Consider the following 47,774-nt stretch of genomic DNA (forward strand, 5'->3'; position numbering starts at 1 on the left):
GCTCGTCAGGCTCATAACCTGAAGGTCGCAGGTTCAAATCCTGCTCCCGCAACCAAAAACCCGATCACATCAGATACATATAGCCTTGCTGGCAACAGCAGGGCTTTTTGGCGTGCTCAAACCGCAAGCCTAACGCACACCATGTCATTCCATGGTCTTGAGCAGGTCGTCGATGGCAATGCTGGCAAATCCGACCGAACTGTCAGAAATGCCGTAAGGGATGATCAGCTGGTTCTCCAGCCGCATGGCTCCGCAGGTATAGATGACGTTGGGCACATATCCCGACCGATCCGCGTTCTCGGCCGTGAGCAATGGCTCCACTGTGCGTGCAAGCAGTTTCGAGGGGTCGTCCAAGTCGAGCAGCGCGCAGCCAAGGGCATATTTGCGCATTGCGCCCACCCCGTGGGTCAGCAGCAGCCAGCCATGGGACGTGCGGATCGGACTGCCGCAGTTGCCGATCTGAATGAACTCCCATGGATATCTGGGTTCCATGATTAGCCGGCCTTCGCCTTCCCAGCGGTCCAGCCGGGGGCTTTGCAGCAGAAACAGGTTTTTTCCGTCCTGCCGCCCGATCATGGCATATTGATCGCCGATCTTCTCGGGGAAGAGGGCCATGCCCTTGTTCCGGCCAGCCTCGCCCTCGATGGGTTCGAGCGCGAACTGTTTGAAATCCGTGGTGCGCAGTAGCTCGGACCGGATGGTCGATCCCGAATACGCGGTGTAAGTGCCGATCCACTCATAGTGACCATCGTCATGCTGAAAGCGGACGAGCCGCAGATCTTCCAATCCGTTGCGTTGTTGCTCGGTGACCGGAAAGATCACGGTGTTGGACAGGCTGCTGTTCGCATTGCGATGCACCATCACGGCGCTGTCGCTGTCCGTAAGGCTGCCGTTGTCCAATTCCACCGACGTGGCCCATGTGCCCTGGGGCCACAGATCGATTTGCCCGGACGGCAGCGCAATCCCCTCCCTGAACGCAATCGAGCTGATATGGCCTTCCCCGACGGCGCGCAGCGACATGATGAACCGTACGGCGCCCTCCTGGCATCCGCTCTGATCGGGGTGCGGGACAATCGACGGGTTCATCAGCGCGGCTGCGGCATAGGCGTATTCGTGGCAGAAATACGCTCCGATCAATTTCTGTCGTGCAGACGAAAAATTCGTGTCTCCAAGATGCAGAGCCGTCTGCACCTCTGTCCATCGCTCGGCAAACATGCCCTCGGTCTGCCAGTGGCGATCCTCGAAATCGGCAAGAACTTTGCTGTACTCCCTGTCGACCTCGACCTCTGTCAGCGCAGAGATGTCGTCAACCAGCTTCAGCGCACGGTTGTCTTCAGCCTGCTTGGCGTGCCAGCTGAGATGGAACGGCCGCAGGACGACGCGAGACGGGTCGGCGTAAAGCCTGAGATCATGGATATGCAGTTGCGCGCGATGCTTGTTTTTTGAGGTCTTCAACCGCGTCTCCCGAATGCTGGTCTTCATCTGGCATAAGCGCTACCATGGAATGATAGCCGAGCTGAAATGCCAATATGCTTTCTGCCCCGCAGTTGAGGTTGGCTCCCCTCGGGTTTATGCCGTCCCTGCAAAGTCCGCTGGCGGTATGCGCCAATGCCTCGCCCCGGTCGTTGGCGCCGAAGAACCAGTTCCAGGCCGCCAATCCAAAATGACGCCAATGCTGCCCGCCATCGACGGCAAAGGCGGTGGCACACGCATCCAGCGTTGCCTGGGCCTCGACCGGTTGCTGGTCAAACGGCATTTGCGCGTAGGGCATGCCGAACCCCTCCGACCCGATGGGTCGAAAATGGCCGGCTGCCGTTGTCTGGCGCTCGCAGATCCAGCGCAGGGTGTCGAGACCGGTTTCGAGCCAGTCGGTTCGGCCCAGGGCGCTCCCTGCCGAGATCAGGGCCTGCGGCATGCGCGGGTTATCATAAGCGAGCACGGCTTCGAACCAGGTCCAATCGGGGCGTCGTGACTGCTCGAGCAGATGGGCAAGGATCTCGGCTCCGCGGTGTGCCGCGAGCCGGGAAGGACCATGTGCGGGCCGGGCCTGGAGCATGAGGGCAGCGGCCAAGGTGATAAACGCCAGTGTCCGGGGGCTATCGAGATCGGCAGAATGATCGAGCGCTTCATCATAGAGACGCGTCGCCCAGTCCCGGATATGCTTGTCTGGATTGTTCACGGCCGTATGCGCCAGCGCCCAGATCGCGCGCCCGTTCGAATCCTCGGATCCGCAATCTTCCAGCCACTGCCGATCAAAGCCCATGAAGTTCCGGAAGCGGCCATTATCCGGATTCCAGGCATGTTGGATGAAAGACGCATGGATCGTCGATCGATCGGTTTGCTCGCTGGCATCCAGCGCGGTGGTGACATTGACGAGCATCAAGGCGCGGACATTGTCATCAAGGCAATAGCCGTGCCTGCGATCGGGGATCGTCCCGATGGCGTGCTGCAGCATGCCGGTTGAATCGGTCATCCGACGAACACCGTCGAAGCTGGGCTGTGCCAGAGCGGTCTTGGACAAGGGACGCGCCACGGTCCTCTCGATCATCAGCTCGACAGCATCGGCAAACCTGGGCCAGATGGTTTGCCGGCCCCGCTGATAGGCGCGCCGCTTGAGGGCCGCCAGCGCGTCCGGGTCAGCCAGCAGCGAGCAGACGGCGTTCGCGATGCCCGAGGCCGACTGGGGCTCAATCAATAGGCCGACCCCGTCGGCAAGAAGCTCGCGTGCATGGATGTACGGTGTAGACACCACCGCCTTGCCGAGGGCCACGGCGTAACTCAGGGTGCCGCTCGTCGACTGCTGGAGATTGGGATAGGGTGTGAGGTAGATGTCGCAGGCCTCAAGCTGGTCGAGCAGCTCGCCGGTATCGAGAAAACGGTTTTCCCATTCGATCGCGTGCGCGACACCAAGCTGATGGGCAATCGCCATCAGCTCGTCGCGATAGCGCTCGCCTTCCACGGCGACCAGATTGGGGTGCGTCGCGCCGACGATCCGATAGCAGACATCGGGATTGGTCTTCATGATTGCCGGAAGCGCCTCGATGACGCTTTCAAGGCCCTTGCCACGCCCCAGAAGGCCGAAGGTGGTCAGGACCGGGCGATTGCCGAGCCCGCGCTCTGCCTTGAACTTTGCCTCTCGCCCGAACGGACGATCGGGTGCGCCATGCTCGATGACGTCGATGATTTCACGGGGCGCGTGATGCAGGCTCATCAATCGCTCGCGCGACAGCGGGCTCATGACCATGATGCGCGAGCACCGGCTCACGAGATGATCGATAATCCGCCGTTGATTGTCTGACGGGTTCTCCAGAACAGTATGGAAAGTGACGATCAGCGGCGCGGCAATCCGGTTGACCAGATCGATGATCATCTCGCCGTCCGGCCCCCCATAGATCCCGAACTCGTGTTGCAACCAGACAGCATCGGTGGGGGTGGCGTTGATGGCGGCTGCCGCAGCGCGATAGCTCTCGGCATCGCTCGCGCGAATTTCGCCGACGCTGCCGCCGGCGCTGTCAGTGTCACTGGTCATCGCCCAGATGTCGAACTTGATATGATCGAAATAGTGTCCGACCTTCTCGACGACATCCGCGGCAAAGGTTGCCAGCCCGCATTGCCGCGGCGGGTAAGTGCTGATGATGGTGACGCGGCGCTCAGCCTGACGGCGAGGAAAAGTGACGATTGAGGACCCCTGCTGATCCTCGCCTGGAGCGTCATTAGCAAAAAACATGGTGCGCCTCCTGGACTGTCAGGAGTGTTACGCTGCGCTGCACAAATCGTTGCCTGGCCGCGGCTGTGCCAACTTCACATTTATCCGCGACGCTTCGGTCAAGACCACAAAGGGAAAGACGGCCCTCTGCCACGCTCCGGGATGCCCGGTTTGGGGCTAGAATCGTCCCAGTGCCGGCCGTTTAGATTGGTCCCCTCGAATGCCTGCCTCCGACAGAAGCTGATGACTGAATGTCACGAAGGCAAGCCGCCCCCGACGATCCGGTGATCCCGCCTTTAAAAGCGCAGTGACGCACCGAATGTCAGTCGACGATCTGGCAGGCCCTGGAAGCACAGCAACGCGCCATCGTTCACGCAAAACTGGGAAATATTGGATTTCGTCAGATTCACGCCTTCCACGCCGATGTTGATGTTGTCGGTCAGGTCATAGGTGATGCTGCCATTCAGCTGGCCACGGGCCGCTGTCACGACCGGGAAGCCCAGCGTGCTGCCCAGGGTCGCGCCACCGGCGGTGTCGTTTGTCCGAAACGCACTGCGCCAGGTGTAGCGCGCGCGCGCCGACAGGCCGTATTTTTCATAGAACAGCGTGACGTTGTACGCATTCTTCGAAAAATCTAGCAGACCCTGGACCGCGGTGTAAGGCGCCGCATTCAGCCCGCTGCTGGCGTTGAAAATCGCGTTGGCACGTGCGTCAGCGGCGGAGGTGTTGGTGGCCTGACCCCCGCTGAATTTCTGGTAGGTATAGTTGGCCGACAGGCCAAATCCCGAAGCAAATCCGATGCTGTCCTCGAACGAAGACAGATCGCCCTGGAATGCGATTTCGACACCGGTCTGCTTGGTAACACCCGAATCGTTGATCGTCGTCGAGATCGGAACGCAAATACCCGTTCCGGCGTTGCCGGGCGCGACAAAGACATTGCGATCGGCGATCGGGTTGAAGATGCCACCGCCTTCGCACGGCGCGGTGAAATCCCGAAAGCCATTGCCATCAGTGGCGGGCGCGATTTCCTGCGTCACGAACAGATTGGTCCGGCTTTTGTGGAAGAACCCGACACTGATCACCGAGGCCGGCGCGAAATACCAGCTGGCCGACGCATCATACGACGTGACCTTTTCCGGTGCGAGGCCCGGATTGCCAATGACGATGGCGGTGTTGGGCCCAGTGCCGAAGCGGACCGATGTCTTGAGGTTGTCAAAGTTGGGCCGGTTGATGTCCTGCCCATAGCTTGCCCGCAGCACGATAGTGTCGGTCGCCTGTGCAGCAATGTTTACACGCGGCAACAGCAGGTTGTATTTGCCCGGCGTGTTGACCTGCGTGATCGCGCCGCCGGCACCGACGTTGTTGCCGAGCGAATTGATGATGGTGTCGATATAGCGCAGACCCGCGTTGCCGCTGAAAATGCCCGCCGCAAAATTGACCTGGCCATAGATGGCATGGGTGCGCTCGGTGATTTTATAGAAGGATGCAGGGTTGAACGTAGGGTCGTTCAAAACCCGAGCGGCGGGCTCTGCAGCCAATGCCGCCTGCAACTGACCAAGAACTGCGTCGCGGTCGGAATAGGCTCGCGCAGGATCGATGATCAGGAAGTCCCCGAAGAACAGCGACCTGCCATCGGCACGATCGAAATTGTTGGGGCCAGCAACCAGAAGATCGGCCAGCTTCGTTCCGTTGGGGCTTTCCCGCAAAAGGGACAGGCCGATGTTTGAGCTGAACTCGTTGAACTCGGTCGAGGTGTCGTTGTAGCGATACCCGATGTCGACCGATGTGATGAACGGTGTCAAATCCTCAAGGTCGAGCGAAAAGTCGAACCGGGCAGCCGTTTCCACGTTGCGCGTCGTGTTGTCGCCCACAGTGACCTGATCCAGAACGACGTTCCTTGGATCGAGCAGCTCTGCGGCGGTTGGCGCAAACGGCGAGGCGCTGTCGATCCCGAACGCCAGCGATCCACCCGACAGATCATACGCGAACGGGGTGCCGTTTTCATTGGGAAGATTGGCGCCGGTGAGCGCACTTCTTGGATTGATGAAATTCAAGGTCGTGCTCAGATCGGGGTTGCGCGTGCTTGACAGGGACCGCGAGCCTTCGACCCGCGCCTTGAACCGGTCAGCCTCCCACTCTGTGCCAAACCGCATCAGATTGCTTTTGGTGAGGCGCGCGCCGACATCGCTCGAGAACCTCAGGTTTGGCCGGTTTGCGACATTCGGCTGCAGCGTTCCCGTCAGGGCCGCCTGGATGCTGCCAAGATCGTTGCCGCCAAGCGAACCGAAATCGACCGTTTCGAACGAATCGGGGACATTCGTCCGCTGGACATTCGCAACCCCGGATGCCTGGACCCGCGTGCTTTCCTGCGCGCGCGTCTGGTCATTGTAGAAGCCGTCGAAATAGAACTTCAGATTGCTGCTCGGCGCATATTCGACCGAGCCCGCGAGGTTGTAGGTTTCGTATTTGAAGTTCTCGAGCTCCTGGTTGAGGAACTGAATACCCAGATAGCTGAACGCCGGCCCCGGCGCGCCGGTTGCTGAAACGCCTGTTCCCTGGGCCGTCAATGTATCCCGGTCGACACGAGGACGGAATGACAGCGCATCCTGCTTTGCGTAGCTGCCGCTGAGAACGATGCCGAATTCACCGTCGCCAAGATCCCATTTCTGGCCAAAGCTGCCCGAAAGGCGCGGCTGAATGCTTTTCGACAGCTCGGAATATTCACCCTGCGCACGGAAGGCGATGAGGGGGTCGCGCAGGTTGAGCGGCCGGATCGTGCGCAGGTTGATGGTGCCGCCGACCGATCCCTCGGTCGTCATCGCGGTCGGCGCCTTGGTGACTTCCACCGATGCGATGATCGCCGCGTTCACATCTTCAAAACTGATGCCACCGCGGCCCGAGCCCGAGCCCACGGTGCCCACGCCATTGATTTCGGTCCGGTTGTCGTTCGAACCACGGATTTGAACGCCGGTGCCGATACCGGCGTCGCGGGTGATCTGGACGCCGGGGATGTTCTCGAGCACTTCTGCAAGATTCTGATCGGGCAATTTGCCGATATCTTCAGCCTGAATGATTTCAACCAGACTGGCGGCGTTGCGCTTCTCATTCAGCGCGCTCTGCAGCGAGCTGCGAATGCCCGTGACGATGATGGCTCCATCGTCCGCGGTGTCCGACTGAACTTCGGGAGTCTCCAGCTGCGCCTCGGAAGTGTCCGGGGCCTGCTGAGCGAATGCGGGCGTTGCGATCAGGCTGAGCGCCGTGCTTGCCAATAACATCGTCGGCAGACGCTTGTGCGCGCAGACTGCGGTTGTCCCCACCCGGTTCATCGAATCTTCTCCCATGCGTTTTTATTTGAAGAAGCCTGGATTGGTTAGAGAACTATGTCAACCATTTTGGCATACCGGTATGCCAAACCTATCAATTTATTGGTGCACCAATTTGGCATACCCGTAGAAACCCGCCGCGGCGTCGACATTCGGAACCGGCTAGTAAAGGCTCGCTGGTCATTCCGCTGGCAGCGCGCCGCGCTTCCCGATGACGCGCCTTGCCAACGCCTGTCCTGAACTCACCGCATCCTGCAGCTTATGGCCCTTGAGATAGGCTGACAGAAAGCCGGCGTTGAACGCATCGCCTGCGCCACTGCTGTCGACGACCACGGCGCGCTCGGCAGCAAAATGCTCGCGCACTCCGGTCCGAAAGTGATAGCAGCCCTGCTCGCCCGCCTTGATGACCACATCGGCGCACCCATGCGCCAGCCACTGCGCGCCGATCTGATCGACGGTCAGGTCCAGTTCCTGGAGTTGCCGTTCATCGACATTGGTCGGAAGACCGATGGTGGCGAGCCTGACCGCCTGCCAAGACGTGTCGCGCGCGACCGCAATCGAGGGCCACAGATTGCGCCTGAAATTGCTGTCATAGGCGACCTGGCCGCCCGCGCTGCGCACCGCATCGGCCAGCCCCAGCAGCGCGGCTCGCCCGGCTTCAGGCAGTATGGCAAGCGAGATCAGGCTGAAATACAGCAAAGATGCCTGCTCGGCAGCTTTGAGGGCCGCCGCCATCCCGGGCAGTTCAAACATCGCGCGCGCTGCGCTTTGATCGCGCCAGTAGAGGAAGCTGCGCTCACCGCTGTTATCGACGTGGATCGCGTAGATCCCCGGATTGCGCGTCGGGTGGCGCAGGACAAAGCGGGTATCAATGCCCTCGGCCTGCCACGCAGCGATCATCGCATCGCTGATCGCATCCATCCCCAGCGCGGTCACATAGGCGACATCGTGACCGTCGCGCGCCAGGTGGATGGCGGTGTTGAGCGTGTCGCCGCCATAGCGCAGCCCCTCACCGCCATCGCCATGGAATTCCAGCATGGCTTCGCCAAAGACAAAGACCGTCATGATCGGCCGCCGGGTTCGCGAAATCAGGAGAAGAACGTGCCGCCGTTGATGTCGATATTGGTCGCGGTGATGAAACTTGCGTCGTCCGATGCAAGATAGGCGACCGCCGCTGCCACTTCGTCGGCCTTGCCCTGCCGGCGCAGCGGTGTCCCGGCGGCCACTGCCTCGCGCACGGCGTCTTTGGTGAACGTGTCATGGAAGCTGGTGGCAATCATCCCGGGGCACAGCGAGTTGACGCGGATGCCCTTGGGGCCAAGCTCCTTTGCCATCGAACGGGTGAAGGTCATGACCGCGCCCTTTGACGTCGCATAGGCCGCTGCACCCGGGCCGCCACCATCACGGCCGGCCTGCGATGCGAAATTGATGATCGTGCTGCCCGCTGGCATATGCGGAACCGCGGCCTGGGTTGCGAGGAAGGTCGAGGCGATGTTGAGCGTGAGCACCTGGTTGAGGAAATCGAGGTCCATTTCCGCAAGCGCCTTGCGCGCCACCATGCCGCCGGTGACATTGACCAGAATATCGATCGTGGGTCCGAATGCCGACTGGGCTTCGGCGATCAACCGGGCCGCGTCCGCAGGGAGTGTAAGGTCGGCCTTGACCAGGATCGCCGTACCGCCCGCGGCCTGGATCGCGTCCAGGGTCGCCTGTCCGTCGGCTTCATTGTTGCAGTAATTGACCACGACCTTGGCGCCCTCGGCGGCGAGCCGTTCCGACACTGCACGCCCGATATCACGGCTTCCGCCGGTTACGATTGCCACTTTGTTTGCAAGCTTGGTCATAGAATATTCCGTTCGTTCAAAGGTGATGGATTGAAAAATCAGGCGTGGAGAGGTTCAAGAGATCTGATCCGTGGGCAGAGCAGCAGCACCGAAAGCACGGTAAGGATTGCCAGGGCCGCACCGACGGCGAAGGCCGGCGCGTAGCTGTCGATCGTGATAACCGGGATCAGGAAGTTCATTCCAACGACCGCCAGCTTGGCGGCGGTCCCCGAAAAACCCGCCAGCGACGCGACGGATTTCCCGCTGTAGAAATCGCTCGGCAGCGTCTGGATGTTACCGATCGCGGTTTGAAATCCGAACAGGATGGCCGCCATCAGCAGAACCGCGACCAGCGGCGTGGCTGCATTCATGGTGAGCAATAGCGAGCCCAGCATGATCGCTCCGCCCAGCGCGATGACGGTCTTGCGCGTGCGGTCGACGCTCCATCCGGCCTTGATCCGGTTCTGTGCCAGCAGCCCGCCAAACCAGGCGCCGAACATAGCGCCAACATAGGGCACCCAGGCATAAAGCCCGATTTCCGCCACGCCAAAGCCGTAGGTTTCTGAAAGGTACAGCGGCAGCCAGCCGACAAACAGCCACCAGATCGGGTCGATGAAAAACGAGGCCATGATCACGCCCCAGCTTTCCTTGCGCGACAGGATTTCGCGCGTCAGCGGTGCATAAGTGGCGACCTCCTTGGTAATGATGTCGCGCTGCCCGGTCAGGATATAGTTGCGCTCTTCGGGACTGATCCACGGGTGGGCGTCCGGGCCGGTCTTGTAGATGATCAGCCAGGGGACCAGCCAGAGAAAGCCCAGCGCGCCGATGGTGATGAACGTTGCCTGCCACGATCCGAGGAAGACAAACAGATAGGCGACGGCGGGGGCCGAGACGATGCCTCCGATCGCAGCGCCCGAGTTGAAGATACCCTGCGCCAGCGCGCGCTCGGTAATCGGGAACCATTCGGCATTGGCCTTGGTAGCGCCAGGCCAATTGCCCGCCTCTGCCGCACCCAGCAGGCCGCGATAGACGGAGAAGGACGCAATACCTGAAGCGACCGCATGCAGCATGGTTGCCGCCGACCAGACGACGATGGAAAGCACGAATCCGAGCCGCGTGCCGATCCAGTCGAATATCTTGCCGAACAAGGTTTGCCCGAAGGCGTAAGCGAATGTAAAGACGTTGAGAATGATCGCATAGTCGAGCTTGGTCATTCCGAGTTCGTCGGAAATCTCCGGCCACAACAGGCCGAGCGCACCGCGGTCGATGTAATTGATCACCGTGGCCACCCCGACCAGCGCCACGATAATCCAGCGCAATCCCTTGACCTTCATCGTGCCGCTTTCTGGTTGAGAACGTCCGCGCGCAGGACGCTGCGCCGATCCTCGAGATCAGCTCCGTCCGGCGCTGAAAAGGTCTGCGATGGAACCACCGTTGCGATGCTCACTTTGTGGTGCCCGGCAGGATGATGCGCGCAGCGGGGCCATTCCAATCGAGCCGTTCGCCGCCGACGGTGATGCGGTGCGGTTTTGCGGGATCGCGGTCATCAGCGACCGCAATCGCCACGCGAACCCCGGCCAGTGTTTCGATCAGCACGGCTTCGACGCCATCGCCGCTCGAGGATTTGATCGAGCGGATCTGGCTGTCGCTGGCCACGGTCTGTTCGGTGGAACTGTCATGCCGTCCATGGCCTTCGAGCACGCCGGCAAACAGTAGGTCGCGTGCACCGTCGACCCGCTGGATCAACACGGGCTCGCGGCGCAGATTGAACTCGGGGTCATTGGCCCCGATCTCCCCCAGGATCAGCGTCGATCCCGCGGCCGGAACCCACCGCCAGGTGTAGAACCGATTATCCGTCATCCAGGTCAGAAACGCCTTTTCCGGCGCAACCGGACCTTCGGCATCGACCCAGATATGCTGATATCCTGCCGCATCCCCCAGCACCGGACGCTGTGCGACATGCGACTGCAGTGCGCTCCCCTGCCGAATGATGTGGCCGTTGTAATGCAGCGGGAGGTCATACCGGTGCGGCGCATCGGCGCGCACCCGCATCAGGTCCACCGCGACCGGTTCTTGCAGCCCTGGCACCGCGACCAGCGCAAGCGTGCGGGTCATCGAAACTCCGGCATAAGCGGTATCGATCCGGCCGGTGCTGACCGAAAAATCCTCGCCTGCCGCAAAGTGCAGCTGGGTCGGTGCGAACCGGTCTGCGCGCTCGGCATCGCCGTCGAAATGGCTTTTGCCGTCGACCACCAGCACATTGTGCGCGACGCTTTGCTTGGCCCAGCTTTCGTTTTCGGGGAGATAGCGGCCACCCTGCTTCGCCTCGATGTTGAGGAAACGCGCCGCGCCATAGTCGGTGACGATTTCGTCGCCATGATTGTACAACTGCCAGCTCAGCTTGTCGAAGTGGCCATGGCCCATGCCCTGCGAACTGTTCTTGGCGACGAGCGCCAACCCGTCTTCGCTGTTGCCGTGGCGCAAGACGGCCACGGCGCCCTGATCGCCCTTGGGTCCGTCGCGCAACAGCATGGACCGGAAGGCAAAAGGCTTGGCGAGCCCCGCTGCCAGGTCGCGCGCGACCGCGCGCCCCGCCTCTGAAAAAGCCACCCGGTCCTGATAGGCCGCGATGGACAGCAACGCAGGATCGCGGCTGTTCGCATAGCCTATGGCAACCCCCTGATAGAGCTCTTCGGTGTTGAGACTCTTGTCCTTGATCGCATCGTTGAAGGGGAAGAAGCGACCGCCATAGGTCAGCTGGATCCCTGTGTTGATCGCCTTCAACAAAACGCCGTCGCGGCGCTCGAAAATCTTCTGCTCAGGATCGTTGCGCGCGATGGCATCGGCGAACACCACAAAGGGCTGCAATGCGTAGCGCTGATAATAGGGACCTTCGGCATAATAGCCGTCGGGCGAAAACAGCTCGTCCAGCTGGCGCAGGAAGCCAGCACGGCCATCGCGCTTGGACCCGCGCAACGCCCGGTCCACCATATCCTTGTCGCCAAGCACATAGCCGGTCATGCCGACCCCGGCGGTCGACCATGTCGCGTGGTTATGGATACGATCGAAGGTGGCGACCGCGTCGACCGACATGAACCTGGCCGCATTGCGGAACAGGTCATCGTCGATGTGGCGACGATCGGCTTGGCTGAGCGTGTCGCGGACCTGCTCATAGCCCTGGATCGCGTATACCAGCCACACCGCGTCGTTGAGATTCTGCCAGAACAGCTTGCCCGGCTGCTGATTTGCCTGGGCCGGATGCAGGCCGAGCGTGGGGTAGAGATCGGCATAGGCGACCAGCAGATTGCGCACGAAGCCCGAATAGACCGGGTCGCCGGTCACAGCGAACAGCTGCCCCGCCTCGTAGATTGCCCGGTAGTTCCGCTTGTGCTGCTCGTGGGTGAAACCGCCGCCGGGGTCCTTGGGGGTCGGGACGCTGATGCCCTCGGCCATCATCTGTGCGACGAACGCCTTGGACCGCGTAACCTCGGCTGCAAAAAGCGGTGCGTCCGCCGTGGCGGTTTGCGCAGCTTGGGGCGCGGTCTGCGCTGCGGCCGGCATCGCGGCCATCATCGCAAGGAGAGGCAGGGCAAAACGGCGCATCATTCTACGACCCCATCAATACGGTTGTTGCGGATGCTGACATCAGGCTCACCGGTTGTCCGCGTCATCGCGATCGGACCGCCACGATCAATGCGATTGCCTGTGATCGCGATCTTCTGCACGCCGGTCAGCGCCAGCACAGGAATCTCCGCAGCACCGCTGTCGGTGACCACATTGTCGACGAAGCGGACATGCGGGCCGAAGGTGCTCTCGTCGGTTCCTCCCCGGTAAACATCGGCGATGCCCCCGCGGATCGTGTCGAACCTGGACGCGCTGATATCGAGATATTCGACATTGTAACGGCCGAAATCGTCGATCTCGCTATGGGCGGCGACTATTTTCCCGGAGATATCGGCAAACCGACTGCGCGAGATCACGACACGGTCGGCCATCGCCGATTTGCCGATCGAAATCACGTCGAACGCGCGGTTGACCGTCAGGCCCGCGATATCGACATCGTCGAGCTCGAGCGTGAAGTTTGCAGGGATCGATTGGGCCGCGGTGCGGATGACCGCATTGCCGACGGCGTCGGGCGCATCGTCGCTGCGGATGGTGATCCCGGCGAGCCTGAGATTGCCACCCCTGGCAATTTCAAACAGCGGAGCGCGGGCGAACATGATCGTGGCGCGACCCTTGCCAGACGACATCAGGCATATGGTGCTGGAGATCTCGATCGTCCGATCGATCGTGTAGGTGCCAGGAGCGAGCGCAAGACAGCTGCCGCCTGTCGCACCGGCAATGGCTGCGACAAGGCTCGAACCGCCCTTGCCGACCGCAACCGGATCATCGTCCCCAAACACTGCTGTTCGCGGCGGCTTGGCATACCATCTTGGCCCGGTATCATCGAGGCTCGGGACAGCAAGGTCGCGCGGGGCACCCACGTCAAGCCGGTCGGGATACAGCAGGCCGTTTGCGGCGCGCGTGAGTTTGGCGGGCTTGGCTGCGATACCGGAAATGGGCGTGGCGGCCGCCGCAAGAACATTGCCCGAAAAGGCGATGCCCGACACGTCCGCCTCGACGGCGATGGACTCGCCATCGCTGGTCAGCTGCAGGAAATTGCCTGAAAACCGGCTGTTCCGGGGCGGCGCGGAGCGCTCGGAGTCCGCTCCTGCGGCCAGCGTGATGCGGCTGCTGTCGATGAAACTGTTGTCCGTGATCGACGCGTTGTCGACCTCGACATACCGATTGACCGGCGAATTGGGGACGCCGTTCATCACTGCGAGCGCACTTCCGAAACCGGTTCCACGCAGCCCTTCCATATAGTTGGCGCGCACGATCTGGTTGCGGTTGATCACGCGCACACCGCCCGTGTGATCCTTGCCCTTGCCCAGGAAGACATTGCGCTCGACGAGATTGCCGTCGCCATGGCGCAGCACGACCGCACCGCTGGATTCGAGAAACAGATTGCCGCGCACGACGTTGGCCCCGGACTTGACCGAGACGATCTCGACCTCGCCGTCACAACGGTCGAACACGTTGTTTTCGATCACGGTGCTCGAATCGTGCATCGAATAGGCGCTGGTGCCGATACGGATGGTTTCGCCGCCATTCGATCCAAGCACGGGGCGCGGGCCGAAGTAATTGTGATCGATACTGTGCGTGTTGCCTCGGCTCTCGGCTGTGTCGAGATGCACCGCGAGCGTAACCCCCTGGTTGCTCTTGCCCGCAAGATAGTTGCGATCGAACCGGTTGCGCTGGCCATAAAGCCCAACCCAATTGTCGGACTGGAACCGGTCGGGCTGGTTGAAATGGTCGATGACCACGTCAGTCACCTGCGAATCGCTGGCCAGATCGGTCTTGGTACGGCGAAAGCTGATCACCTCGCTGGTCGGGGAATAGCCATCCTGGAAAACGAGCCCGGTGACGCGCAGATGACGTCCGCCAAGCTTAAGATTGGAGCGCCCGGCGATGATCACCTTGCCGGGTGTCTCGGATTTGAGCGTGATGGGCTTGTCCGGCGCACCTGTGCCTGAAAACACGATCTCGAAATCGCGCCAGGTGCCGTTGGCGAGAACGACAACATCGCCCGGCTGCAGCTTCTGCGCCGCAACGGCATATTCGTCCTGCGTCGAGACGAAAAAGCTCTCGGCGTGCGCCGGGATCGCCCAGCTCGCCAACAGCAATGACGCAGTGATCCGTCGCATGCCCATCCTCACCCTTATTTTCTGGGGAGAGGCTAACAGCCGTCAGTGTTCACGTCAACCAATGGAAAATACCAAAGTGCAATCAAGCAATATACCAATTGGTCTGAAAGGTGACGCGCCCGTCAGGATGCCGATGACAGGAAGCGCTCACGGCTTTCGGTGATCCTCTGCTCCATCTCCTCGAGCGCACGCTTTTCGGACACATCGAGCATGGCGCCAATCAGCCGGCGGAAATGCGAGCGCATTGCGTCGCGCGCCCGGGCCGGATCACGCGCCTTCAGCGCATCCAGGATGTCCTGGTGTTCGCGCGCGCGGATATTGGCATCGGCATCGCAGACCGATTCATACATGTGCTTAACCTCGGGGAGCTCTTCGCGCATCCGCCACAGCGTCTCGATCACATGGACCATGGCAGCGTTGCCCGAGGCCCTGGCGATGGTGGCATGAAACTCCTGATCGGCCTTGGTGGAAATGGCTTCGTCACGGCTTGCCATCTGGTTCAAAAGGCCTTCCAACTGGCCCAGATCTGCGTCGCTGATGGTTTTGGCCGCAAGCGCAGCACCTTCACTTTCAATCAGCAATCGCGCTTCGGTGACTTCGAACGCGCCGACCCCCGGCAGGATACCGCTGCTCCGCGGCTGTTCCGGGCAGACGTAAACGCCAGAACCGGTCTTGATCTCGATCCGTCCGATCGCCTGCAGCGCGATTTCCGCTTCCCGGATTGTCACCCGGCTCACCCCAAAGCGTTCGGCAAGCTCGCGCTCACCGGGCAGCCGCGTTCCCGGCGGAAACGTGCCTTCATCAATCAGTTCGCCGATCTGGGCGGCAACACTATGAAACAGGCGCTTTTCGGACATCTGCTTGGGGCTTTCCTTTTGACGCGATGGCAGCCTCACCACCAAGCCACGCTTAACCAATCTGCATACCAATTGTCGACCACTTCATGAGTTGGCGGCTGAATGTTTGGGCACATCGCGATCAACATCAGCGCAACAGACCGGCCTGCCACCATTTTTGCAGAGGCTCTTCTGGGGCTGGGACTGACAGCATGCAGTCGAAACAAGGTCTCGCCTGCAAAGCGTGTCGATGGTAGCGGCACAAAACCCCCTTTGCTTAGGACTCCGCCATCGCCGACGAACGCCCTCAATCGCTAGGCAGACCGCAGCGGCGGTTGCTGTGCCGGATGTATAACGGCCGCACGGTTCCCATCATCGTCGATGGGCGGCCTTTTTTGACCTACAAGGAGGCAAGCCGGTATCTCCTGTCGCTTGCCCAAGACGAGCGTGAGAAGGCGTATCTGGAAATGAGAAGCGCCGCGGCGCTTGGATCCGGGATCGAAGAGTAGCTTCTGGGTGCTTGGTCCGCGATACCTGCCGCTGCTCCGCCAATGCGCGTCATGCGGCAATGTGACGCCGGGTTTACTGAAACCGCAACGTGTTCTCGAACCCCTCGTTGGCCTTGGTCATCTTGGCGAGTTTTCTCAGATTGGCTCGAACATATCTTTCGAAACGCCGATCGTCATAAATGCCGGTGACCTGATACTCATCCTGAGCCAGCAATTGCTTGAGACGATCGGCGAACGCGGCCTGATCGTCCTTGTCGGCAACCATCCTCAGGCTTCGGCACACCCATTCTTCAGCGGCAGCCTTGTCATAGTCGTCCTGAGCCGCATACCCCCGCCTGTCGGCCGCAGCCTGATCGAGACGCGCCGCATCGACGCGGCATTCGAGCCACTTGCGGACGTGTTCGCCGTTCCATGCTTTCGATGAAAGGCTCATCAAGGTCTCCTGGTCGGGTTGAGCAACCTCTGGCTAGTTGCCATCTGCATCGACCATGAAAACCATCGGCTTTCCACGAGACGCAGGCTCCCAGCCGGCATCCAGCGCGGCCTGAATACCCCGGGATACCATTGCCTCGCTGATCTGAAGCCGGCCTCGCTGCATGCCTTTCAGCAGGCGTTTGGGCGGGGGAAACTCCAGCAAGGCTTCGCGCTGGGTATGCTTCTGCACCAAGGCAACGGTGAGGCCTCTCCAGCCTTCAGAATCGCACCATTGCGGCTCGCTCCGCATCTCCCACTCATATTGAAACCCGCCGACGTCGACGATACCGGAAAGTCTGTGCACGTTGGTCATGCTGCCATGCCTAGCAGGTCTATGCGCACAAACCATCAGGCAGGTGCGGATTGATTGCCCGTCAGCCGCGTATTGTCGGCGCAGACTGCAGCAGACCACAGCGCGAACTTTTGGAGCATTGGCGGTATCGCCTTGCAGACCGGGGGTAACAAGCGGGAGGCGAGCCTTGAAACTACCGGGCGTCAAAATCCCGCAGGCCCTTGCCGTGGACGGTTGCAGCGTCAAACAGCTTCTGCGCCACCAACACGGCAGTCGGTGCGCTTGGTGCGGTGGCGTCGGCTCCGACATGCGCTGCCAGGGCCGGGTCTGCGCTGAACAGCGGCCCGCCCACCATGATGCCTATGCCGGGGTTGATCGACCGTTGCCGGATCAGTCTGATGGTCGCTCTGAGGCTTTCGATCATCTGGGCCGAGCCAGCGGTCAGGCCCGCCACCGCAAACCAGCGGCTTTCCGAAGCAGTGGCGATTTCTTCTGCCGTGGCTGCCGTCTCTGTTTGAACTTTCCAGCCAGATGCCAGCAGGAACCGTTCGACCATCGTGACCCCGAAAAAGTGCTGATCGCCAGGTGTCATGGCCATGAGGACCGTGCGCCGCGTGTCCAGCGAGGGCGCCGTATGGGAATTGTTGAACACCGCAAGCAGCTTCTGAAGCCGTGCAACGCCCAGCGTTACATCAATGAAATCGCATTCATCGTGGTCCCACATCTCGCCCAGATGGCGAGCGGTCGGTTCAAGCAATTCCACAAAAAGGGTTTCCATGGAAATCCCGCGGTCTCGCAGGACCATGACATATCCAACGGCCGCTTCAAGATCGTCGCCCAACACGATATCGGCCAGTCCAACGATATCGGTCCGACCGGGCGCCAGGGCTTCAATCAGCAGATCGACGGGCGGGGCGGTCGGGACGACGTGGGTATGCAACCGCAACAACTGCGGAATGACCCTGTTCGTGATAAGCTGAGCCAGCTGACCTTGGCGGACCGCGACATCATCGCGCTGGTAAATCTCCGGTGCGATGAAATGCGCCTCCAACTGGTGCAGGCTCTCGCGATCAATCGGGGGAACAATGGCCGACGCAGCTTGTCCCAAGAGAATCTCCTGTTTGTTCGATACGTCGCAGCTTAGGCCGGGAGAACAGCACAACGCGCGCATGCTGTCGAGGACTGATCGGCTTTGCGCTTGCGGACATTCTCGAGCAGAGCGATCGGCGTGGCGGTGCTAGGCCGCCGCGCCTGCCGATGCGATCCCGTTCAACGCCGTTTTGCAAGCCGAGCAGAGCGTAAGGCTCCAAGCTGCGACGCCGGCATCGTCGGCAAGAAGGTCCTGCCGGATTTCGATCTCGGCATACGGCAGGCCGGCCGCGTAGGCGTGTCGCGGCACGCTGTAGTCAGTAGCATCCATCCGATAGTGCTCGTTGTCGCCGACGGTAATGTCCGGGCGCGCGGCGAGGTCTGCGAGCAGTGCCTTCGCAAAACGCGTGTCCCCCCCGTCGTAGAGGATGCCGACGTGCCATGGGCGTGATGTGCCGCCCAGCGTGGGGGTGAAGCTGTGCAGCGCGAGAAGTATCGTCGGCTGCGCCGCAGCGGAGCGGCGAGCCAGCTCTGCCGCGATCCGCGCATGATAAGGCGCATGGATGGCTGCAGCCCGGGCGCCGAGGCGATCTGCCGTGAGCGCGGCATTCCCCGGGATTGCGCTACCGTCCGACACGGCGGGCGCCGCATCAGGATGATCGGGGTCGCGGTTGCAGTCGATGACGAGCCGCGAATAGTGTTGAAAAATGAAAGGCGCATCGAGGGCTTGGGCGAGCGCCTTCCCGAGGGCGTACACGCCGATGTCCCACGCGATGTGGCGCACGCGGTCGGCCTCCCGCAGCCCCAAGGTCCCCAAATGCTGCGGAATCGCGTTTCCGGCGTGATCGCCGACGATAAGGAACGGAGACCGTCCGCCCGCGTTGAAGAGCCTAGCTGGCGCAGGATCGGCTGCCCCGAGGAGGGGGTTTTCAAGAAGCGTCACCATGAAAGCCTTTCATGCCCTTGCTCACGATCCGCCATACGACCGAATATCGGTATCGCCAACCGGTGGCCTTCGGCGCACACAGGATCATGATGAGGCCGCGCGAGAGTTTCGACCAGCGCCTGGTGAAGGCCGACCTCGATATCTCGCCCCGGCCGAGCGAGTTGCGATGGTTGCATGATGTGCTCGGCAATTCGGTCGCCATCGCCTTGTTCGATACCCGCGCAAAGAGTCTGAAGGTCGTGAGCGAGATGACCCTCGATCATGCGCCGCTCGAACGCGAGCAGATCGACATCCAGGATTATGCCCGCCATTTCCCCTTCACTTATGCCTCCGAGGACATGCCCGATCTCCTGCGCTCGATCGAACGCCAATATCTCGATGTCGGACGGGTGATCGATAGATGGGCGAACGATTTTCTGCGCAAGGACGGACCCACCGACACGCTCGCGTTGCTCACCGACATGGCGACGACGATCAAGCAGCACTTCACCTATGTGCCGCGGCACGAGAAGGGGACGCAGTCGCCGATTGAAACGCTGACCTTGCGTCAGGGGACGTGCCGCGACTTCGCTGTCCTCATGATCGAGGCGGTCCGGGCGCTCGGACTGGCGGCCCGTTTCGTATCGGGATATCTCTATAGCCCCGGCCGCAGCGAAGGTCGCGTCGGCGGTGGCAACACCCATGCCTGGGTGCGCGTGTTCCTTCCCGGCTCGGGCTGGATCGAATTCGACCCCACCAACGGCATCGTCGGCAGTCGCGGTCTCGTTCGCGTCGCGGTCGCGCGCGATCCCTATCAGGCGGTGCCTCTTTCGGGGAGCTGGAGCGGTTTTCCTGCCAGCTACCTCGGCATGGACGTGACGGTCGACGTGGTGGAAACCGAAACCGGAAGCGATCCTGCCAACCGTTCAGGCGGAGCCACCAACACCCGGAGTACCGGCAATATGAGGAATTCGGAAACGTGCTGATCAGAGCTGGATTTGAAATACATTTTGAAACCGCCAGTGCGACGCCGATGATGGCGATGCTCAGCATCCATCCGTCGCGGCAGAAGGACCTGCAGACTCCGCAGCAGATCGAGACCACACCGATCATTCCAATCTACAATTACGAGGACAGCTTCGGCAACATCTGCACCCGGCTCACCGTTCCGGCGGGCGGCGTCACCCTGTCGGCCGATTTCGTGGTCGAGGACAGCGGTCTCGAAGATATTTCCGCTCCCGACGCGCCACCGACACCGGTCGAGGAGCTTCCCGATGACATCCTGATCTATCTGCTTGGCAGCCGCTATTGCGAGACCGATCGCTTGATGGGCGTCGCCTGGGCCGAATTCAGCCAATTCGCGTCCGCGCGCGACCGCGTCGATGCGATCGTGGCGTTTGTCCACAATCATATCAAGTTCGGCTATGAACATGCGCGCTCGGACAAGACCGCCTGGAACGCCTATCAGGAGAAGCAGGGCGTATGTCGTGACTTCGCCCATCTTGCGATCACGCTGTGTCGCTGCATGAACATCCCTGCTCGCTATTGCACCGGCTATCTCGGCGATATCGGCATCCCGCCCGTCGATGCACCGATGGACTTTTCCGCCTGGTTCGATGCCTATATCGACGGTGATTGGTACACCTACGATGCGCGCCACAATCGGCCGCGTATCGGCCGCATCCTGATGGCGCGTGGTCGTGATGCGACCGACACCGCGCTCACCACGGCGTTCGGACCTGCAAAGATCACGTCTTTCCTGGTTCACACCGACGAGGTCGCCTCAATCGAAGCTGCGCCATAACGGGATCGCGGTGTAGCCCGGTCCTCTTGTTGCGGGTTTGGACCGCAAGCGGCGGCCTGAAGCCGAGATGCAGGCGCGTGATCATCGACAAGGTCTCGGCCTGAGCACCTTTTCCAGGTTGGCTTGCGCGATTGGTCGTACCCGTCTGCACACAGGGGCAAGAAGGGGGGGCAAAATTTGCCTATCTTGCACCCATGCAGTTGAGCCAAATCGACGAGCGCTATCGCGCTCCAGCGCCCGAAACCGGCGGCTACGTCTTTAACCAGACGATGCTGCGGGTGAAGGACCCGGAGGTGTCGGTTGCGTTTTATCGCGACGTCATGGGGATGCAGCTGGTCAAGGCTATCCCGTTCGAGGCGTTTGCTTTCACCCTGTATTTCATGGGCTATATCGATGGCCCGGAGGCCTATCCGGCGACCGAGGGCGACCGGTTCGTTCACGCTTTCGGCCAGCCCGCCATGCTTGAGCTGACCCACAATTGGGGCACGGAAAGCCAGCAGGGCGCCGTGTATCACGATGGCAACGCTGCGCCCCAGGGCTTTGGCCATATCGGATTTTGCGTGCCTGATGTCGACGCCGCCTGCGCGCGGTTCGAGGGGCTGGGTGTGGAGTTCGTCAAGCGGCCCGGCGACGGCAAGATGAAGGGCATCGCCTTTATCAAGGACCCCGACGGATACTGGATCGAGATCTTGAGCAGCCGCGATATCGCGCAGGTTGTGGCATCGGTCGGCTGACCGGCAACGCACAAAGGGAGTGGAACAATGAATCGCAGCTTTTCACCGGTAGAATGCCGTGCCGTGGAACTCGACAAAGTCGCCTGGGTACCATTTCCCGAAGCACTGAGCGCCGGTGGTATCCGGTGGAAGCTCCTGAATGTCGCCCCCGAGCTCGGGTCCTGGGCTGCCATTTTCGAATGCCCGGCGGGGTCTTCGTTCAACAGCCACCACCATATCGGCCCGGGCGAATATTATCTCACCAAGGGCAAGATGGAGGTGCGTGGCGGGTCCGAGGATGGCGGTGACACCGTGGTGGCTCCCGCTTATGGCTATGAGGCGACCAGTGCCTTCCACGGAAGGACCTATTTCCCCGTGGATTCGGAGTTCTACATGACATTCCTGGGCCCGCTGCAGTTTACCGACGCGCCCGGTGGCCAGACCATCGCGCTGGTCACCTGGGACAGCGCACAGGCGGCCTGGGAGGCCTCGCAAGCTGGATAACGCCTATGAGGAATTGCGACGCGGGCTGAGCGCGATCATCGGGCATCGTCACGTTTTGCAGGACTATGCGCGCGCGCGGGCCTACACCACCGGATACCGTCATGGATCAGGCCGCGCAGCGGCGGTGGCGCTACCGGGCAGTCTGGTCGAGCTTTGGCGGGTCGCGCGCTTCTGTGCGCAGCGTGGGACGATCATCATCGTCCAGGCCGCCAACACAGGACTCACCGGGGGCTCGACGCCCCATGGCGATTATGACCGCCCGGTTGTGGTGATTTCGACGCAGCGGCTGGGCGGGGTCTTTCCGATCGCGGATGGATCGGAAGCCATCTGCCTTGCCGGGAGCACCCTGACGCAGCTGGAGCGGGCCATCGCCGGCCATGGCCGCGTTTCGCATTCGGTCATCGGGTCGAGCTGCATCGGTGCGTCGGTTGTCGGCGGCATCTGCAACAATTCGGGCGGAGCGCTGGTCGAGCGCGGCCCCGCTTTCAGCGATCGGGCGCTTTTTGCCCGCGTCGGCGCGGATGGATCGCTGCAGCTTATCAATGAGCTTGGCATGGATCTCGATGGCGACGCCGAGGCGATCCTCTCCGATCTCGAAGCCGGGGCGTTCGCGCCCGTGGCGCGCATGGACCCGCCCGGCCACCCGTACGAGCATCACGTCAGGCAGGTCCGCGAGCCCACCCCGGCGCGGTACAATGCCGATCCGCGCGGGCTGCGCGATGCATCGGGCAGCGCCGGCAAGGTGATCGTGTTTGCGGTGCGCGTGCCCACCTTTCCAGCGCCTGCCCGCGAGCAGACGTTCCTGGTAGCCACCGATGATGCCGATGCGTTGGCAGAGCTTCGGTTGGCGCTGCTTGATCCAGCCCATCCCCTGCCCAGGCAGTGCGAGTACATGCACCGCGACGCCACCGCACTGGCGCTGTCGCACGGCAATGATGTCGCCGTGATGCTGCGAATGTTCGGCGCGCGCGCGATGCCGCAGATATTGCGCGCACAAAAGCGGCTAGCCTCGGTCATCGGCAAGCGCGCAACCGACAGGCTGGCGCAGGGGATGGGGCAGATCGCGCCTGGCCCGTTGCCCGCAAATGTCTTGAAACTGTTCTGCGACCATGAACACGTTCTGCTGCTGACTGCCGCCGATGCGGCGGTGGAGCCAGTGCGACGGGTGGTGGCCGCGCGCGGCAATGACCTGGTGGTGCGAGAGCTCAGCGCGGGTGAAGCCGCCGCCGCGCTGCGCGTGCGTTTTGCGGTCGCCGGGGCGGGGGTGCGGTATCGCGATCTCGCGCCTGAAAAGGGCGATCTTGCCGCGCTGGACATCGCGCTTCCCCGCAACGCACGCAACTTCCGCCTCGAACTGCCACATGGATTGGGGCGGCAGGTCAGGCTGCGCGCGGATTATGGCCATTTCCTGTGCCACGTCTTTCACTGCGATTTCCTGCTGCAACCGGGGGTGGACCGCAGCGCTTTCGAAGCCGAAGTGAAAACTCTTGTCGAAGCGGGTGGCGGCCAGATGCCGGCTGAACACAGTTTCGGGCACCTATATGAAGCTCCGGACCATGTCGTCGAATTCTATCGTCGGCTGGACCCAACGAATTCGCTCAACCCCGGCGTCGGACGGACTTCCAGACACAGGAATTGGGCATGATCGGATGGGGCCGATTTGCCGGTTTGGATTTTTGAGCGCAGTATGCGAGTTACTGATTCGATCGGCACCGGCCAATTCCGTTGCGTTTGGCGATACGAGTGCTCGACGGGGTGGGGGAGGATGTCATGGCGTCCAATATCGAGAGCGCACGCGGGCCCGTCGTCGGTGCCGCACACAGCATGGCCGAAAATTACGACGACTGGGTGCACAAGCTGAACCAGACGTTCGGCACATGGCGGGCCGATCTCGCCGCGCACCGTAGCTTTGCAGCCTCTGTCAGAATGCAGACGCTGCCAAGCATCGCCGTGGTCGATTGCCGCTGCGACCCGTGTGGAGCCACCCGGTCTCGCCGCGATACGGCCGATGTCGAAAACGAACAGCTCACAATCCAGCTGGTGTTATCAGGCCGCGAGTATATGCGGCTCGGAGAGCAGGAAGCGACGCTCAATTCGGGCGATATCTTCGTATGGGACAACACCCAGCCGATGCGCTTTGAAGTGCTGGAACCGCTCCACAAGCTGTCGCTGGTGCTGCCTCTTCAGCGCCTCAAGGACTGGATGCCAACCGGTTGGCGCGATCTTCCGCGTCATCTGCGTGGCGGTGATCCGGGGACGGAGATGCTGGCAGGCTATGTCCGGTCAATTTCGCAGATCGATTATGTCCACAATCCGATGCGCTACAATGCGCTGATCGAGGCTGCGATTGCGATGCTGGTCGCCGCTGTCCCCACCAAGCCTTCGGAAGGCAACCACCGGATTGCCCAGCTTGAGCTCGTCAAGTCCCGGATTCTGCGGCGATTGCGCGATCCTGAGCTGAACCTCAACGATATTGCCGCCGAATGCCGGATGTCGCTGCGCTATCTGCACTGGTTGTTCGAGGCGGACGCATGCACGCCCTGGAGATATGTGGTTGGCGAAAGGCTCGAGCGATGCAGGCGTGATCTGGTCAACCCTGCCTTCGCCCATCGCAGCATCACCGAGATCGCATTTTCCTGGGGCTTTTCCAATGTCGCACATTTCGGACGCAAGTGCCGCAGCACGTTCGGCATGACACCCAGCGAATTGCGCGCGAAAGCATTGGCGGGCTAGGTCAACGGCCGGCCATCTTCACTTTTGCACTCGCCAGATTGCACGCAATGCGCAGCACGGCGCACACGAACCCGGCATTCTCCCAGAAAATACGTTGAGGGAGAGAGGCATGCCACACACCACCGTTCCGCGTCCAGCTAGCGTCATGCGCGCTGCGCTATTGAGTGCATCGGCATTGCCCCTGCTCGCGCTCGCTCCCGTCACCCCCGTATTTGCGCAGGATGGTGCGGCGGCCGCTGAGCGCGAGCAGGCCTATCCCGGCGCGATTGTGGTGACGGCCCGCAAGCGGGCGGAATCGACGCTGGAGGTTCCAGAGACGGTGAACGCTTTTGGTGAGGCGCAGATTGAGCGCGCCAATATCCAGGACATCGACGACATCGGCCTTGCGGTGCCCAACCTCCAGCTGAGCACGCGCACCGACGGATTTCCCAACGTCACCGTCCGCGGTCTGGGTGGGTTTGGCAACACGCAGGGCGTGGGCTTCTATCTCGACGATGTTCAGCTCTTTGCCGATGCCGCATCCCGGTTTGGCGATCTTGAGCGGATCGAGGTGCTCAAGGGGCCGCAGGGAATTCTCTACGGCGGATCGAATATCGGCGGCGCGGTCAAGTTTGTCAGCAAGCGTCCCGACCCGAGCGAGCTGTCCGGCCAGATCGTCGCGCGCGCGGGCAGTTTCAACTTCTTTGACGGCCAGTTGGAGCTCAACCTGCCCTTGAGCGAGACCTGGGCGGTGAAGATGTTCGGCTATGCCGAGACCGACGACGGCTTTTTGACCAATCCTCGCACCCCGCGCCAGAATGGGCGCCGGGCCGACGCGAGTGCGGACATCGGCAGGCGTGAACAATATGGCGCACGCCTGGCGCTTTATGGCGATCTTGATGGAGCAGAGATCTACCTGACCGCGCGATACAACGAGCTCGATGCGCCGAACGACCCGTGGATTAGCGAACTCGACGGCAATTTCCGCTACAGCCGTCTCGTCGATACCAGCTACAATCCGCGTAATAACCGCGAGACCTTCGGTTTGACCGGCCATATCGATATTCCGGTGGGCGATCTGGCAATCCAGTCGATCACCTCCTGGTCCGAAACCCGGTCACGGCGCCAGACCGATCTCGACATTCAGCCGGAATTCGTCCTCGACCTGTTCAGGCCAGAAGATTTCACGGTCTTCACCCAGGAGTTGCGCCTGTCATCCGATGATAGCGGGCCGTTCGTCTGGCAGATCGGCGGCTATTATGCGCATATCGACCGCGATCTCGACAGCGTGCTGATCATCCGCGAAGGATTTTGCTACCTTGACCCCGGCACGTGCGGACCGCTGAGCCAGCAGGATGATGTGGTCCAGGCCGAAGTGCCCTTCGAGGTCAGCCGTCGCACGCGCGAGCAGATCGCCGGGTTCGTCAATGCCTCGTATGACCTGGGCGGCGGGTTTGAGCTGGGCGGCGGGCTGCGCATCGACCGCACCAGATCGCGCCGATCCAATCTCGACACCGGGCTGTCGGGCGTCGCCAGCGAGACGGTGGTGCTGGGCCGCGCGTCGATAGCGTGGTCGAGTCCCGACAAGACGTCACTGGTCTACGCCAATTTCTCGCAAGGGTTCGAGCCTGCGGACTTTTCGCTCACCAACCTGACCGGAGCGCCGACGTTGCTGGGCTACGACAAGGAGACTGCGGACCAGATCGAGGTCGGCTACAAGGGCCGGCTGCTCGACGATGCGCTCGTGTTCACCATCGCTGCCTTTTACATCGACTATCGCGACCGCCAGTTCGAGCTTCAGGCGGTGGACCCGGCAACGGGCGGCTTCGTCGAGGGTGTGGTCAACGTGGGCGATTCCATTCAGAAGGGCATTGAGTTCGACTTCACCTGGGCCTTGGTCGATGGGCTGACCTTTACAGGTGGTGCGGGATGGATCGACGCGTCATGGGACAACGGCGTGGTCTCGCCGGTGACCGGGCGATCGCTGGCGGGTGCGCAGCCGCCCAACGTGTCCAGGTTCAGCGCCAGCGGTGCGCTCGAATATGATGGCACGGTTGGAACGGGGGAATTCTTCGTGCGCGCGCAGGGCCGCTACAAGGGACCCAGCACCACCAACGCCCAGTTTTTTGATGTACCGGGCGACGCCTACCCGATCTTCCGAAACCCTGCATTCTTCGTCGCCGATCTGTCGGCCGGGTTGGAGTTCGGTTCGATCAAGCTGGGCGTGACGGTCGAGAACCTGTTCGACGAGCGGTACTTCAACGACGTGCAGGAGTTTCCCAACTTCGCTGGCAGCCTGAACCCTGGAGAGCCGGGCAACATCATCATCGGGACACTCGGCCAGGTCCGCAGGGTCATCGGCTCGGTTGCATTCAAATTCTAGATGGCGCCGATCGCCTGAATCGTATTGCGGCAGGCAGCGATCGCTGACCGGGCTGCGAGCGGTGTGCGGTTCCCGAGCGCGGCCGGCCTTGGGGTGGCTCACGTCTTGGCTTCGGCCAGCCCAGTCCGGCGCGCAGGAACAGCCCGCCACCCCCACCGGAGAGCGACCGCGGCGGCGATGGCCGCGCCGAGCGAAAGCATCGCAATCGGAATATGGCCGAAAGCCACAAAGACGATCTTCCACGCCACAGTGAAACCGAGCGTTTCGAACAAGAACAATTGCGTCAGGTTGATCGCAGCAGCGACCAGCCAGGGCGCACCGTCTCTGCGACGCCGCGACCACAGCCACAGCGCTATCGCTATCGCCGTCAGTCCGCCCAGATGAATGCCCCAGCGGAACATCTCAAAATCCTGCGGTCCCTGCATGCTGAGCCCCGGCACATACCGGGGGTATATGCGGCTGAGGATCGGGCCGACGAGAAGCAACGGCGTCGCCAGCAACCATCCCGAATGATGGGCGACGCGGCGCCTGTCTTTCAACGCCATTGCCGTGAGCGCGAGAAATCCCAACGCGGCAACAAGATCATAGCTGCCGAGCGAAGGACCCCAGACATTGTAGAACACGTCCTGCCCCGACCCCGTCGCGATCGCCATGCTGTGCATCGCGCAAACGCCCCCGACGAAGAACAAGGGCACCATCACAAAGATCGCAAGGCCCAGGCTGCGATGCAGCGTGCGGCGACCGGTATCGATCGCCCAGCTCTGTGCAGCGATCAGCAAGATCCACGCTGTCGCGGTGACGGCATGGACGTGCGACGAGACCTTCGCCGTGCCGAGCTGCGAGAAATATCCCGGCCAAAATGCGACCGCGGTTACCGCGAGGGTTGCGAGACACCAGAACCATGCATGGCGATAGGGCATCTTGCGTCGTTTCCTTTCAGGAACCCGGGACGGTGGAACGGTCGGTTGCGCCCCGGCTCCGGAGCTCGCGCGCCTGATAGATGACAGCCGTCGCCAGCACGAAGGCACCGCCCATCACCAGCTCGCGCACGGCCAGGGTGGAGAGCAGCCAGACGATGATGACGGCAGCAGCGGTTGGCACAAAGGCCCCGCCGGGGGCGACGAACGGGGGACCGGCCTGCTTCACATCCTTCGCCCGCAAACGCAGGACGCCCAGGCAAACGATAAGATAAAGCAGCAACGTTCCAGAGACGGTCAGCACGACGAGTTGCTTGAAGGACCCCGATGCGCTGACAAGGACGACCGCCGTCGCATAGAGGGCGATGGCATTGCTGGGCGTGTGGCGCGTCGGATGGATCCGCGCGATCCAGCGCGGCAATTGCCCCGCCTCGGCCAGCGCGAACGCGGTGCGCGGGGAGGAAAACATGTCGGCGACCATGAAACCGCCGATCGAGATCGCCGTTGCCAGCAGCAGCAGGCTGGCACCCATCGGCCCGACCAGTTTGCCGGCGACATCTGCCAGCGGCGTGGCCGTGCCCGCGAGCGCGGGACCCAGCACGCCTTGCGCGGTGATCTGCAACGCGAGGTACAAGCCCGCGACACCGCCGAGCGCCAGTGCAAGTGCGCGCGGAATGGTGCGCGCTGGATCTCGCGCCTCTCCGCTCAGGCCCAGCCCGCATTCCACGCCCATGAAGGCGAGCATCAGCATCATCGCACCCTGGCCCACCCTGTCGACCGGCGGTGGGGCCGGCCATGCCAGATTGACAGGCTCGATCGCGAACACGCCAACCAGCACGATCGCCAGCAGAGGCGTCAGCTTGAGCAATCCGATGGTGACCGTCAGCCGGGCACCGTCGCGGGCGCCCGCGATGTTGACCAGCGCCAGGGTGCCATAAATGGCGATCAGCAGTGCAAGACTGGCGCCACCGTTACCAAGCGCTGGCCAGATCGACGCCAGGATGTCGATGAAGAACCGCGCCAGTGCGGCCGCAGAGCCGATCGCGCCAGCTATCAGCGCGAGCATCCCGGCAACACCCCCGACCACCGGCCCGAACGCCGCGCTGGCATAGGCATAAAGGCCGCCGCTTGCCTTCACCCGGCTCCCTGCTTCGGCAAAGCACAGCCCCAGCAGGCAGATCAGCACCGCGCAGACCAGATAGGCGATGATCGCCGCCGGACCGAGCAGGCCCGCCACCAGCCCCGGCAGGCTGAAGATACCGACCCCAACCATAGAGTTGAAGGCGGCAAAGGCGATCCCCGGCACGCCGACGACCCGATCGAGCTGGGGTTTCGAGCGCGCAGGATCGCTCATGGCGCGGTCGCCCTGGGCGCAAGCAGGCGCGTGGCAGGCCGCGCGATCAGCAGCATCGCGATCAGGGGACCGGCTGCGAACCCAGCGTGGAGCAGGTAGAAGTCGACGCGCGACATTGCGCCCCAATAGCCGCCGACCGCCCCCATCAGCACGCTGCCGACGAAGGTCGAGAAGAACAGGACTCCCATCATCGTCGCGTTGAGCCCGCGCGGCGCCGCGCGCGAAAAAAGGGCTAGCAGTGTCGGCCAGTAATACAAAAAGCCGACCCCGTTGAGCAGGCTGAGCAGGAATGGCCAGATCATCGAAACCTTCAGACTGGCGTCCGCATCGATCCAGCCTGCCGGGAGCAGCATGAGCAGGTTGGCCAGCACGGTCAGCAGATAGCCGATCGCGATTTTGCCCTGCTCGCCGGGCTCGCGGCCCCTGCGCTCCTGCCACCGCCACCCCAGGATCAGCAGCGGCACCAGCGAGAAACAGAACAGGCCGTCGAGCGCGACGAAAGCCGGGGTCGGAACGGTCCAGCCCCACAGGGTGCGCGTCACCGACTCCTCGATAAACAGCAACCCCATGTTGGTCTGTTGGTAATAAGCGATCACGACCGGAATCTGAATCGCGCTGATCGCTCCGAGCACGGCCACAACCTGCCAGTCGTGGCTTGTCATGGGCGGCGGCCTGGATCCGCCGCCGATGCGTTTCACATCGGGTGGCAGATGCGGCCAACCCTTTGCGTAGATCACCAGCGCGATCAGCATGAACCCGCCGGCAAGGCCAAAGCCCGCGTGCCAGCCCCAGGCCTGCGCGACGATCGCGCAGATCAGCGGCCCGGCGAACGCACCGACGTTGATCGCCGCCGAGAAGATTGCAAAGGCCCGGGTGCGGCGGTTCTCCTCACCGGGCGGATACAGGTGCCCCACCTGGGTCGAGATGTTGCCCTTGAGGCAGCCCGACCCGAGGATCAGCAGCGCCAATGCGGTCAGGAAACCGGCGTCGAAGGCCATCAGAATATGGCCCGCCGCCATCAGCACCGCGCCCAGCATCACCGTACGCCGTTGGCCAAGCAGCCGGTCGGCGAGCAGGCCGCCGAACATCGGCGTGAAATAGACCAGCCCGGTATACAGCCCGTAGACCTGGCTGGCGAAGGCGCGGTCGGACAGCGGCCCGGTGATGCCTTCCAGCGCCGAGCGAAAGACACCGAGCCCCAGCACGCCGCCCATCACTTCAGGAGTCAGCAGCCGCTGGATCATGTAGAGCAGCAGCAGCGCCGACATGCCGTAGAACGAGAACCGCTCCCACGCCTCGGTGAAAGCGAGATAGGCCAATCCCTTGGGATGACCGAAAAAGCTGCGGTCATCGCCCGATGCAAATCCGGGCGATGCCACCGATACGTCTGCGGGAGGAGCGGCGACGGCGATCATCCGGGCGTCCGATCCTGGCCTGGAGCCGACGAGCGTCGCGCCTGCAACTGCGACATCAAGCCCTGGAGATCGGGCATGCGCCATTGCTCGGCGGTCCTGCCGTCGGCCAGCCGCCGTGGCGGGCATTGGTGAAGGTACCTGAGATCCTGCATTGCAGCCTGCCTCGCAAATAGCTGCCCGTTTCCCCGGCGGACGGGTGGGTCGCAATCCCCGCCCGCCGAAGCACTGGCTGCGCTGGGCTTGTCAGCGCGGCGTGTATTCCTGCAGCATCATGGTGCCGCGCAGCTTGCGGAACTTGGCGCGGTTGCCGGATTCGGCGTCGAGCTGCTCGTCGCTCTTTTTGATCCAGGCCATGTATTCCTTGTTGCGGCGCTCGATCTCGGGACCGTTGGGAATGTCGCGATAGGTCGACGCGAGATAGAGGTTGGGCTCGCCATCGCGGGCATCGACGTTGACATAGATCTTGTAGTCGCTGATCCAGCCCTTGGACTTGGCGAACGCCTGTTCCTTGGCCCATTCACTGGCCAGGAACTGCGCATAGGCTAGCGTTCCGCCATCCTCGACAAAGATTCCCGACAGGCTGGTATATTCACCCGCGACGAGCGGAAACTCCTGCGCCGCTGCGGCCACTGGCAGCGCGACCGGCGCCGCGATCAGCATCACGGCTGTCATCATCGTTTTTGTGATCAGTTTCATTGTCTTTCCCCTTGTTGTGCTCGCCCGTGCCTGGGCTTGCCTCTGCGAAAGTGCGTGAAAATGGATGCTAGAGCCCATGCTCGCTCGGGATCGGGCTGGGCGGGCCTGTCGGGAGACGCAGCAGCGCCGCCTCGCTTGCGCCCGCCCGGTAATCGGCGAGCAGCGCCTCGGGATCGTACCCGACGCCGATCGGATTGGCGGCGAAGGCCGGGCTGGCGAAATACGCGATCGCATCTTGCGGGCCCAGCGCATCGGCTTGAAGCTCGATGCGGTTGCCGTCAGGGTCCTGATAATACAGCGACAGCGTCATGCCGTGGTGGACCGGCCAATAGGGCGTGATCCCCAGCGCCTTCAGCCGCGCATAGGTTTCCAGCAGATCGCCGGCGCCGGCATACGTGAAGGCGGTGTGGTTGACCCCGATATCGCCCTGCCGGCCGTCGCCGCCGGGTCGCATCACATCGAGATTGGCTATGGCGAAGCGGTGGTTCTCCTCGTCGAAGGCGAGGAAGGTGAGCGCCGGGTCACGGTGCACGGGGTGCGCGTTGAAGACGGTGCAATACCAGTCGATCATCGCCGCATACCGGCGTGTCATGTAGACGATGTGGGCCAGATGAGCAGGAACGGTCATGCCCGGGCCGGCGCAAAAGCGTAGAGGTCCATCTGCGCGCCGTCCGCAAACCCCATCGCGCGATACAGCGGGCGGCCCATTTCGGTGGCGTGGAGCCAGAGGCGCTTCGGCCCCGCAACGTGTTGCACTGCCTCGATGGCGCGGCGCATGGCGGCCTCGCCATAGCCCCTGCCGTGCAACCCCGGCAGCGTGGCGACCATTGCAATGTAGATCACTGCGCCCAGCAGATAGGCCTGCGCGGCCGTGACCGCGCGCCCGTCTTCATAGCCTACGACAGCGACCTGTGTTCCCGTCCAGCGGGGCAATGTGCCGGTCACAGCAAAGGCGTTGTGCGGCATGCCATAGGCGTCAGCATTGACCCGCCCGACATCGAGCGCCGTCGCTTCATCGCTGGCGAACCGGAATTCGAGCGCAGGTTCATCGCGCCGCGCCGGGGCCAGCGCAAAGGCTGCCATACCCCACATGCTCATGCTGTAGGCCAGGCCTGCCTCTGCAAGAATCGCCGCGCCGTTCGCCGGCAACCAGTCAGGTGACAGCAGCAGCATGGCATCGTGCGGACAGGCCTCAGCATAGCCGTGCGCGGTCGCAATCGCCTGCCGGAGGGCCGCTTGGCTTTCAAGCGGCGCGCTGAGCGTGATCATGTTGAAGAAGGGGCAGTCGGTGTGTGACAGGGTGACCGCCACGGGGCCGACATTGGCCAGAACATGCCCTGGAAACTGGCCGGCAACATATCGCCACGCGTCAACCAAGCATCCGGCGACACTGCCAGTATCGAGATTGCCGCTGTCCATCGGGTTTTTGACCGCGCCCACGAAGCCCCCCATTTCCGACAGGCAGAGCTCCGCCCACGATCGCCCGGGGTGTTTCCGGCCAACCTTATGGCGTTGAAATGTCCGTCAATTTTCGATGGCCCTTGATGCCTGCGTGAGGCGCGGACCGTCAATGGCAGGGACCGTCAAAAAAGCGTCAATTCCGCCTTGGATCGCATGGCATGCGGTCGGGCCAGCCATATTTGTTCCATGCGGCGACGAATCCCATCCGTTCGGCAAACGCCATGAAATCGGGATGTTTGGTCGTGCGGTTGATTGGGTCGAAATCCGCCCAGAGCACCATCAGTCCGGTGACATTCACCGCCGTTGTCTGCTCGCCGAAAATCTTCATGACCAGTTCGGCATGCCCCATCCATATCGCCGGGTGTGAGATCGTGTTGTCATACGGGTCGGGCATGATTTGGTGCAGTACATCGAGCGTACCGCAATATCTGGCGCGTTCTTCCGGATCGCCGCTGCACACCCCCCGTGAGGTCAGGGTGAAATAGGCATCGCGCGCCTCGTCGGTGAGCTCGGTCATCCCTGGTGGTAACGCGAAGGTGGAACCGAGGAGCAGGCGCATATCCCAATAAATCTGCACGGCCCGGTCATATTCTCGATTGGCGACGTGCGCCAAAGCCAGCCAGAAGGCAGGAAACCCCAGATCGGCCATCCGTTTGCCCGCAGCGATAGCCTCTTGGATGTTCCCAAGGCACAGATGGGTGGCGCACAACGCGGCGTAGTTTCGCCCGTGTACGGGGTCGCCTGCCACCACCTCTTCGATATATGGCAACGCCGTAGTGGCGCGACCGAGATACACCAGAATGATTCCAAGCCGCAGCGTCACGTTCAGATCATTGGGTGCCAGCCGATGGGCTTCATAGACAAGATCCAGCGCGCCCACGGCATTTTGGTTGATGAACTCGTACAGACCCAGCATCGCCCGCGCATGGCCCTGGGCCGGGTCGAGCGATATCGCCTTGCGGGCAGCCTGAGCCATCGACTGGAGACGTTCAACGCGGTTGGTCGCGGACGTGAAACCGGCCACGTACAGGTGCGTTTCGGCAAGTGCTGCCCAGCATTCCGCAAAGTCCGGGTCGAGCAGCAGCGCGTTTTCGAGCATATCCTGCCCCTTGGCGATCACGCCTTCTCCCGCCGTCCGCAATGTCATTTCACGGCCCTGCAGAAACAGCGCGTAAGCATCGCGGTTGGTCGTCATCCGACGCACGGGCGCGGGCAGAACATCAACGCCCAGCGCGCCACACAGCCCCGCTATGAAGTGGCTGCCGATGATCGCGCGTGACCTGATGGCATCGGCAACGGTCCCGTCATACCGGTCAGACCAGATCTCTACCCCCGACCTGCCATCGATCAGCCGAAGGCTTACGCGCACGCCATCATCAAAACGGTGAACGTCACCCTCGATCAAGTGGGACGCAGAAAGCGCGTCGGCCATGGCAGGAAGCGTCCCCCCGCCTTGGACAACATTCAGCACGGAGGTGCGGCCCAACAGCGCCAGCGCGGAAACCTCAGCGAGCCGAAACGTCAGTTCATCGACCACTCCGTCGGCGAGAAAGAACGCGCCGCCGACCGCGTCATGCTGCTTCAAGGGCAATATCGCGATGCGCGGCTTGCCATCGCGCAGCCATGCCGGAGCGCGAGTCCGGACTTGCCAAGCCCTGGCAAGTTGATCGCGGCCCGCAAAATCGCCTTCATGGTCAAGCGCCGCCAGCGCCCGCTCGACCGCGACCTGCAACCGGGTGTCGACCGTCTCGCGGCACTTTGTCAGCCAATTTTGGAACGGAACCCCCAGTTGCATCTGGTCGAGCAGCGGGCGGCTGCCTATCGCCTCGATCCAGCGGCATGCGTTGGCGACGTCCACCTCGGCCAGGCCGGCTTCCAGCTGCGCCAGATCGCTCTCCAAACCGCAAGGATCGATCGCGATGCGGCCATGCGATGTATCGAGGACCTTGCTGACGAGGGGCGCGAGTGCCTTGTCGAGGCTAAGCAGGCATTGCCGCAAGCTCGCGCGCGCCTGCGCCTGATAGCGTCCGGGCCAGAGCAGCTTGCTGATGTAATCACGGTCCAGCGCGTCGCCTGGTGACAGGCACAGCATGGCCAGAAGGGCGCGGGCACGCCGATTGGAAATTACAACCTCAGCGCCGTCCGGCATCATCAAGGCGAAAGGGCCAAACAGGGAGACCCGTAAGACGCCAGAGGCAGGTGCCGAGCTTGATTGCGCTGTCAATGTCACCCGCGGCCCTCCCCACGCAGAATGATACTGGCTTATTCACGAAAACCACAAGCGAATGATTGCCGCGGTATCCTGCCTCGCGTCTGCATCAACCATCGCTCGCCAAAGCGATCACATCGATCTCGACCATCAGTTCGGGCAGCGCCAGCGCGCGGACTTCGACGATCGTGTCCGCAGGCCAGGGCGGCGTGAAATAGCGCCGCCGTGCCTCGACGATCTTGGGGAAGTTGGCCATGTCGGTGAGGTAGATCGTCACCTTGATGATCCGGCTCCTGTCGCTGCCCCCCGCCGCCAGCACGCGATCGATCGCGGCGAACGTCGCCTCGAGCTGCGCGTCGAAGTCGCCTTCTCCAACGATCGCGCCCTGTTCGTCGATCGCCGCCTGGCCCGAAAGGAACAGCAGGCCGCCCGCTTTCCAGCCGGGTGAAATGGCGTAGGCGCCCAGCGGATCGGGGGATAGCGTGATGACGGAGGCGGTGGAGGGCATGACAGCGGGCCTTTCATGGTCTATCTGCACATCGGTTGGAAACCTGACTGCTCCCTCCTTGTAACCCAGAAGGCGCTCGCTGCGAATGACGGGCATGATTGCCACGATGGATCCTGCCGATCCCGTATCCTCGCCCGCCAAGGCTGCGGAAGACCCTGCGCACAGCCATGCGCTGACCACCCGGCTGTGGCACTGGATCAACCTCGTCTGCCTCGTCACGTTGTTCATGTCGGGGCTGATGATCTTCAACGCGCACCCGCGGCTGTACTGGGGCGAATATGGCAATCGCGACGAGCCCGCATGGCTCGCCATCGGGGCCCAGGGCGCGCAGGGGTATCTGGCGATCAGCGGACAAAGGATCGACACCACCGGGGTGTTGGGGCGGTATCGCGATCCCGATGGAACGCCGCGCAACCGCGCCTTTCCGGGATGGGCGACGGTCCCCACCGACTATAATCTGGCCGACGCCCGGCACTGGCATTTCTTCTTCGCGTGGATATTCTCCTTCGGACTGCTGGCGTTCATGGTTCGGAGCCTGTTCAATGGGCATATCCGCAAGATGATCGCGATGCGCAGGGCTGAGTGGCGGCCGCAGCATTTGTGGTCGACCGTTGTCGATCACGTCCGCCTGAAATTCCACTCTGCCCCGGGTGAGGCCTATAACCCGCTCCAGAAACTGAGCTATATCGCGGTGATCTTCATCGCATTGCCGCTGATGATCGTCACCGGCCTTGCGATGTCGCCGGGGGCCGATGCCGCGTTGCACTGGCCCAGCATGCTGTTCGGCGGGCGGCAGTCGGCGCGATCGCTGCACTTCATCATCGCGTTTGGACTGCTGGGGTTCCTGCTGGTGCACGTGCTGCTGGTGCTGCTGCACCGGCCGCTGACGCTGCTGCGCGGGATGACGATTGGAGCCAGACGATGACCGACAAGGCCCCCTCGTCGATCCTCACTCGCCGCGCTCTGGTCGGCTCGCTCGGGCTGGCGGCAGGCGGGCTGCTCACCGGATGCGACGCGCTCAACGCCAACCCTGGCTGGCGCGAGACGCTTCGCCTGGCAGAGACCGGCAACATGGTGGTCCAGCGCGCGATGCTGGGCCGCGAAGCCCTGGCGCGCGAATATGCGCCGCGCGACATCGGCCGATCGGTGCCGGCCAACGGAACGCGCATCCCGGCTGATTCAGACTACACGCGTCAGGCGGCGACGGGGTTTGCCGACTGGACGCTGGCCATCGACGGTCTGGTCGAAAAACCCACCCGCTTTGCGCTCGGCCAGATCCGGTCGATGCCGCGCCAAACCCAGATCACCCGGCACGACTGTGTCGAGGGCTGGAGCGCGATCGGCCAGTGGACCGGGGTGAACCTGAGCGTCCTGCTCGACACGGTCGCGGTCAAGCCGTCGGCGCGCTATCTGGTCTTCCATTGCGCCGATACCCTGCGCGCGGGCCCCTATTACGAGAGCATCGACATGATCGATGCGCGCCATCCGCAGACGATGATGGCTTGGGCGCTCAACGGCGAACTGCTGCCGATCGGCAATGGCGCCCCGTTGCGGCTGCGGGTGGAGCGGCAGCTCGGCTACAAGCACGCCAAATATGTCCGCCGGATCGAGGCGGTGGCTGACTACCGCCTGAGCTATGGCGGCGGCGGCGGCTATTGGGAGGATGCTGCCGATTATGAATGGTATGCTGGAATCTGACTCCGGATTGAGCCATAACCGGCCCCGTCATGGCATTGATTGATACTTTTCTCGGTAGGCTTGTGCGCCACGGCACGCTGCAACTGACCGATCACAAGGGTGCGACGCGCACCTTCGGCACCCCCACTTCGGGCTTTCCCGACATCGCGGTGCGGCTCGCCGACGCAGATGTCGCGCGGTTCATTGCGCTGCGACCCCGGCTGGGCGCGGGCGAGGCGTATATGGATGGCCGTCTGATCATCGAGCGCGGCGATATCATGGACCTGATCGCGTTGATCCGCGCCAACGCGCCTTGGGAGAAGGGCGGCGATCTCAAGCCCCGCGGGCCATTGCGGCGGACGGTGAAGGCGATTGCCGGACGTATTGGCCAGCTGAATGATGCCAGCCGCTCGCAGCGCAACGTGGCCCACCACTATGACCTCGATGACCGCTTGTACGACCTGTTTCTGGATGCCGACAAGCAATACAGCTGCGCCTATTTCACCGATCCGGCCAACAGCCTGGAACAGGCGCAGGGCGACAAGAAGGCGCATATCGCCGCCAAGCTCGCCTTGCGGCCCGGCCAGAGCGTGCTCGATATCGGCTGTGGCTGGGGGGGCATGGCGCTGTATCTCCACCGGGTCGCCGATGTCGATGTGCTGGGCATCACGCTGTCTACCGAGCAGCTCAAGGTCGCGCGCGCGCGTGCCGAGGCCGCAGGCGTGGCGGATCGCGTCCGGTTCGAACTGATCGATTATCGCGCGCTGACGGGCAGTTTCGACCGGATCGTCTCGGTGGGCATGTTCGAGCATGTCGGCAGGCCGCAGTTCGAGACCTTCTTCCGCCATTGCCGTAACTTGCTGGCAGATGATGGCGTGATGCTGCTGCACACCATCGGCCGGATGGGCGGGCCGGGCAGCACCGATGCCTTCACCACCAAGTATATCTTCCCGGGCGGCTACATCCCGGCCTTGAGCGAGATCGTGCGCGCCAGCGAACCGTCACGGCTGATCGCCACCGATGTCGAGACGCTGCGGCTGCATTATGCGCACACGTTGCGGGAATGGTACCAGCGCACGTTGGCCAAGCAGGCCGAGATCGAGGCGCTGTACGATGCGCGCTTCTTCCGGATGTGGACCTTCTATCTGGCAGGCGCGACCGCGGCGTTCGAACATGGCGGGATGTGCAACTATCAGGTGCAGTTCGCGCGCAGCCGCCACGCGCTGCCGATCACGCGGGATTATATGGCGGAAGCCGAAAGCGGATACCGCTCAGGCTGAATACCAGCCGACGCCATCGCGCATAATGCAGGTCGCGCGGCCTGCGCATTCGAGATAGCGCAGATGCGCCAGCGCCTCACCGGTGGCGATGCCATAGACGCTATCGTCGACCTCACGGGCAAACAGGATGCCGAAGGTGTCGACCGCGCGCATGTCCTGCTGCTTCAGCGCTGCCTCGAGCACGTTCAACCGGTCGAGATGCCCGTCGCGCAGCGCATCGAGCCGCGCATGCACACCGGTGAACGGAAAGCCGTGCGCGGGCAGGATCAGTTCGTCGCCGGTCAGCGCCGCCCTGAACTTGGCGATGCTGTCGAGCCATTCGCGCAACGGATCGGCATAGGGTTCGCTGGTCATCACCGAAACGTTGGAGGTGATCCGCGGCAGGATCTGGTCGCCCGCGATCACCACCTGGCCTGCGCGGTCGACCAGACAGGCGTGTTCGGGCGTGTGCCCGCCACCGGTCATCACCGTCCATGTGCGTTCGCCGATGGCGACGTCCGCACCGTCGTCGAGCCGAGTATGGCTGATCGGCACTTCGGAGACCATCCGCGCGAAATTGCCCCAACCCTTGAGCCGCATCTGCTCGACCCGTCCGTCGTCCCAACCCGCCATCCGCATCTGGTCGAGCGCCTCTGCGGGAGGTTCGGCCCGCACGTCCGATGTCAGCATCCGTGCCATCAGCCATTCGGTGCGATTCATCCACAAGCCCACGCCAAACCGGCGGCACAGCCAACCGGCAGCGCCGACATGATCGGGGTGGAAATGGGTGACCAGCACGCGGGTGACCCGCCGGCCCTGCAGGCCTTCGGCGAACAATGTCTTCCAGGCATCGGTCGATGCCGGCATGTACAGCCCGGTATCGACGATCGCGACGCCATCACCCTGCTCGTCGGTATCGTCGAGCAGCCAGATGTTGATGTGATCGAGCGAGCCGGGCACCGGCAGCCGCGTCCAGCCCAGACCGGGCTGGATCGCGAAATACTCGCCATAGCCCGGTGCGTGGTCGCCGAGCGGGTAGGTCAGGCCCCGGAATTCCTTGGCTTCCAGGCCGTGATCGGCCAGCGAAGCATCATAGGCAGGCGGCCCGCTGCGGGCCGGCAGTCCGTCGCGGGCCTGATCGTCCATCAGGCCTTGTCGCCTTCGGGCTCACCTTCCGAGCCGCCCAGCAGAGCCGATTCGATCTCCGCTTCGCGCGCGGCGTCTTCGGCGGCCTTGTTCGCAGCCGTCCGCTCGGCGCGCAGTTCCTCGATCAGCGCCTCGCGGTCACCGCCCAGGCGGGTGTCGGTGGGGGCTTCCTCGGTGATGCCGGCCTTCTTGGCGGCCTTGGCGACGATCGCATCGAGTTCGCGCTGCGAGCACAGGCCCAAAGTGACTGGGTCCTTGGGCTGGATGTTCGAGATGTTCCAGTGGCTGCGGTCGCGGATCGCGGCGATGGTGTTGCGGGTGGTGCCGATCAGCTTGCCGACCTGCGCATCGGAGATTTCCGGGTGGTTGCGCAGGATCCAGGCAATGCCGTCGGGCTTGTCCTGGCGCTTGGAGACCGGCGTATAGCGCGGACCCTTGGTGCGGCGGACCTGCGCCGGGCCGGCCTGGATCTTCAGCCGGTATTCGGGATCTTCCTGGCCCTTTTCGATTTCGCTGAGCAGCAGCTCGCCCGCGCGCACCGGATCGCGTCCGGTGTACTTGGAGCTGGCGAGGTCGTCGGCCATCGCCTGGACTTCCAGAATATGCAGGCCGCAGAAATCGGCAATCTGTTCGAAGCTGAGGCCGGTGTTGTCGACCATCCAGGATGCGGTGGCGTGCGGCATCAACGGCTGGGGGTTGGAAGACATGCGCGTTTCTCCAAAAAATATGGCCACCCCTCGCGGGGTGGCCGAATAACGGTCAGCGTATATGCCAAAGTTGCCCCGGGAGCAAGCACGGTGCCAAGCGAGGCCGGCAACGGCGCATTTAATCTGCGGGGGTAACGCCAAGGCTGCCGAGGGGGCTCACGCCAGCGCGTTCATCGCGCGTGCGCGGCGGCGTTGCTCAGCTGCTTTCTCGGCGAGCCCGTTCGCCTCGAAGACGTCCGCGGCCGTGCTGTGCAGATCGGGGGTGCGCCAGCGTGATGCCAGCACCTGCTCGATCATCGCCTGTGCCTCGCGCGCGCGTCCGTTGCCCAGCAGCGCGCGAGCCAGCGCGATTTTGGCCTCGCCATAAGGGCGCGCTTCGTGGTTGCGCTGCGCCAGTCGCAAGGCGCAGGGCCAGTCGCCCTTGGCGACGCAATGATCGATCGCGTGGCCATAAGTGGCTTCGGGAAACTGGGTGAGCCTTCTGGACCAGATTGTCCACGAACGGGCATAGAGGCGACGGGCTTCGGCCTTGTCGCCGCGTGTTTCGGCGATGCCCGCGAGGGCGTCGATGAATTCGGGGTGGCCGGTGCGGCGCACGATGTCGCGGTAGAGCGCTTCGGCCTGCGCGGGCTTGCCCTGCAGGTTCAGGACCTCCGCGATATGCTCCTCGATCAGCCAGCGGCCGGGAAACAGCGTGTCGGCCTCGCGGAAATGCGCCATTGCGTCATTGAGGCGGCCGCGATCGAGGTCGAGGATGCCGCGCTGGAGCGCCATATAGGAGCGGGTCTGCGGCGAGGGCGAGCGATAGCCACGTTCGGCCTCGGCCAGATAGGCGTCGGCCTGATCGACATCGCCGGTGCGCGCGGCGAAGATCGCGCGGCGAAAGCTCGCCGAACCGGGGACGAGAGCGTCGGCCTTATCGTAGTCCGCCAACGCCGCCGGATAATCGCCGCGATAGAACGCGATGTCGCCGCGGATGGCGGCCATCTCGGCGCGGTCGCCCGGATCGGGGGGCACCGCATAGCCATCGATCGCCGCTAGCTGGGCCTGTGCCCGCGCGAGCCGATGCATGCTGAAATCGAGCGAGGCCTGCATTATGTGCGGGCCGCTGCCCTTGACCGCGACCTTGAAGGCGGCATCCAGCGCCTGCTGGGCTGCGGCATAATCATCATAGGATCCCGAAAGCTGCGCCCGCGCCAGCTGCTCGCTGGCGTGGATCTCGTGCATCAGCCACTGGTCCGGGGCCGCCTGCGCCGCCGAGCGCGCGTTGGCGATCCCCAGGCCTGATCGTTTGATCGCTTCGGAATAGGTGCGCGGCGGACCATTGCCCGAAAACGGCGAATCGCCCCAGTCATAGGCCGCGGGCACCGCGTCATCGGTGCCGATGCGCGCGGTGAACCACAGGGCGCCGATGACCAGCGCCGCGAGGATCCACCATTTCAGCGCCAGCAGGGCCGGCATCATCGACGCCCCGGTCGTACGCGATGCGGTCATCTCAATTGAGCGGCCGGGCACACACGCTCAGCCCCAACCGGGTGAGGTCGTCGGCCAGCGCATTGGTGAGGATGGTGAGCGTGTTCGACAGCTCGGGCACCCATTTGCCGGTGGCATCGATCGTCGGTGTGTCGTCGTTATAGCTGTTCTTGCTGGGGTTGCCCGACACCAGCGCGGTGGACACCGCCGGCATGCCGGCACGATCGACCCGCACATAGGCCGACGGCAGATCGCTGCGGAAGGTGAAGTTGGTACCCGCGCCTCCCGATGTCGGCGGAGCGCCGAGCGGCGGCGCGAGGAACGGGAACGTGTTCGGCAGCGGCTGATCGACCGCAGCGGGATTGACCGGAAGGTTGGCGAAGGTCGTTGCCGGATGGCGCGACAGATCAAGGAAGATCACCGCCAGCGTCACATCGACCACCGGATCGAGATAGCGGCGGCCATTGGGAAAGCCCGCCGGCTGATTGAGATCGAGCTGCAAAACATCGGGCACCACCAGATTTGCCACCGTCCGGCCGGGGACGACCGTCTGGTTGAGGCATGGCCCGACATCGAAGCTGGTCGGCGTCGGGGTGGGCGGAGGCGTCGGTGTCGGCGTGGGGGCGACCGCGACGGGCGGAACCACGACCGGATTGGGCGCGGGATCGTTGCTGCCGCAGCCAGCGACCAGGGCGGACAGGGCCAGCAGCGAGACCAGCGTGAGCGATGCAGGGGTTTTGGTCATGACACTCAACTCCTGATCCGTGCAGAGGATGTCCAGATATCGAGCGGCTGCCCCCGGTCGATCAGGCCGCGCGGAATGCCGATGATGACGAAGGTCGAGTTGAGCCCGGCAAACCGGTTGCGCGCGTTGTTGAACGATAGATTGCCGGTGGCACGCGAATCGCGCAGGCCTTGCGGATCGAAATTGAACGGATCGTCGAAGACCCCGGCGCGCACCATGATGCCGTTGCTGGTCGTTAGGTTGCGTTCCACCGGGCCGCGCAACAGGCTTTCGCCGGGCAGGTTGCGGACTTCGATCCCCGGATTCGCGCCATCGCGCCCGAAGCGGATCTCGATCGGAAATTCGATATCGGTCCGCGTGCCGGTGTTCGACACGTTGATCGTGTACAGCACGTCGGGATCGTAGAATCCGGGCAGGTTGGTCGCCGAAGGGCCGCCAAAGCCGATCGCGAGATACACGTTGTTGACGTCGTGGAAGGCGTAGAGATCGGCGATATCGGCGGCAATGTCGAAGCCGACGGTGTTGGTGTCCGAGCCCGTTCGCGCAGGCGGATCGAAGTGATCAGCGGCCTCGAGCGCCTGGTAACCGGCAACCCCGACAGCGCCCGCCATGAGTGCGCACGGCAACGCTACGCGAAACAATTGTCTGATGATCATACTCGCCCCCGTTTTGAAGAAACACTTCGCGGGCGACCCTTTTTATAATCTACGGCATAGTGGCTCGGTTGCCAAATGCTATTTCGTTGTCGGCGCAGTCAGGCGGCCAACGCTTCGGGCGCGGCAATCGGGACCAGAGCGCTCAGGAACTGCCGGGTGCTGGCCTCCCATGTGAAACCGCGGCCTGCTTCGGCGCACCCGTTGCGGTCGAGCAGCAGCGCGCCGGCAATTGCCTCCTTCAGATCCTCGTGCATCACGCCGGACGCCGGGCCGAGGACGTCGAGCGGGCCCGAGACCGGGAAGGCGGCGACGGGTGTGCCGCAGGCCATCGCCTCGATCATCACCAGCCCGAAGGTGTCGGTGCGGCTGGGAAAGACGAAGACATCCGCGCCGGCATAATGGCCCGCCAGCGCCTCGCCCGATTGCGCGCCGACGAAGTGCGCGTGCGGATAGGCCCGCGCGAGCGTTTCGCGTGCCGGGCCGTCACCGACCACGACCTTGCTGCCGGGATGGTCGCTGGCGAGGAACGCCTCGATGTTCTTTTCCACCGCAACGCGGCCGACATAAAGCTGGATTGGACGCGGCAGGCCTGCATAAAGCGCGGGAGGCGCCGCAGACGGCGTGAAGCAGGCCAGATCCACCCCGCGGCCCCAATGGACCACCTGATGCAGCCCCTGTTCGCGAAGCTGCTGCCGCACCGTTTCGGTCGAGACCAGGATGCTGGCGGCAGGCGCATGAAACCAGCGGATGAACGGCCAGAACATTGCGGCGGGCAAGCCCGTGCGCCGCGCGAGATAGTCCGGAAACTGGGTGTGATAGGCGGTGGTGAAAGGGTGGCCGTGGTTGAGGCAGAAGCGGCGTGCGGCGATGCCCAGCGGACCTTCGGTGGCGATGTGCACCGCATCGGGAGCAAATTCGGTGAGCTGCGCGCCCACGCCGTATCGCGTCGCCAGCGCGAGCCGGATCTCGGGATAGGACGGGCAGGGGATCGAGGCATATTGATCGGGCGAGACCACCAGCACGTCGTGGCCGAGGCCGCGCAGCCTTTCGGTGACCGAGCTCAAGGTCCGCACCACGCCATTGACCTGCGGCGCCCAGGCATCGGTGACGATCGCGATCTTCATCCTGCCGTCCTCCGTTCGCTTACGCCGCCTGAGGCTGCAGGGCGCTGGCGGTCTCGAGGTCCGCCTCGGCCGCCTGGCGCTGGGCGATGATGTCGGCCCAGTGCAGAACCTCCATCCGTCCATCGAAATGCTCGACCAATGCGGTGCAGCCTTCGACCCAATCGCCGTCATTGTAATAGGCGACGCCGTTGATCTCGCGGATCTCGGCGGTGTGGATGTGTCCGCACACCACCCCGTCGACCCCGCGCTCGGAGGCCGCGCGGGCGACAAGTTCCTCGAAGCGCGAGATGAACTCGACCGCGTTCTTGACCTTGTGCTTGGCCATCTTGGACAGCGACCAATAGGACAGACCCAGCCGCTGGCGCACCCAGTTGACCGACAAGTTCATCCCCATCAGCGCGTGGTACAGCGTGTCGCCGACGAACGCGAGCCAGCGGTGGGCGAGCATGATTGTGTCGAACTCGTCGCCGTGCAGCACCATCAGACGGCGGCCGTCGGCGGTGTCGTGGAACGCCGCCCGGCGAATTTCGACCCCGCCGAAATTGAGCCCGGTGAACTGGCGGAACATCTCGTCATGGTTGCCGGGGATGTACACGATCCGCGTCCCGCGCTTGGCGCGCTTCAGGATGCGCCAGACGATGTCGTTATGCGCGGGCGGCCAGTAGAACTTCTTCTTCAGGCGCCAGCCATCGATGATATCGCCGACCAGATACATCGTCTCGCTGTCGACATGGTCGAGAAAATCGATGAGCATCGCGGCATTGCAGCCCTTGGTGCCCAGATGGACGTCCGAAATCCAGACGGTGCGATACCGCCGCCGCGCCTCGGATGTGGCCTCCGGGGTGTAGGGCTGGCCATCGGGAAACCCCGCAACGTTATCGAAAGTGCCGGTAGGCAAGCCGTTATTGCCATCGGCGCCGATCAGCGCGCTGATCTGTTCGCTGAAATCGTCCAGTGCCATGCCGGTTCATGCTCCCGTGCGGAAAACTCTTCCCTCGGGACCACGCCAATGGCGGTCTAATGTGACATCTGGAATCGCATAGCGATGACGGGTTTGTGACAGACAGCGGTGCTGTGTGCGAAATCAGGACGGCCGCATCAGCCGATTTCGAGCACGATCTTGCCGATCAGGTCGCCCGATTCCATCTGCGCATGCGCCTTTGCCGCCTCGGCCAAGGGATAGCGGCTGTGGATGATCGGCGACAGTTCGCCGGTGGCCACCAGCGGCCAGACCTCGCGCGAAATTTCGTCGGCAAGCAAGGCCTTGAAGGCGTTCGAGCGTGGGCGGAGCGTCGATCCGGTGAGCGTCAGCCGGCGGCGCATGATCTCGAGCACCGAAATCTCCGCCTTCATCCCGCCCTGCACCGCGATGGTGACATTGCGGCCATCATCGGCAAGGCACGCCATGTTGCGCGGCAAATAGCTGCCGCCGACCATGTCGAGCACGACGTTCACGCCCTTGCCACCGGTGAGCTTCTGCACTTCCTCGACAAAGTCGTGCGTCTTGTAGTTGATCGCGTGCGCCGCGCCGATCTTCAACGCTGCGTCGCATTTGTCGTTGCTGCCGCAGGTGACGATGACATGCAGGTCGAAGAGCTTGCCCAGCTTGATCGCCATCGACCCGATGCCGCTGGTGCCGCCGTGGACCAGCACGGTTTCGCCGTCGCGGACATAGGCGCGCTGGAACAGGTTGTGCCACACGGTGAACAGGGTTTCGGGCAGCGCGGCAGCCTCGGCCATCGAAATGCCCGACGGGACGGTGAGGCAATGGTCGGTGCGGGCAATGCAGTATTCTGCGTAGCCGCCGCCAGCGACCAGAGCGCAGACCGGCTGGCCGATCATCGCATCATCCGTATCGGGGCCGACCGCCACCACGGTTCCGGCGATTTCCAGCCCCGGGACGTGCGGGGCGCCGGGCGGCGGCGGATAGAAACCCTGACGCTGGATGACATCGGGCCGGTTGACGCCGGCGGCCGCGACGCGCACGAGCAGCTCGCCCTTGGCAGGCACCGGCACCGGCATCTCGCCTGCGACCAGAACCTCCGGCCCGCCGGGCTCGGCATAGTCGATGGCCTGCATGACTGATGGTATCACTGTGGCTGTTGCCAGAGCCGACATCCCTTGCCCCCTGTTTTCGTGCGCTGTCAGCGGATTAGCGCGCGGTCATATTGACAGTAAGCCTGTCTGGGTCAACACTAAGCTCCCATGGAACCCGATGAGAGCCTGTCGCGGCTGCGCGCCGATGCTGCCCAGAAACTGGGCACCGAGGACGTGGATGCCTATTCCGTGGACGAACTTGATGCACGGATCGCGCTGTGTCAGGCCGAGATTGCACGCTGCGAAGCGCGCAAGGCCTTTGCCACCCGGCACCGCGCCAGCGCCGAGGCGCTCTTCCGCAAGGGCTAGGCGCGCTGGCGCTCGCAGCTGCATGCCCGTCGGCCAGAATGATCTGGCCCGGAATGATCTGGCCCGGAATGATCTGGCCCAGAATGATCTGGCATGGTCTTTGCTGTCATTATTCTTGAGCTTGGGCTTGCGCCCGGCTGGATTTGGCGAGACACTCGCCTATATTGATGTGTGAAAAGCGCCCCGGAGTGGATTTGGGGCAATGGCAATGAGGCGCTTGAACAAAGAGGCCCGGCTCTTTTTCCGGGCACATTGACTGTAAGACCGGGCCTCCCGCCCGGCGCGGAGTATCGCTGCTATGCCGTCCTTTGCCGAATCCCTCGAAAAAACGCTGCATCAGGCGCTGCACAATGCCGCCGACCGCCGCCATGAATATGCCACGCTGGAGCACCTGCTGCTCGCGCTGATCGACGATGCCGATGCCGCGCAAGTGATGCAGGCCTGCGGTGTGGATCTGGGCGAGCTGGGCGATGCTGTGACGCACTATCTCGACAACGAGCTGGACTCGCTCAAGGTTGCCGAAAAGACCGATCCTGCGCCGACCTCCGGCTTCCAGCGCGTTGTCCAGCGCGCGATCCTGCATGTCCAGTCCTCGGGCAAGGACGTCGTCACCGGCGCCAATGTGCTGGTCGCGCTGTTCTCCGAGCGCGAGAGCTATGCGGTCTATTTCCTGCAGCAGCAGGACATGAGCCGCCTGGATGCGGTGAGCTATATCAGCCACGGCATCGGCAAGGGCGGCCAGGCGGTCGAACAGCGCAGCCCGCGCGGATCTGAGGAACCGCAGGAAGAAAAGCAGGACACCTCTGGCAAGCAGAAGAAGGACAGTGCGCTCGACCAGTTCACCGTCAATCTGAATGCGCGCGCGATGGCCGGCAAGATCGATCCGCTGATCGGTCGTGGTCCCGAGGTCGACCGCACGATCCAGATTCTGTGCCGCCGTTCGAAGAACAATCCGCTCTATGTGGGCGATCCCGGCGTCGGCAAGACCGCAATCGCCGAAGGCCTTGCGCGCAAGATCGTCGAGGGTGAAGTGCCCGAAGTGCTCGAAAAGGCGGTGATCTATTCGCTCGACATGGGCGCGCTGCTTGCCGGCACCCGCTATCGCGGCGACTTCGAGGAGCGCCTCAAGCAGGTCGTCTCCGAGCTCGAGAAGATGCCGCACGCGGTGCTGTTCATCGACG

At 63.0% G+C, this 47,774-nt stretch carries 41 protein-coding genes; 12 read left to right on the plus strand and 29 right to left on the minus strand.

The features are described 5' to 3' along the window. Positions 1 to 144: 144 nt before the first annotated feature. From QUV11_RS14185 to QUV11_RS14245, 13 genes are all read right to left on the minus strand, one after another. Complete coding sequence (locus QUV11_RS14185) at positions 145 to 1,482, minus strand: glycoside hydrolase family 130 protein (protein WP_300883544.1); 1,338 nt, start codon at positions 1,480 to 1,482, stop codon at positions 145 to 147. Further along, positions 1,409 to 3,727 (minus strand): glycosyltransferase family 4 protein, encoded by a 2,319-nt coding sequence (locus QUV11_RS14190; RefSeq protein ID WP_300883545.1) that lies wholly within the window; start codon positions 3,725 to 3,727, stop codon positions 1,409 to 1,411. Before QUV11_RS14190 ends, QUV11_RS14185 begins: the two co-directional genes overlap by 74 nt. 275 nt (positions 3,728 to 4,002) lie before the next feature. After that, on the minus strand, positions 4,003 to 6,981 hold the full coding sequence (locus tag QUV11_RS14195) for a TonB-dependent receptor (RefSeq protein ID WP_300883546.1): 2,979 nt from the start codon (positions 6,979 to 6,981) through the stop codon (positions 4,003 to 4,005). A gap of 228 nt (positions 6,982 to 7,209) precedes the next feature. Beyond that, positions 7,210 to 8,094, minus strand: a complete 885-nt coding sequence (locus QUV11_RS14200) for a sugar kinase (protein WP_300883547.1) — start codon at positions 8,092 to 8,094, stop codon at positions 7,210 to 7,212. 23 nt (positions 8,095 to 8,117) lie between these two features. Next, complete coding sequence (locus QUV11_RS14205; protein ID WP_300883548.1) at positions 8,118 to 8,873, minus strand: SDR family NAD(P)-dependent oxidoreductase; 756 nt, start codon at positions 8,871 to 8,873, stop codon at positions 8,118 to 8,120. A gap of 38 nt (positions 8,874 to 8,911) precedes the next feature. After that, positions 8,912 to 10,186, minus strand: a complete 1,275-nt coding sequence (locus QUV11_RS14210; protein WP_300883549.1) for an MFS transporter — start codon at positions 10,184 to 10,186, stop codon at positions 8,912 to 8,914. 109 nt (positions 10,187 to 10,295) lie between these two features. Further along, the gene (locus QUV11_RS14215) at positions 10,296 to 12,458 is read right to left on the minus strand and encodes a heparinase II/III family protein (protein WP_300883550.1); all 2,163 of its coding nucleotides are present in this window, start codon (positions 12,456 to 12,458) and stop codon (positions 10,296 to 10,298) included. After that, positions 12,455 to 14,599, minus strand: a complete 2,145-nt coding sequence (locus QUV11_RS14220; protein WP_300883551.1) for a polysaccharide lyase 6 family protein — start codon at positions 14,597 to 14,599, stop codon at positions 12,455 to 12,457. The genes QUV11_RS14215 and QUV11_RS14220 overlap by 4 nt, the downstream gene beginning before the upstream one ends. A gap of 122 nt (positions 14,600 to 14,721) precedes the next feature. Beyond that, positions 14,722 to 15,456 carry a FadR/GntR family transcriptional regulator gene (locus QUV11_RS14225; RefSeq protein WP_300883552.1) on the minus strand — a complete coding sequence of 245 codons (735 nt, stop codon included), beginning with the start codon at positions 15,454 to 15,456 and terminating at the stop codon, positions 14,722 to 14,724. A 561-nt stretch (positions 15,457 to 16,017) separates the two neighbouring features. Beyond that, entirely contained in the window at positions 16,018 to 16,377 is a 360-nt protein-coding gene (locus tag QUV11_RS14230; RefSeq protein ID WP_300883553.1) for a hypothetical protein, read from the minus strand. A 33-nt stretch (positions 16,378 to 16,410) separates the two neighbouring features. After that, a complete protein-coding gene (locus QUV11_RS14235; RefSeq protein WP_300883554.1) occupies positions 16,411 to 16,731 on the minus strand; it encodes a hypothetical protein in 321 nt (106 codons plus the stop codon). Between the two features lie 172 nt (positions 16,732 to 16,903). Then, entirely contained in the window at positions 16,904 to 17,818 is a 915-nt protein-coding gene (locus QUV11_RS14240; RefSeq protein ID WP_300883555.1) for a B12-binding domain-containing protein, read from the minus strand. A 129-nt stretch (positions 17,819 to 17,947) separates the two neighbouring features. Then, entirely contained in the window at positions 17,948 to 18,745 is a 798-nt protein-coding gene (locus QUV11_RS14245; RefSeq protein ID WP_300883556.1) for an N-formylglutamate amidohydrolase, read from the minus strand. 11 nt (positions 18,746 to 18,756) lie between these two features. Here QUV11_RS14245 and QUV11_RS14250 point away from each other — a divergent pair, with 11 nt between their 5' ends. The 7 genes from QUV11_RS14250 (at position 18,757) to QUV11_RS14280 (ending at position 26,840) form a co-directional block, all read left to right on the plus strand. Beyond that, positions 18,757 to 19,710 (plus strand): transglutaminase family protein, encoded by a 954-nt coding sequence (locus QUV11_RS14250; RefSeq protein ID WP_300883557.1) that lies wholly within the window; start codon positions 18,757 to 18,759, stop codon positions 19,708 to 19,710. After that, positions 19,704 to 20,528 carry a transglutaminase family protein gene (locus QUV11_RS14255; RefSeq protein ID WP_300883558.1) on the plus strand — a complete coding sequence of 275 codons (825 nt, stop codon included), beginning with the start codon at positions 19,704 to 19,706 and terminating at the stop codon, positions 20,526 to 20,528. Before QUV11_RS14250 ends, QUV11_RS14255 begins: the two co-directional genes overlap by 7 nt. Before the next feature lie 269 nt (positions 20,529 to 20,797). Further along, on the plus strand, positions 20,798 to 21,262 hold the full coding sequence (gloA, locus tag QUV11_RS14260) for a lactoylglutathione lyase (protein ID WP_367279863.1): 465 nt from the start codon (positions 20,798 to 20,800) through the stop codon (positions 21,260 to 21,262). Between the two features lie 63 nt (positions 21,263 to 21,325). Next, positions 21,326 to 21,745, plus strand: a complete 420-nt coding sequence (locus tag QUV11_RS14265; protein ID WP_300883560.1) for a hypothetical protein — start codon at positions 21,326 to 21,328, stop codon at positions 21,743 to 21,745. 13 nt (positions 21,746 to 21,758) lie between these two features. Then, positions 21,759 to 23,390 (plus strand): D-lactate dehydrogenase, encoded by a 1,632-nt coding sequence (dld, locus tag QUV11_RS14270; RefSeq protein WP_300883561.1) that lies wholly within the window; start codon positions 21,759 to 21,761, stop codon positions 23,388 to 23,390. 125 nt (positions 23,391 to 23,515) lie between these two features. Beyond that, positions 23,516 to 24,478, plus strand: coding sequence for a helix-turn-helix domain-containing protein (locus QUV11_RS14275; protein ID WP_300883562.1), 963 nt, complete (start codon positions 23,516 to 23,518; stop codon positions 24,476 to 24,478). A gap of 109 nt (positions 24,479 to 24,587) precedes the next feature. Then, the gene (locus tag QUV11_RS14280) at positions 24,588 to 26,840 is read left to right on the plus strand and encodes a TonB-dependent receptor (RefSeq protein ID WP_300883564.1); all 2,253 of its coding nucleotides are present in this window, start codon (positions 24,588 to 24,590) and stop codon (positions 26,838 to 26,840) included. A gap of 98 nt (positions 26,841 to 26,938) precedes the next feature. On the opposite strand, the gene QUV11_RS14285 is transcribed toward QUV11_RS14280, so the two are convergent. From QUV11_RS14285 to QUV11_RS14320, 8 genes are all read right to left on the minus strand, one after another. After that, a complete protein-coding gene (locus QUV11_RS14285) occupies positions 26,939 to 27,760 on the minus strand; it encodes a hypothetical protein (RefSeq protein WP_300883565.1) in 822 nt (273 codons plus the stop codon). A 16-nt stretch (positions 27,761 to 27,776) separates the two neighbouring features. Next, on the minus strand, positions 27,777 to 29,111 hold the full coding sequence (locus QUV11_RS14290) for an APC family permease (protein ID WP_300883566.1): 1,335 nt from the start codon (positions 29,109 to 29,111) through the stop codon (positions 27,777 to 27,779). Continuing rightward, entirely contained in the window at positions 29,108 to 30,610 is a 1,503-nt protein-coding gene (locus QUV11_RS14295) for a peptide MFS transporter (protein WP_300883567.1), read from the minus strand. The genes QUV11_RS14290 and QUV11_RS14295 overlap by 4 nt, the downstream gene beginning before the upstream one ends. Before the next feature lie 159 nt (positions 30,611 to 30,769). Further along, on the minus strand, positions 30,770 to 31,222 hold the full coding sequence (locus QUV11_RS14300) for a hypothetical protein (protein ID WP_300883568.1): 453 nt from the start codon (positions 31,220 to 31,222) through the stop codon (positions 30,770 to 30,772). Positions 31,223 to 31,289: 67 nt separating this feature from the next. Then, on the minus strand, positions 31,290 to 31,850 hold the full coding sequence (locus QUV11_RS14305; RefSeq protein ID WP_300883569.1) for a VOC family protein: 561 nt from the start codon (positions 31,848 to 31,850) through the stop codon (positions 31,290 to 31,292). Next, the gene (locus QUV11_RS14310) at positions 31,847 to 32,662 is read right to left on the minus strand and encodes a GNAT family N-acetyltransferase (RefSeq protein ID WP_300883570.1); all 816 of its coding nucleotides are present in this window, start codon (positions 32,660 to 32,662) and stop codon (positions 31,847 to 31,849) included. The genes QUV11_RS14305 and QUV11_RS14310 overlap by 4 nt, the downstream gene beginning before the upstream one ends. Before the next feature lie 154 nt (positions 32,663 to 32,816). After that, positions 32,817 to 34,838, minus strand: coding sequence for a hypothetical protein (locus QUV11_RS14315; protein WP_300883571.1), 2,022 nt, complete (start codon positions 34,836 to 34,838; stop codon positions 32,817 to 32,819). Between the two features lie 163 nt (positions 34,839 to 35,001). After that, positions 35,002 to 35,400 (minus strand): RidA family protein, encoded by a 399-nt coding sequence (locus QUV11_RS14320; protein ID WP_300883572.1) that lies wholly within the window; start codon positions 35,398 to 35,400, stop codon positions 35,002 to 35,004. Between the two features lie 85 nt (positions 35,401 to 35,485). Between QUV11_RS14320 and QUV11_RS14325 the strand changes: the two genes are divergently transcribed. The 3 genes from QUV11_RS14325 to QUV11_RS14335 are packed head-to-tail and all read left to right on the plus strand — an operon-like array spanning position 35,486 to position 38,357. Beyond that, positions 35,486 to 36,325, plus strand: coding sequence for a cytochrome b/b6 domain-containing protein (locus tag QUV11_RS14325; protein ID WP_300883573.1), 840 nt, complete (start codon positions 35,486 to 35,488; stop codon positions 36,323 to 36,325). Beyond that, the gene (locus tag QUV11_RS14330) at positions 36,322 to 37,098 is read left to right on the plus strand and encodes a molybdopterin-dependent oxidoreductase (protein WP_300883574.1); all 777 of its coding nucleotides are present in this window, start codon (positions 36,322 to 36,324) and stop codon (positions 37,096 to 37,098) included. The genes QUV11_RS14325 and QUV11_RS14330 overlap by 4 nt, the downstream gene beginning before the upstream one ends. Before the next feature lie 29 nt (positions 37,099 to 37,127). Next, on the plus strand, positions 37,128 to 38,357 hold the full coding sequence (locus QUV11_RS14335) for a cyclopropane-fatty-acyl-phospholipid synthase family protein (RefSeq protein WP_300883575.1): 1,230 nt from the start codon (positions 37,128 to 37,130) through the stop codon (positions 38,355 to 38,357). Here the strand turns inward: QUV11_RS14335 and QUV11_RS14340 are convergent. The 8 genes from QUV11_RS14340 to QUV11_RS14375 all read right to left on the minus strand — a co-directional run bounded on the left by QUV11_RS14340 (position 38,349) and on the right by QUV11_RS14375 (position 46,266). Further along, positions 38,349 to 39,482, minus strand: coding sequence for an MBL fold metallo-hydrolase (locus QUV11_RS14340; RefSeq protein ID WP_300883576.1), 1,134 nt, complete (start codon positions 39,480 to 39,482; stop codon positions 38,349 to 38,351). The genes QUV11_RS14335 and QUV11_RS14340 overlap by 9 nt on opposite strands. After that, on the minus strand, positions 39,482 to 40,189 hold the full coding sequence (locus QUV11_RS14345; protein ID WP_300883577.1) for a DUF1013 domain-containing protein: 708 nt from the start codon (positions 40,187 to 40,189) through the stop codon (positions 39,482 to 39,484). The genes QUV11_RS14340 and QUV11_RS14345 overlap by 1 nt, the downstream gene beginning before the upstream one ends. Positions 40,190 to 40,345: 156 nt before the next feature. After that, positions 40,346 to 41,683, minus strand: a complete 1,338-nt coding sequence (locus tag QUV11_RS14350; RefSeq protein ID WP_300883578.1) for a hypothetical protein — start codon at positions 41,681 to 41,683, stop codon at positions 40,346 to 40,348. A gap of 1 nt (position 41,684) precedes the next feature. Then, positions 41,685 to 42,407, minus strand: a complete 723-nt coding sequence (locus QUV11_RS14355) for a DUF4331 family protein (protein WP_300883579.1) — start codon at positions 42,405 to 42,407, stop codon at positions 41,685 to 41,687. A 5-nt stretch (positions 42,408 to 42,412) separates the two neighbouring features. Continuing rightward, on the minus strand, positions 42,413 to 43,063 hold the full coding sequence (locus tag QUV11_RS14360) for a hypothetical protein (RefSeq protein WP_300883580.1): 651 nt from the start codon (positions 43,061 to 43,063) through the stop codon (positions 42,413 to 42,415). A gap of 98 nt (positions 43,064 to 43,161) precedes the next feature. Beyond that, complete coding sequence (locus tag QUV11_RS14365; protein WP_300883581.1) at positions 43,162 to 44,187, minus strand: glycosyltransferase family 1 protein; 1,026 nt, start codon at positions 44,185 to 44,187, stop codon at positions 43,162 to 43,164. A 19-nt stretch (positions 44,188 to 44,206) separates the two neighbouring features. After that, on the minus strand, positions 44,207 to 45,148 hold the full coding sequence (locus tag QUV11_RS14370) for a UDP-2,3-diacylglucosamine diphosphatase (protein WP_300883582.1): 942 nt from the start codon (positions 45,146 to 45,148) through the stop codon (positions 44,207 to 44,209). A 137-nt stretch (positions 45,149 to 45,285) separates the two neighbouring features. Further along, entirely contained in the window at positions 45,286 to 46,266 is a 981-nt protein-coding gene (locus QUV11_RS14375) for an NAD(P)H-quinone oxidoreductase (RefSeq protein ID WP_300883583.1), read from the minus strand. Between the two features lie 126 nt (positions 46,267 to 46,392). Here QUV11_RS14375 and QUV11_RS14380 point away from each other — a divergent pair, with 126 nt between their 5' ends. Continuing rightward, positions 46,393 to 46,593 carry a DUF1192 domain-containing protein gene (locus QUV11_RS14380; RefSeq protein WP_300883584.1) on the plus strand — a complete coding sequence of 67 codons (201 nt, stop codon included), beginning with the start codon at positions 46,393 to 46,395 and terminating at the stop codon, positions 46,591 to 46,593. Between the two features lie 298 nt (positions 46,594 to 46,891). Then, a partial coding sequence (locus tag QUV11_RS14385; RefSeq protein WP_300883585.1) for a Clp protease N-terminal domain-containing protein occupies positions 46,892 to 47,774 on the plus strand: 883 nt, incomplete at its 3' end.

The sequence above is a fragment of the Blastomonas sp. genome (genome assembly GCF_030373265.1).
In the GTDB taxonomy this organism is placed as follows: domain Bacteria; phylum Pseudomonadota; class Alphaproteobacteria; order Sphingomonadales; family Sphingomonadaceae; genus Blastomonas.

Coding starts and splice junctions, on each gene's coding strand:
- QUV11_RS14185 (WP_300883544.1), bottom strand. CDS start 1,482: ATGAAGACCAGCATTCGGGAGACGCGGTTGAAGACCTCAAAAAACAAG.
- QUV11_RS14190 (WP_300883545.1), bottom strand. CDS start 3,727: ATGTTTTTTGCTAATGACGCTCCAGGCGAGGATCAGCAGGGGTCCTCA.
- QUV11_RS14195 (WP_300883546.1), bottom strand. CDS start 6,981: ATGTTATTGGCAAGCACGGCGCTCAGCCTGATCGCAACGCCCGCATTC.
- QUV11_RS14200 (WP_300883547.1), bottom strand. CDS start 8,094: ATGACGGTCTTTGTCTTTGGCGAAGCCATGCTGGAATTCCATGGCGAT.
- QUV11_RS14205 (WP_300883548.1), bottom strand. CDS start 8,873: ATGACCAAGCTTGCAAACAAAGTGGCAATCGTAACCGGCGGAAGCCGT.
- QUV11_RS14210 (WP_300883549.1), bottom strand. CDS start 10,186: ATGAAGGTCAAGGGATTGCGCTGGATTATCGTGGCGCTGGTCGGGGTG.
- QUV11_RS14215 (WP_300883550.1), bottom strand. CDS start 12,458: ATGATGCGCCGTTTTGCCCTGCCTCTCCTTGCGATGATGGCCGCGATG.
- QUV11_RS14220 (WP_300883551.1), bottom strand. CDS start 14,599: ATGCGACGGATCACTGCGTCATTGCTGTTGGCGAGCTGGGCGATCCCG.
- QUV11_RS14225 (WP_300883552.1), bottom strand. CDS start 15,456: ATGTCCGAAAAGCGCCTGTTTCATAGTGTTGCCGCCCAGATCGGCGAA.
- QUV11_RS14230 (WP_300883553.1), bottom strand. CDS start 16,377: ATGAGCCTTTCATCGAAAGCATGGAACGGCGAACACGTCCGCAAGTGG.
- QUV11_RS14235 (WP_300883554.1), bottom strand. CDS start 16,731: ATGACCAACGTGCACAGACTTTCCGGTATCGTCGACGTCGGCGGGTTT.
- QUV11_RS14245 (WP_300883556.1), bottom strand. CDS start 18,745: ATGGTGACGCTTCTTGAAAACCCCCTCCTCGGGGCAGCCGATCCTGCG.
- QUV11_RS14250 (WP_300883557.1), top strand. CDS start 18,757: ATGCCCTTGCTCACGATCCGCCATACGACCGAATATCGGTATCGCCAA.
- gloA (WP_367279863.1), top strand. CDS start 20,798: ATGCTGCGGGTGAAGGACCCGGAGGTGTCGGTTGCGTTTTATCGCGAC.
- QUV11_RS14275 (WP_300883562.1), top strand. CDS start 23,516: ATGGCGTCCAATATCGAGAGCGCACGCGGGCCCGTCGTCGGTGCCGCA.
- QUV11_RS14280 (WP_300883564.1), top strand. CDS start 24,588: ATGCCACACACCACCGTTCCGCGTCCAGCTAGCGTCATGCGCGCTGCG.
- QUV11_RS14285 (WP_300883565.1), bottom strand. CDS start 27,760: ATGCCCTATCGCCATGCATGGTTCTGGTGTCTCGCAACCCTCGCGGTA.
- QUV11_RS14290 (WP_300883566.1), bottom strand. CDS start 29,111: ATGAGCGATCCTGCGCGCTCGAAACCCCAGCTCGATCGGGTCGTCGGC.
- QUV11_RS14295 (WP_300883567.1), bottom strand. CDS start 30,610: ATGGCGCATGCCCGATCTCCAGGGCTTGATGTCGCAGTTGCAGGCGCG.
- QUV11_RS14300 (WP_300883568.1), bottom strand. CDS start 31,222: ATGAAACTGATCACAAAAACGATGATGACAGCCGTGATGCTGATCGCG.
- QUV11_RS14305 (WP_300883569.1), bottom strand. CDS start 31,850: ATGACCGTTCCTGCTCATCTGGCCCACATCGTCTACATGACACGCCGG.
- QUV11_RS14320 (WP_300883572.1), bottom strand. CDS start 35,400: ATGCCCTCCACCGCCTCCGTCATCACGCTATCCCCCGATCCGCTGGGC.
- QUV11_RS14325 (WP_300883573.1), top strand. CDS start 35,486: ATGACGGGCATGATTGCCACGATGGATCCTGCCGATCCCGTATCCTCG.
- QUV11_RS14330 (WP_300883574.1), top strand. CDS start 36,322: ATGACCGACAAGGCCCCCTCGTCGATCCTCACTCGCCGCGCTCTGGTC.
- QUV11_RS14335 (WP_300883575.1), top strand. CDS start 37,128: ATGGCATTGATTGATACTTTTCTCGGTAGGCTTGTGCGCCACGGCACG.
- QUV11_RS14340 (WP_300883576.1), bottom strand. CDS start 39,482: ATGGACGATCAGGCCCGCGACGGACTGCCGGCCCGCAGCGGGCCGCCT.
- QUV11_RS14345 (WP_300883577.1), bottom strand. CDS start 40,189: ATGTCTTCCAACCCCCAGCCGTTGATGCCGCACGCCACCGCATCCTGG.
- QUV11_RS14350 (WP_300883578.1), bottom strand. CDS start 41,683: ATGACCGCATCGCGTACGACCGGGGCGTCGATGATGCCGGCCCTGCTG.
- QUV11_RS14355 (WP_300883579.1), bottom strand. CDS start 42,407: ATGACCAAAACCCCTGCATCGCTCACGCTGGTCTCGCTGCTGGCCCTG.
- QUV11_RS14360 (WP_300883580.1), bottom strand. CDS start 43,063: ATGATCATCAGACAATTGTTTCGCGTAGCGTTGCCGTGCGCACTCATG.
- QUV11_RS14365 (WP_300883581.1), bottom strand. CDS start 44,187: ATGAAGATCGCGATCGTCACCGATGCCTGGGCGCCGCAGGTCAATGGC.
- QUV11_RS14370 (WP_300883582.1), bottom strand. CDS start 45,148: ATGGCACTGGACGATTTCAGCGAACAGATCAGCGCGCTGATCGGCGCC.
- QUV11_RS14375 (WP_300883583.1), bottom strand. CDS start 46,266: ATGCAGGCCATCGACTATGCCGAGCCCGGCGGGCCGGAGGTTCTGGTC.
- QUV11_RS14380 (WP_300883584.1), top strand. CDS start 46,393: ATGGAACCCGATGAGAGCCTGTCGCGGCTGCGCGCCGATGCTGCCCAG.